A 41047-nucleotide genomic window follows, 5' to 3' on the forward strand; every position below is an offset into this window, starting at 1 on the left:
TCGAAGTTCTTTTCAGCGGTTCCCTCGCTCCCCCAAACAAGATCAATATCTCCAACATCCTTGTGATGGAGGGCGCCTACGGCCTCACCTTCGCGATGTTCGATGAGTTTCTTAATTGCATCTTTGGCGTTTCTATAAAACCCCGTGAAAACTCTTCCGAATTTGCCTGATTGGGGCGCCCTACTGTTAGCACCCCGCTCCCCCATCGCCTCTTCAACCGGCCTGACTTCAACCGATCCATTCGGCCCCGCCACGGTAGCCGCTGCTTGCTGAACTGCCGGATTCCCATCGGTCGCCACATCCTGGATAACGGTTCCGTTTTTGTCGCGCGCGGTTACAACCTGATCTGCTTGCGCCGGCTTCTCATCGATGCCATAGCCCAACGCCGTGCCCATCTGGCCATTCATGGCCGCTTGCAGGGTAGCGTCATCGCGATATAGCAGCGTTCCCCGGCCAGGCACTTCAGCGGCTTTCACACCTGGGGGCAATGTATGCGGCATCGGCTCGCCAAGAGTCAGCAATACTCCCGGCTTACGGCCTTCGCCGAGCGCGTTTAGCTGTGCGTTGAGGGTTTGTATCGGCTCGGGAGTTGGTTTGTCGGGAACGTTAAAAAGCACTCTGTTTATCGCTGGCAACGCGGCTCTTGCCATGTCGCGACTCGCCTCCGTCATTACAGCCCCAGAGTCTGTCCAGTGATACTTATCTGCCGCAGCGTCATACGCTCTCTGTTCCTCCGGTGTGAGCGCAAGGGCGACATGATTTTTAGGATCATTGGTATAAGCAACGACTATACGATTGCCGTTTTCGTCCAGCACCGAATTTACAGATGGCGCTTTGCCAGATGCAACAAACGAACGGAGACTTTCTATTGCACCATGCGTTGCCTGAGATTGAGCCTCGGGGGCATCCTGAACCATTTTGTTGATGTCACCAATATGGTCAGATTCCTCATCCAGCACATTGCTCTGGATAGCATCGGGCGCTGTGCTCCGTATCTCGTCCGCCTTATCCCTGCCGGTTGCAATAATGCGGTCCACTGCCTCAGAAGTGGACTCAGGCGCGTTCGCTATTTCAGGATCAACGCCTTGAGTAGCGCGACGATCAAGTTCATTCTGGGCAGCGGCTTTAGCACGTTCGCCACCTCGAGCAGCGGTGTACTTCAGTACAGCATCCGAGTGCTCGGTTACGGGCTTGCCGGCTATCATCGGAACGCCCCCGCCCAGCACGCCGCCGCCGATCGCGCCCATGGCACCGCCAAACAGCGTATCCTTGATGTTCTCTTTCGTCGTCGGGTTGTCGAATGAGGCAAGCTGCTCGAGCGGGTTTTGAACAAGTTCTTCCGAGCCCTCGATTGCCGCACCCTTCCCAGCGCCTTTCGCCATCGCCCCCGGCAGTGTTGTTGCGGCAAACTTCTCAGCCAGCTTCACCCTGCCCTCTTTCGTCATGGCAGCCAACGCCCACTGCTGGGGACCAAAGGCTTGCTCTATCGCTCCAACAGCAGCAGCACCCATCGTCGCAATAGCGATCGCCTTGGCGTCTTTCTCGTTCTTGGGATCGTTCAGGATCTGCTTGTCCCGAATACCGCCGAACGATGGCAAAGCGGCAATAGCGGCAGGCCCGAGCCAGGAGACGACTTGCCCCACGCCAGCAACCAGAGGCGCAGCAGGACCGGCGAATGGCGATAGCGCGGTAATTCCCTGACCAAGTACCCTCGCCCCTACGATCCCGCCCATGGATGAGGCAGCGTTCCCAGTGGCTTCGGTTACAGCCTTTAGCGGTTTATCCGCAATGTCCGAAAGCTCGTTTACAGCGGTGGGGTTTGCATCTATAACACTCTGACCATACTTCTTGAGTGCGTTATCTTTCGAGATGCCAGGGATAAAGTCAGCGGCAGCCTGTCCAGCGCCTTTTATACCGGCGCCAGCCGCGCGCTTGGCGGAAGCGATGAACCCGCCTTCAACTTCTTTTTTGTCCAGGTCACCGTTGAACTCGACATAACCCGGCTCTTCGTCGTCCAGTTGGCCAGCAAACTCAGTGAATGCCATGCGCTTCCTCTAAAATAAAAAAGCCGCCAAAAGGCGGCTTTGTGGGATTAATCCTGCTGCTGTTAGAAAAACAGTTCGTATCTGCCGCCATTCTGATCTACCCCAGAACCATGGCCGGTTGGTCTTAGACCGGGACGTATTTCTAGATATACTCTGATCATGGTACCTTGATCACCCACCAGAACACCTTGCCCGTTAGCGCCAGTCGGGGGCTGGAATAAAGTAACATTTGAGCGGCCCACGTTTCCGAAAGTCATGCCTTGGCCTCGGTGCATCGCGGAATACTCGCCCGTGAATTTTTCACCAGTCTGATCATTAAAAGCGGTCATTTTCCCTTGACCGTAACTCGTCTCAATCTCGAACTTCAGTATTTGGCCGTTGGGCGAAGCGTACATGCGCCCTGGCAGCATAGTCCCCACGCACCCAGCCAAAACAACCGCCCCTATCAAGCAAACCAGTAAACGCCACATCTCAGTCTCCCCACTGTTGAGTCTGGGTAAGTGTACCAGACCCAACAGCGGCAAACTATTACCTTAATTGTGTTTCGACGCTCCCGCTGATTTTGGCTTCTTCAGGACAGCAGCACTGACTTCAGGCACATCATCTTTTCCGTATTTCTCTGCAAGCCATGCTATTCCCTTTGGCGTTACCCTTGTCTGGCGGAATCCGAAACCATCGTTTTCTCCGGTTTTTACTTCAAACCTGCCGTTATCAATGTGTTCTTGATAAGGCAACCAGACTCCGCGCCTGAAGATCACGCCATCCTCTTTCAGTTGATCAAAGAACGCATGAGGATTCCAGCCAATAATCTTTGCAACATCCGATATGCACTGACTCGTCCTTGCCTCAACGTATCGATTACAAACTCGACGGCAGGCTTTGCGGCTTCAAGCTGAACAAGTGCCGCCTGCTTGGCTTCGTACTGTTCCGCCCATGCTCTCGCTGCTACAGCAGGGTTGGCAAAGTCAGGAAGCGAAAGAACTGGAGTCTTGGCGCGCTTCTCGCATTCAATGAAATATTGCCGGGCCTGCTTGCCCTTCTCGTTGCGCTCCACCATGGCAAGTTCTTTGCCCATATCCAAGGTAACGACGTATTCAACGGCCGGGCGACCCCCTTGGGGTTTTTTGGTGTTTTCCGAAAAACTCACGAAGTCATGATTTTCGATAAACCCGTACTGTTGGATACGATCTTTAATCCAAGTGGTGAAGTTTTCCCCGTTTCCAAGGAACGCATGCAGATCACGGGCATTAATTGTCTGCACTTGGTCACCACCTATAGCGCGGCCTTCGACTTTAATGAGTTCGTTCATTATTGCTTTGCTCCTTCGGACAAACGCTCGTCGGTTTCGGTTTCTTGGAGATCACTGGGGCGGATCGGTAGCAGATACTTGTCTTCTTTAAAGTAAACGACGTTAGGCTCGTCGCTTGGATGCCGAATACGCCATGCATCGAACACAAGTTCGCCGTTGCTCATCGGCATAACGCTGCGATACTGCACAACATCCACTATAAGTCCGGTGTTCGGCCCTTCTAGAATCATTGCCAAATCACCTGCTCTGCATTTCAAAAATGGGGAAACTGTTTGCGCGGACGCGCTCTTAGGCTTGCTCATGGTCAATCTCCAGTCAAAGCGGTTTTATTTTTCCGCTTCCCCGCTGTCAAACGGGTGGGCGGCATCGTGCGGGTTGACAGACCGGGACTGGGCCGGCAGGGATTTCTCCCTCCCACACGAGCCACCCATAAAGGTGACCACCATGTTACGGACGTAAAAAAACCGCTTGAGGGCGGTTGTCCGCCAGTCTTCCGAGCTGTCAAACTCGGCCTCTGAATTTGCAGAGGTGAAGTAAGCCTAAATCAGAATCTCATCCGCGTCAACAAGTCTTTTTTTTGAATGCACAAAAAACAAAACCCGCCGAAGCGGGTTATGAAGGCTTGGGAAGTTGCTTTTTCTTCTTCCCATCAATCTTTCTCATTTCCTTGTTGGCTGACTTGAGCCTCTTCTTTACGTCCCCGATATGTTCTTCTATGGGCAGATTTTCTGGCTTCTCCCCACTCGACCTCATCATCACATCCCGAACCTCGCGCCCAACATCCTGCGCAGTCTGTGAAGCTTGATTCAATCCTCGCGGCTGCGTACGCTTTAACCTCTCTTCAGTTTGTGTTACCCGGAAGAGGTTGGCTGCCAACTCGGTTTTGCCCATGTAATCGTATAATGTCTTGTCCGCCGGCGCGCCCTTGTATTGGATCAGCTGCTTTAAGGACATGTTATACATGCCCATGAAACCGGCATTTTTAAAAACACCGTATTGATGTACCTCAAGCCCTGCCGCTTTTGCCGCACCAGCCATTATCGTTTCACCGGCCTTCAGCTCTTCACGAATTTCGATTCGTTCTAGCGAACCTTCCTGTATCCGTTCCTGAATCAGCTCATCGGCCAACGCGGCAAGAACTACTTTAGCCTGTGCTACTTGTGGTTTTTTCGCATCGGCATGCAGTGAGACCAAAAAACATGCGAACCTGGTCAGTTTATAGCTATTGATTACCCCCTTCCCTTCAATTATCTGTACGGGAATAAACACATCATGAATACTGATTCCTAATTGCGCACACGATGCGATAGCTTTAATGATGACTTTGTTAAAGGCGGTCCACGTCTCGTAACCAAGGGTAGACATGAACTCGTGCGCATCCCAATAGCGCACGCCATTTTCTTTTGCTGCGTCCTCAAACTTCTGCATTTCAAAGGTTGTCATGGGAAGAATTATACTTGATCATCGCTCGTTCTAAACTTTAAAAAGAGGATGTTTGCTCGTTCTATTACTCTGCAATAAACTTCCGCCCGTTGACCTCGTAAACCGGCTTGCCCTTAGATGTGCCGATCTGCTTTGCTCCATCGGGAAGCGCATTGATCCGCGCGGGCGCCTGCGGCCTTCCGCCTTGAAGCTGCCCGGCAAGGGAGTTGACCTTGCCCGCTATATCCCCGTTATCTCCATACTGATTAAGCGTTTTCCCGATCAGGCCGGCGGCTGTCTTCTGCCCTGATGTGCCATACAGAGGCTTGCCAGCATCATCTGCCAGAATGCGCCGAGTACCATCGGACATGACAGCGACAAATCCTTGATCCGTTTCAAGCGTTTTGCGGACTGTCGGCCCGAGAGCGCCCGCTCCACCGGCGCGCCGACCGGCCGCAAGTCCGCCGCTACCATACGCCTTTGCCATCGCCGTATTTTTCTCAGCGCTTGCGTTGTAATTTCCGATCTGCGCATCGGCAACTCGTCCTTTAGTCGCTGTGTCCTGCTTATCAAGCAGATACTTTGCATATTTCTCAGGATCAAGGGTGGATGTCGCCCAATGATCCAGGTCGATTGTCTGCTCTCCGGTTCCGGAAATATTTACCTTCCATTTGCCATCATTTGGATCATCCGGGTTAACCTTGACTGGACGATCTTCCAACTGAATCCCGCCGCGCTTCAGGTTATCCATGGCCCCGTCTATATTCCCGCGCTTTAGGTCCATCGCGGCATCGAAAATACCGCCTTTTTTTGCTGCTACCAGAGAGTCTAGCCACGGACTGATCTCCTTATCCATGCCATGCATTGCAGCCGCGGCACGGATGGCATTGAGCTTAGCCGGTTGGTTTGCCAGATCGCCGAAAACCGACCTGTTTCACGATTTCATGTATTGGATTGAAATCTCCGTCCGGTTGAGCTGGCTCCGCTTGTTTTTGAGCTGCTGGAAGGCTGGCAAGGCTACCCGCTTGATAAGCGGCTGGCGCGCTCCCAGAAAATGCCGCATCAGGGATCATGCCGTTCGCTTGTTTGAACGACGCCAATCCGCAAGGGTTCTCCATTACAAGTCGCTGTTGCGGCGCGGCACTGGTCGGCTTGATGCTTTCGCCCTTAAAAACGGGGATCAAAGAGCTAATGAACCCTTCCCGGTCTGGACCTTTTTCACCCTTGGCAGCGGCTTTCGCATCGGCTTGCTGCTGGCGGAGAGCATCCATATTCTCCCAGTGTTCATTGCGGTTGTTGTAATATTGATTTTGCAAACCGAATTGGATACCATTTTGAATACCATCCGCCAGTCCTGCCGCTAATCCACTAGCCATCGTTGCCTCCTATCTACTTCTCTATAAATGAAAAAGCCGCCCGAAGGCGGCTCGTCTGCAATATAAAGCTCTACTGCACGCAATCAAAAACATATTCACGTAGCCAGTATGTGGGACGAGCCGTCACTCTGGCATATCTCTGATGCTTTGCGCATTCTTTATCGGCAAGCAATTGCGATTCCGCGGAGTCCATACCTTGGGACTCCACCACTACAGTTCTTGAGTTGGAACTTATGACCTTGGCCGCACAGCCAGATAAAATCACTCCAGCAATCAAGCAAACCATCAAAAGCCGCATAATCGTATCCTCCTGTTCAGTTTGATTCTATCAGAGCCTGATTCAAAAGGTTGATTCTATCTAGATACTCCTTATACATTTCTGGATGTCTTGCTCTTGTAAATTCAACCCTGTCGCGAGAATCTTTCCGGTAAGCGGTGCAGTCGTAGCAATCCAGCGATGAGTGCTTGATTGAGTAGTGCGCCGGGATTTCCATTCTCGTTGCTAGATAGGCCATCACCTGGTCGCTCGTCCAATCCTCAATGGGTTGAAGCCGTATCATTCCCTCGATTACATCCCCATTCCGGGAAGTGGACTTATGATTTTCATCATTGCGCTGACCGTAAACTATCTCGGTTGCGCCAATTTCCTTTGCTTTAGCGAGCAATGGCAAACTGATATTTTCCCAGCAACAGCTTAGGTAATTTTGTATCATGACCGGTTTCCTGCCGGCTACCATCTGACCTATGCGCGTCCAGTCTACAGGCACAACATCTGCCGGTATCCCTTCGCGCTTGTTTTGCTCGACACGAGCGCAAGTGGCCGAGGAAGACCATCGCGGATAAGATAGGTGTGTCTAGGAATACCCTTTACAGGTGGCAATCAGGGGAGTTCGAGCCGCTGTATTCGCAAGGGGCGGAGCTTTTGAGATTGGCGGGGATGGTTGACGGATGAAGTCTTCTTGCTTGACAATAACCAGCGTTGGAACGCCAGACGTTCAACTTGCCGCAGAGCTTGCGGTTCCTTTGCTACTTAAATTCATTCATGACAAAGCTGAGCGCAATAAGGTGCGCGTTTTACCTTCGGAGCTCGAAAGATCGCAGCGACATTTCGATAGACGCGCAGCGTCGGGAGCTCCAGCAACTAGCGAAGTCACGCAGTTATCTGACCGTCGCTGAATTTGTTGATGCCGTCGAAAGCGGAAAAGATGACAACCGCCCCGGTTTCCAGCAGCTTATCCGCGAAATAAAGAATAAGGATCGGGCGTGGTCTGTAGTGATCATGCTCGATACTTCCCGCCTTTCCAGAAATCAATACATCGCCCACACATTCAAGCACGATTGCGCCAAGCGTGGCGTAACAATACTTTTCTCAAAAACCCCTGAGCTTGACGGTGTAACCGGAATCATCCTGCCCGCCGTTCTTCACGCAATGGACGAGGTTCATAGCTTCATGTCCAAAGAAAAAGGGCTGGCGGGAATGGCTGAGAACGTGCGCCAGGGATTCAGAGCGGGAGGCCGGGCCCCAGTAGGGTACAGGCTCGAGACAATCGCAACCGGAGCAATTCGGGACGGTTCACCTGTCACCAAGTCAAAACTTGCGCCCTCAGAAATGGCGCCCAAAATAGCCGCCTATCTGAAAGGTCGCGCAACCGGCCAAAGCGGAACAAAGTTAATTGTAAGTCTTGGGTTAGAGCTCTCTCGTAACACTATGAACGGGGTTGAATGGAATGCCCTGACCTATGCCGGGCATACTGTCTGGAACGTACACAACGAAACGACGAAGGAGGGTTATGTCGGCGGGGTCAAGCGCAGGCCCAGGGAAGAATGGGTGATTCAACGCGATACTCATCCGGCTCTGATTACCGATGCTGAAGCAGAGGAAATATTAGCTCAGCTAAACCGAGGCAGACTGAAGAACAACCGCACGAAGGCAGTTCACCTGCTAACGGGTATCCTCGTTACTCCTGATGGCGTTGCTTGGCACGGCAACGGCGATCTTTATCGGGCCGGGAAGAAGAACATCAAAGCAGAGCGGGTAGACTCCACTGTGATCACTCAAGTTGCCTCAGACTTGCAATCACCAGCATTCATCAAGTCGCTTACCGAGTCCGCGCACAAGTCTGTAAAACTGACCGACGATGACGCAGAGGGCGCATCGATCAGGAACGAAATAAAAAGGCTGGACGCCAAAATAAATCGATTGTCGAATTTATTATCCGAGACAACGGCAGTAGATACGCTACTTAAAAAAATTGAAGAGTTTGAGAGTAATAAAGCATCGCTGATTGAACAGCTCTCTCAAATTGAAACGGCTCGCAAGCAGTCCAAGGCAATGCTGCAAATTACCGAAGCAGACGTGAAAGCAATGCTTGAGACAATGGCAACTAGCCTGCCTGATCTCGACCGCGAGTCGCTAAAAGACTTTCTGCGCGGCCTTATAGACCACATTACTTTGGACGCTTCTAGTCTAGCCTGTTGTATTCATTACAAAATCAGGCTATCAACTGGGGATTTCAGGGCGTCCCCAAGGGGATTCGAACCCCTGTACTCACCGTGAAAGGGTGATGTCCTAGGCCACTAGACGATGGGGACTGAGGGGCTTTTGACCGGTCTTCAGTCTGTTTCTTAGCAGATTACTGGTGGAGGTAAGCGGGATCGAACCGCTGACCTCTTGCATGCCATGCAAGCGCTCTCCCAGCTGAGCTATACCCCCGGCAAAATGAACGCGAATTATACTGAGCCGTCCTGTTGCAGTCAATGTAAAGCAGCACGACGGTATTAAGGCCCTACTCGGCTCCGTTTGGGAAGTTTTCCAGCTGTTGATCCATGCGTTTGAGGGTTTCCTCCCGGCCTAGCAGTTCCAGCACCGCGTTGATCGAGGGAGTCTGGGTTTCACCCGTTATCATTACCCGTAGCGGCATTGCCACCTTGGGCAGCTTGATTCCGTGTTCCTTGGCGCAATTTTTGATGGCTTCATGGATGGCGTGGCTCTCCCATTCAACCTCCGCAAGCTGCTGCCGAAGGTCGAAAATGGCACCCTTCGCCTCGGCTGTGAAATGCTGCGCCTTGAGCTCGGGGGAAGGATCCAGCGAGCGATAGAAATATACCGCCGCATCGGCCAGCTCAGCCACTGTATTGACGCGCTCCTTGAGCAGATTTGTCACGCTGGTTAAATCCGGCAGACCCGGGGCGGCGGCGGGGTCGCAACCATCCGCCTCAAGAAACGGCCGCGCCAGCGCTGCCAGCCGCCCGTCGTCGGCATTTTTCAGATACTGCTGATTGAGCCATTGGAGTTTTTCGGGATTGAATTTGGCCGGCGAACGGTTAATGGCTGAAAGGTCGAACCACTCGACCAGTTGCTCCCGGCTGAAAATTTCTTCATCGCCATGCGACCAGCCCAGTCGCGCCAGATAATTTATCAGCGCCTCGGGCAGGTAGCCATCTTCGCGGTACTGCATCACCGAAACCGCCCCATGGCGCTTGGATAGCCGCTCGCCATCCGCGCCGAGGATCATCGGCACGTGCGCATACTGCGGCAATGGCGCGCCCAGCGCCTTCAGGATGTTGATCTGGCGCGGGGTGTTGTTGACGTGATCATCGCCGCGAATCACATGTGTAATGTTCATGTCCAGGTCGTCGATCACCACGCCAAAATTGTAGGTCGGTACGCCGTCGCCTCGCAGCAGCACGAGGTCGTCCAGCTCGGTGTTGGCAACGGCTATCTCGCCCTTGACCAGATCGTTGAAGGCAACAACGCCCTCCTGGGGATTTTTGAGGCGCACCACGGGCTTTACCCCTGGGGGCGGCGTTTCCTTAAAATCACGCCAGCGCCCGTCGTACCTGGGCTTGAGCCCGGCGGCGCGTTGCTGCTCGCGCATTGCATCCAGCTCTTCCTTGGTGCAATAGCAGTAATATGCATCACCCGAGCGCAGCAACTGCTCCGCAACCTCATGATAACGCTCCAGCCGCTGCATCTGGTAAAACGGCCCCTCGTCGTAATCGAGCCCCAGCCAGGCCATCCCGTCCAGAATTGCCTGGGTGGATTGCGCGGTGGAGCGTTCGAGATCGGTATCCTCTATTCGCAAAACAAACTTGCCGCCATGCCTGCGGGCAAAGGCCCAGGAAAACAGTGCGGTGCGCGCCCCACCAATATGAAGATAACCGGTGGGACTTGGAGCAAAACGGGTGCGTACCATGGTGAGGAACAAGTTTTTGAAGGGGATGCGTTAGAAAAGAACGGCTATTTTACGCGAGGCTGCCAAATGATGCTGACTCATCTGTTCGACTACATGGCTTGGCGATAGCCTTCCCAGCCCAAGCATGTTGAATAGGGTTCACCTTTTAACATCACCTTATAAGCTACGGGCAGATTTTGAAATATCCATCGAACCTCCAGCTCATCCTGGGGCGTAATCACCGTTGGACCCATAAATGGGGTTGTGTTTCTGTGTAAATCCATGCTGAAACGGGGCTTATGGCGTAAATTAAAAAAATCGAGCAATTGTCTTAATACTGCTTCCTCTTTTAATTGCGTATCCACATCTATAAAAAACACACGATCTTGCCACCGGTTCTGCTGAATCAGTCGCATTGCCCGATATTCAATTTCTATCCATTGCAGCAGATAAAATTGGAATCGGCTTAAGGTGTGCCCGGCATAATACCGAAAGATCTCTTCGTTGCCGGTTAATGCCCAGCGAAAATAACGCTCCCCGGTGTCACCCGTGTAATTCGCAAACGGCAGGTGGATCTTGCGTATCAACCGCTCACGCAGCAGTTCACTTTTGGCTACCTTGGCGGGGTGACGTACAAGGTGAATAAAGCCGGCATTATTCAGCAATACCCCGGCATGACGATTGAATGATTTGAGAAATGCATGATTCGATTCGAAGTAAACTGGCGCTTTACAGTTGGCGATAAAACGGCATTTTCGCTCCAGCACCGGCAATAATGCCTTGTCGTTCTGACGTGTATTCCAGTCTATGGGCTTGCCGAATAGGACAGGATTTCCAGGAACGAAATAGGGTTCGTGCGTGCTATAACACTGTTGCACGTTCTTGACAAAAAAATCAGCCAGGTAACTTGTGCCGGAACGGCCGCTCGCCAACGTAAAAATCGTCAGTTTGGTGCTGTTTGCGAGCATGTCATGTTCGAGGCCAGTTGTTCCGGAGTTAGCTAATATTCAGGCAGTTCGCTATTATGCTTCGAACGGAAAAGTTCTGGTCTCCGCTGTGCTTGAGATCCTTGGTAATACCTCATGGCCATCATATTGCCGCAACCATTCTGCCGGCAGACAATATCCGTTATAGGTGGGTTCGACTACCTCAAACAGCTCGCTCCCTGTGAGCTACGCATGCGTTGACCGAAAACACGGATTCATGCTCTAATTGCGCTCCCTCGGCAGTTACCCATCTGGTAGCGTAGCGGGCGGTTAACTCAGCGGTAGAGTGCCACCTTCACACGGTGGAAGTCACTGGTTCGATTCCAGTACCGCCCACCAATATTCCAGAGCGTCCACCAGGACCGAAAAACCCGCCTTCTTTTCTCTTGGCATTCGCGGAAGCGCGGCTTCACGCCGAGCCACTCGTTTCTGAATCGCTACCCAAGCCATATGAAGCAACCGGCCAGGGCGGAAATCGACCCTCCAAATCTCAATGCATGCCTATGATAATTGCAGCGTGATTTATTCGTGTTTCTTTGCCCTGCTTCATAGTAAATCTGACCCGGGAGACCTCTCGATTCAGCTTGTTCTGCCCATGGGGATAGGCAATACGCTTGCTCCAGTTTGTGGCGTTATTTCTGCTAAAACGATTTACGTATTTTCAGGCGAGCTTCTTGCGGAGCCGTGATGTAACCACCTTCATGCTCATTGCCTCGGGTTCGATGCGGGTACGATGACAGGCGGCGTCACTTCACTTTACGTTGGCGAAAAATTGGCGCCCGGCTCGGTTCTTCAAGCTAGTTCGGCTGGTGGCTCGGCGATACCGTTGGGGGGCTGGTTTTCGCTCCCCTGTTACTGCTCTGGGCGAGCCAATGACTCGATTCGTTAGGCTGCATTGTTCGCATACCGACATCAGCAAACAGAAACGCGCAGAGGAAGAAATGCTCAAAATGAGGAAGGAATTGAAAGTTGGTAACATTACAAATAATATCCAGAATATGAACATCTATAGAGTTCTGCAATATCCTGTTCTCATGCTCAGCGGCATGTTTGCCTATGCATTCCCGCTTGGACCCGCATTAGCCCAAGGCGCAAGCGATATCGAATTTAAAGCCGATGGCAGAACCGTTAAGAGCCTCTCCCTGGAAGAACTTCGCGCAATCGCGCCAGTCGTCTCAGTAAAGGTTTTTGAGGCACATGAAAACAAAGAACGCGTTTATCGCGCCATCGCGGCTCGGCCTGTTTTTGACAAAATATTTGGCAAAAATTGGGAAAAAGCGCAGGAGATCATATTTACCTCCATCGACGGATATCAGCCCAGCATTCCCGCTGCAAAGTTTCTTTCCCATGACGCGTATCTCGCTTTCGCGCATGACGAGGGCGGGCCGTTCACAATGGTCAATACGCTCCAGAACAACGAGAACGTTTCGCTTGGGCCGCTCTACCTGATCTGGGATAATCTTCGTTCAAAAGCGCTGCTTGAATCGGGCGCGTCGGATATGCCCTACCAGATCAAGACTATCGCTCTGAGTTTGGAAACGCCTTATCCCAATACTTTGCCGCCGCCAGGATCATCGGCGCGGGTTCAGCGCGGGTTCGCACACTTTCACAAATATTGCATATCTTGCCACACCATCAACGGCGAAGGCGGCGGCAAGGCGCCGGAACTTAATTACCCGGCAAGCGTGGTCGAATACATCAAACCCGAATACCTGAAACGCTGGATTGAGCATCCCCAAAGCATTCGGTACAACACTGCCATGCCCGCGCTCGGGCAAGAGATTCCTGATCGGGATAAAGTCGCGGATGAGATTATTGTTTATCTCAAGGTGATGAGTATGGGAAAGCGGGCGCCAGCAAAGCAATAGGCAAAAAAATGGCTTGGGATATGCCGAGGCAGGGTTAATCTACCCCGGCGATCGAGCACCCCCCCGTCTGAGGGATGTGACAGTGCAAGTAAAGGCTAAGCATTAAAACCGACCGAATTTTACCGTAACTGATATTCGATCACGATTGTCGAGCTTTCCCCCTTCCCAGAATCATGTCTTTGAGCGCGATCGCATTATTGTGCGCTTCATCATGCGCTGAATACACGAGGGTGATCGGACCTTTGCGCGCCAATTCGCGCAATTTCTGGAGTTGGTCCGGCTGCTGACTTACCTCTTTGGCATAGCGTTCATAAAATTCGTCCCAGCGCTCGGGGTCATGGCCAAACCACTTTCGTAAATCGGCACTCGGTGCTACCTCTTTCATCCATTGGTCGATCGCCGCATTGTCCTTTTTAACTCCGCGTGGCCATAACCTGTCAACCAATATCCTGACGCCATCGGCGGACTCAGGCGGATCATACGCACGCTTCAATTTGACGTTAGCGGCTTTAATCGTTGTACTCACAATCAGGCTTCTTTATAAAAAAAGCTGTGGCTGCTGGCAATATCGTTGAGGTGCAAGTGGCCAGACTGGCAATATAAGGCGAATGTCTAACCGTATTGTTCGCGCCAGGCTTTTCTCCGAATGGCATATTCCGGATGAGCTTCTGCCTGCTTCCACTTCTCATAAAAAATCGCAGCACTTTCCGCCTTTGATGGGTCACCGGTGCCTTTTTCTTTCAGAGCATAGTCATTGTTTCTATCATATTTTATACCCGCCTTGTAATTCGCATATCTCCGTGCGCGGGTGTAGCCCATCTGCAGGAATTTGCGCGCCATGTCAGCGCCAACAAAATCTCCTGCTTTCAAATAAGCTTCAAACATACTGTAAAGAACAGCGCTGCTGTTCCGTGCCATGTCTGGCGTTTTAAAACGCCAGTGTGGCGCCAATTTGCTTTTATAGGGTTCGCAGATCAGTACGCCCTGCTCGCCTTTACCGACGCGATATTTTTCCTGCTCCTTGTGATAGTCGATGTCAGGTTTCCAGGCATAACTATCTTTGTCGAAAGTCAGATAAGAGGGCTCTCGCTTTTTTTCCACAACCAGCGCCTTACCCTCACTGTTGCCCTTTTGTCAGTTCCATGAGCTGACTGAGAACAGCTCTCTTCTGTTCCTCCAATTCGGAATAGCGCGCGTAAAGCTCGTTGAGGTTGCGGGTATATTGCTGGACACGTTCCTGCTGCTCCCGTTGCAACCTGACGAGGTCGTCGTAGTTTAACGGCGGATTGCTGGTCATACCCCCCATGGAATACGGCGCTTGAGCTGGGTAGGGGTTAAGCACGGCCTGCGGCAAATTTCCCTGCGTCTCGTTGCGGCGCAGCTCCTGCACCATCTGAAATTGTTGGTAAACTGACTGCTGCGCCTGGTTCAGCTGGTTCAATGTTATTTCCAATTGGATCACGCGAGGATCTGGCGGCGGATACGGGATTTTTGGATAGGAGTTGGGAGGAGCTTGCGCCAGGACCAGGCCCGGCAGGCTGAACAGAACAAAGATAAAAATGACAGCCTTCATGACTCTCCCTTTCATATATAGCCGCGATGAGTCCTATGGTTGCGCTACGCTAACCTCACCCGCCCGGCGGATGTATGAACAAAATCATTTGTGGTGAACCAAATAGAGTACCCCCATTCGAAACAGGAGTCAGGTGGCTCATTGGTCCGAATTCCGTTTCTGCAATCTCCATGCTAACCTTAATCAGGTAGTATTGATTTCCCTATTTGTAGTATATCCGAGTAAGCCATGCCAGATCCCGATCCCTACGCTGAAGCTGAATTGCCATTTGTCCATAGACCTTTAAAAGCGAGAAAAGGACGCGGGGCGGTGTCGAATCTGCAAGGCCGTCATGAGATATTGATACGGGAAGAGATCGACGATGGCTGGAACAGGAATCCGGGCGATGCTGCGACTGAAGCTGATTCCCGGATTGATACCGATGCTGAATCCGACCATGGAAAGGCATGGAAGACGCAGATCATCGAGGAGCAGGCCAAGACCATTCTGAGCCGCAACCAGTCGCCCGATGTGCCATTCAGCGTCTCCCTCAATCCTTATCGCGGCTGTGAACACGGTTGCATTTATTGTTTTGCGCGTCCCACGCACAGCTACCTTGGCCTGTCGCCGGGGCTGGATTTCGAGAGTAAAATTTTTGCCAAGGTCAACGCCCCTGAGTTATTGAGGCGCGAACTGGCAAAAGCTTCTTATACGCCGGAACCGCTCGCGCTCGGCGTCAACACAGATGCCTACCAACCTTGCGAGCGCGAGCTGCGGCTGACGCGGCGCGTGCTGGAAGTGCTCCGCGAATGCGAACACCCCGTCGCGCTGATCACCAAATCCTCGCTGATCGAACGCGACATCGATCTGTTGGCGGAGATGGCATCCAGACACCAGGCGATGGCGGCCGTAACAATCACCACACTCGACCCGGCAGTGGCGCGCACCCTGGAACCGCGCGCGACGGCTCCGGCCCGCCGCCTGCGCACGATCCGGACATTGACAGATGCCGGGATTCCGGTAGGCGTAAGCGTTGCGCCAGTCATTCCGTTCGTGACTGACTCCGACCTGGAGCACATACTGGAGGCAGCCGCTGAAGCCGGGGCTATCAATGCCGGGTATGTGGTGCTGCGTCTGCCGTGGGAGGTTAGCCCGCTCTTCCGGCAATGGCTGGAAGCGCATTTTCCAGACCGGGCCGCGCGGGTGATGAGCAGGGTGCAGGACATGCGCGGTGGTAAGGACTACGACTCCACTTTTGGCAAGCGCATGCACGGGGAAGGCATATGGGCAGACCTGATTCGCCAGCGTTTCGAGAAAGCCGTTTTGCGCCTGGGCATAGGTATCCGCTCAGGCCGCTTCAAAGGGCTGGATGTTTCGCGTTTTCGTCCGCCCTCAGTTGCTTCAGCCGTTGCTTCGAGCGATGGGTCCATGGCGAGGGGCGGCAACGAGGCCCCAAAGACGAAGGATTTGAAGGTAAAGGCGGGAAGGGATAATCCAGGCGGCCAGTTCGAACTGTTTTAATTGAACCATTACGTCCCTTCTCGCCATGTCAGCGACGGTGTCCATTATTCCAACCGCTTTCAGTCTGATCCACGGACCTGATGTGCCGTATTGCATGCGAATTTGATGGGTTACGCTACACTTTACCCATCCTACTAAACAGTCAGATCCCCGATACGCTCAGTTCCGGGATATTCAGAATGGAGGACACCTGTCCATGGATCAGTTTCTTTCTTCGCAAAGAATGCCATCTTAAACCCCATGCATCCGCCTTTTGCGATTGCCCATCTCAGCGATGAAACCACCTGTGTTGACGCCCTGCTTTCCGCCCTTGAATGGGATAGCGACCGTCGCCGCCGGGTAGGGCTTCAGGCCGAAGGGTTCATTCGCCGCATTCGCGACCGCAAGAGGGACCTGAGCGAGATGGAAACCGTCCTCGAACATTATCCGCTGGACAGTCCGGAAGGGCTCGCGCTGCTGACGCTGGCCGAGGCCTTGCTGCGGATTCCCGACGCTGCCACAGCCGATGTCCTGATTGCAGAAAAAATGGCAGCAGGGATATGGAAAACGTCTCGGAGAGGCAGAGGCGTAATGAAGCTGGCGGGTATCGGCATGAATCTGGCCGGGAAAGCGCTGGGGTCTTTTTTGAGCGATCTCGAGCGCCCCTTTATTCGCAAAACCGTAGAAGAAGCGATAAGGCGGATCGGACGGCAATTCGTGGTAGGCGAAAATATCGCTGCCGCCCTTTCTGCTGCGAAAAAGCTGGAGGACCAGGGATACCGCATGTCCTACGACATGCTGGGGGAAGGCGCCCGCACTGCTGCGGATGCGGACCGGTATTTCGAAACCTATGCGATGGCGGCCGATATCATCGGCAAAGCGGAAAGTTCGAGGCAGAAACCCGGGATGTCGGTCAAGCTGTCGGCGCTTCATCCACGCTATGGCTGGACCCAGAAAGATCGATGCGTTCCGGAAATCATTGACCGGTTGAGCCAGCTTTGCCGAAGGGCTGCAGAAAGCAATATATCCCTCACCGTTGACGCCGAAGAAGCGGACCGGCTGGAAATGTCATGGGAGATTATTTCCGCGGTTGCCAAATTGCCGGGTCTGCGCGGTTGGGATGGGTTCGGGCTTGCCATACAGGCCTACGATAAACGGTGCTTCCGGCTGATCGATGCGATTAGCGATCTGGCTGCCGAAGGGGCGCGAAAGATCCAGGTTCGTCTGGTAAAAGGTGCTTATTGGGATACCGAAATCAAGCATGCCCAGGTTGCGGGGCTGCCCGATTATCCCGTCTTTACGCGTAAAGCCAATACAGACCTGTGCTATTTGGTAGGCGTTCAGAAACTTCTGGCGCTGCGCGAACGTATCTATCCAATGTTCGGCACCCATAATGCCCATACGGTTGCGGCAGTTCTGGACATGGCAGGCAACTCGGGGGGATTCGAATTCCAGCGGCTCTACGGCATGGGTGGAGCGCTGTATGACGTGGTATTGGCCGAATATCCGGTTCCCGTCACTATTTATGCGCCCGTGGGCAGCCATGAAGATCTGCTGCCCTATCTGATCCGGCGGCTGGTGGAAAACGGCGCGAACACGTCTTTTGTCCAACAGATCCGGGGGACCGGTAATGGCGCGGCTCTCAAGGATCCGGTTGAAAAAGCTGCTGAAGCACATCCCAAACGTCATCCCCGGATTCCATTGCCACGGGATTTATACGGACCGGGGCGCAAAAATTCAGCCGGAATGGATCTGTCCGCCGAAATGGTGAGAATCGCGTTTCTGAAGCAGATTCCGCCTTCCCAGGCATGGCGCGGCGTAGCGGTCACGCCCATCATCAATGGTAACTGGGAGATCAAAAGCGGGCCAATTAAAAGTGGATCAAGCAAAAGCAACAGCGACCGACCGCATCATCCCCATGTGAGCCCGGCCAATACCGGTGAAATCATCGCCGATGTCTGGGACACCACCGCGGACCATGTTGAGGCGGCGTTCGCGGCGGCCCGCCAAAGTTCCAAAGACTGGTCCAAAACCCCTGCTGTGCAGCGCGCCGAAACACTGCGCCGCGCTGCGGATCTGATTGAACTCAATGCGCCAAAACTGGTGGGATTGTTGCAGCATGAAGGTGGAAAGACCATCCTCGATTCTGTCAGCGAAGTACGCGAAGCCGCCGATTTCTGCCGCTATTATGCTGCGGAAGGCGAGCGCCTGTTCGCAGAAACCGGAATAACGCTGCCCGGCCCAACAGGAGAGGAAAATCGCCTAGTCCTGGATGCTCGCGGCGTATTTGTATGCATCAGCCCGTGGAATTTCCCGCTGGCTATTTTCATGGGCCAGATCGCGGGTGCTCTGATGGCTGGCAACAGTGTCATTGCGAAACCCGCGGAACAGACGCCCGTGATTGCGTTCGAAGCGGTGCGCCTGCTGCTCGATGCCGGTGTTCCGCCTGGCACTATCACTCTGCTGCCGGGAGACGGGCGGATCGGCGCGGCTCTGGTCGCACATGCAGCTGTGGATGGTGTGGCGTTTACCGGATCGGTCGAGGTGGCTCGCCTCATCAATCGGACTCTTGCTGCTAAGGACGGACCCATTGTGCCCTTCATTGCCGAAACAGGCGGCCAAAACGCGATGCTAGTGGATTCGACCGCCCTGCCTGAACAGGTCATAGACGACGTGGTGCTCAGTGCGTTCGGCTCCGCGGGACAGCGCTGTTCGGCCTTGCGGGTGCTTTGTGTGCAGGATGAAATTGCCGGTGAGATCATCAGATTGCTGCGAGGCGCACTGCAGGAGTTGCGCATCGGTGATCCGCGCTTGGTTTCAACCGACGTAGGTCCGGTCATCGACGCCGACGCGCTCAAATCACTTACCGGCCATGTGGAGAAGCTGCGGAGTTTTGGCAAGCTGATCGGGGAAGCTCCTCTGCCAGAAGGGTTGGCTGGATGGTATCTCGCACCAGTCGCCTATGAGATCGACAGCATTTCCCGCCTGCCCGGCGAGGTATTCGGACCCATCCTGCACGTCATCCGTTATGCAGCCAAAAATCGCACAAGGATCATCCAGGATATCAACGCAACCGAATACGGCCTGACGTTCGGAATGCACAGCCGCCTGCAGCACGTAACCGCTGAAACCGCGCGGCAGATAGAAGCCGGGAATGTCTATATCAACCGCAGCATGATCGGCGCGGTTGTCGGCGTCCAGCCGTTCGGAGGCCGTGGCTTATCGGGCACGGGGCCGAAAGCCGGAGGACCCTATTACCTGCCCCGCTTCGCGAACGAAAAGACGGTGACGGTCAATACCACCGTCACCGGGGGTAATGTTGCCCTTTTAAATGCGGTGGCGGAATAAATCATATACTGGTAGCAGGAATAGAAATGGGAATACCTTTAGCGAAAATTAGCAGCAGGAGGCAATCATGCAGCTTTTGTTGATACTTGGCATTGTTGTCGCCATCGCAGCCGTGGCGTTTGCTCTGCAGAACAATGCCCCGGTAACAGTAGCTCTGGGGATATGGAGCTTCGATAGCTCACTGGCTATGGTGCTGTTGCTCGCACTGGGCATAGGTGCAATGATTGCCGTATCGCTGTCATGGCCAAGCATGATCAAGAATGTGTGGGCAGGCTCGCGCCTCCGCCGCCAGGTCAACCAGTTGCAGGATGATAAGGCCATGTTGGAGCAGCGTGTTGTCCAGCTTGAAGAAGAGCTGAAAAGGGTAAGCCCAGCGCCCGTTCCGGAAGAGCCCCCGCGTTATCTGGGGTTGAAGTCGATACTCATCGGCGGCAAAGCCGAAAATACGAAGGAATAAGCCCTTCTTCTACTTTGTATGTACACCTCTTCGTATGTATGCGGCATAGCCATTCGCCCCATTCTCCCCCCTTTGGGCCACTCTATGAAGTAAATCTCTGCCTCATCCTGGCTGTGGTTGTACAACCATGCCCGCAATCTCGCCGGCTTCCAGCTTTTTCCACAAACACTTGCCCTTGCTCTCGCGCTCGATGCTATCCAATTGCTGCGCGTGCGCTTCCAGTTCTTCCGGGCTGGCAACCAAAACGATCAATTGCAGATCGTGCAGGTTGATGGCAATGTCAAGCTCGGACGGCGCCTCAAGGTCCATCAGCAGGCTATCCTGCCCGCGCGTCATCGCCAGGTAGACTTCGGCCAGCAACTCGGCATCGAGCAGAGCACCATGCAACGCCCGCCGCGAATTATCGACCTCATAGCGTTCGCACAGCGCGTCCAGATTGTTTTTTTTGCCGGGATACAGCTCCTTGGCCATCTTCAAGGTATCAACGATTGAATGGCAACATTCGCTCAATGGCCGAAGCTCCGCCAGGCCCAGTTCATGATCGAGAAACCCGACGTCGAACGAGGCGTTATGCATGATGAGCTCGGCGCCGCGGATGAATTCAAGCAGTTCGTGGACAATATCGCGGAATTTTTGCTTATCCTGAAGAAACTCGTTGGTCAGTCCATGGACTTGCAGTGCACCCTCCTCTATATCGCGCTGGGGATTCAAATAATAATGAACGCGCCGCCCCGTCAGTCTGCGGCTGTGCATTTCCACCGCGGCGATTTCGATAATTCGATGGCCTAGCCTGGGTTCCAGTCCGGTCGTTTCAGTGTCGATAAAGATCTGGCGCATGGGGTACTCAGTCGCATTCCATTCGTAATAGTGCCTTCAATTACTCACTTTGGGGGGTGAAATCGAAAATTTTGCAAAATTCCTATTTCAAACCTGAGATCCATTGGGCGCGGTTTCCCGCACCGACTGAACTCCAAGATTAGCCAGAGTATCCGCCCGTTCATTGCCGTCGTGGCCGGAATGGCCGCGAACCCATAGCCATTCGATTCGGTGGCGCTGGGTCAGCAGGTCAAGCTCTTTCCATAAGTCGTCATTCTTGACCGGTTTCTTATCGGCGGTGCGCCAATTGCGGTTTTTCCATGAATGTATCCATTCGCTGATGCCCTTCTGCACGTATGTCGAATCGGTATGCAGGCGCACATTACACGGCTGTTTCAGCGCTTCCAGCGCGCGGATCACCGCAAGCAGTTCCATACGGTTATTGGTGGTCAGCTTTTCACCACCGAACAGCTCGCGCGTGTGCCCATTGTATCGCAGCAAAGCACCCCAGCCGCCGACCCCCGGATTACCTTTGCAAGCTCCGTCTGTGAATATCTCCACTACGCAGGCGCCTTTCGTATTCAATCTCCGCCTTGCCCTATCCTGCTGCGCGCCGCCCTGCGCGGTTCATTTCCGCACGTGTCCCCGGTAAACTTCTGAGGTTTCGGCGCCTTCTGAGAAATGGGAGACATGCCCCTCCTGGCAGCCCGCACCTCTTTCCACTCGGGCTTGATTACGCGCATACCATGAACGCGCTTGACAGCCGTCAGAAAATATACCCCGCCGGAAAACGGCCACCATCGGTCGCCTGCCGTCTCCATAAAGCTGAAACGCTTCAACCATTTTTCCTGGCTGAACGGAGGCGCATAGCAGCATAAACGATCTTCGGTAATTTCAAAATCGAGCAAGGCTAACCAATCCTTGAGTCTCGGCCGCGCGATGAAATTGCCGCGCCAAGGGAAATTGTCTTCTATAGAACCGAAGAGTCCTCGCAAACCCCAAAGGCTGCGAGGATTAAAACCACCGATAATAGCGTGGCCCTCGGGCATCAGCACCCGCTGCACCTCGCGCAGGATCTGGTGCGGGTTGAAACTGAATTCGAGTATGTGTGGCAGCAGTACCAGATCGATACTGTTCGTCTCGATCGGCAGGAAATCAGGAGCCCCCCGCACCCCAGCACCCTCTTCCATTGCGACACAGAATTGCAGCGGCATGCGATTGGTCCGCAGAAAAGGGTATTGCGGAAATCCGATCTGCATGGCATGGTAGCCGAACACATTCGCCACGGCCTGATCGTAATAGTTCTGTTCCCGCTCCAGCAAATATTGGCCGAGACAGGTTTCAAACCATGCAAGCTTATTTCGTGTTGGCATATATAATGTCAGAGACGGGACAATCGAACCAGGCCGCGAGCCCGGCCGCGCTGAGCACGCGACCCCGATTCAACCGGGACCAGGGCGAATGTTCATTAACCGATTTTCCCACTATCTTCATGCAATCCTCTACTTAACTCAACCGCGCCATTATCATGACTATGCCGCATATTGTTGCGATTCGCGCATTTACCGATAATTATATATGGGTTATCCGTGATCATTACCATGCCGCCGTGGTTGACCCGGGCGATGCCGCGCCCGTATTGGATTACCTGCGGCAGGAAAGTCTAAAGCTCGTCGCCATTCTCAACACTCATCACCATAACGACCATGTGGGCGGAAATGCCGCGCTGCTGCGAGACTATGCAGTGCCGGTCTATGGGCCTGCGGGCGAACCGATTCCAACGCTCACCCATCGCCTCAAGGAGTCCAACGACAGGGAGAGCGAGGAAGGCTGCGCTTATATTTCAGAATTCGCGCTCAGCCTCCGAGTGCTGGATATCCCCGGCCATACCGCCGGGCACATTGCGTATTATGGCGCAAACATGCTGTTTTGTGGCGACACCCTCTTTGCCTGCGGCTGCGGGAAATTATTCGAGGGTACCGCAAAGGAAATGGCCGACTCATTGCAGAAGCTGGCTGATCTGCCTAATGAAACCCTGGTCTATTGCGGACACGAATACACACTGAACAATATCCGCTTCGCCAGAGTGGTCGAGCCGAGCAACCAGGCGTTGATCGAACGGGAAGCGGCCGTGGAAAAGCTGCGCAAGCAGAGCCTGCCTACCCTTCCCTCCACCATTGGATTGGAAAAAGCCACCAATCCATTCCTGCGCTGCCAACAGCCGGAAATCATCAAAAATGCCAGCAATTACGCAGGTGAACCCTTACCCGACCCGGTGAGTGTATTTGCCGCAATTCGGAACTGGAAAAATCATTTCTGATCCTCGTACAGAACCTTTGTTATAGACTCGGCGGATCGTAGCGAGCATCGCTCCTCTGCAACGAGGAGCTGCTGAGTCTATGTCATCCTCCATAAAAGCGGAATCCGGGGTCCTCGTTCATGTCCAGAGGGCACGAAAGGGCATGAAAAGCGGCCCACGCTTAACGGGTGGAATATTCTTTTCCTCCCCACCTCGGATAGGCCAGAATCTTATTGATAAAGTCCTTGAATGATCGACCGCTTGAATTGTCTCAGGATTATGCTTTACTTCGATAAGCGCTAGAATGGCCGTAGCCCCCAAAAGGGTTACATAGTCACATCAACTCAACCGCAATCAGGAGGATGAAACGACATGAACCCTTTGAAACAGTTACAGCAATACGGCCAATCGATATGGCTGGATTATATTAGCCGCGATCTCATTAAAAGCGGCGAATTGCAGCGCCTGATTACCGAAGACGGCCTGCGCGGGTTGACCAGTAATCCCACGATTTTCGAGCAGGCTATCGGGCACGGTAGCGAATACGATGATGCGCTGTGCCAACTGCTGAAAACCAACGAGAAGCAATCAGAAAAAGCGCTGTTCGAGGCTCTGGCTGTCGAGGATATTCGCATGGCGGCCGATGTGCTTCGACCGGTCTATGATGGAACAAGCGGCGGCGATGGCTACGCCAGCCTTGAAGTCTCGCCTCATCTTGCCCGCGATACCCAGGGGAGCATCGCGGAAGCGCGGCGACTATGGCGAGCTGTGCAACGTCCCAACCTGATGATCAAGATTCCTTCCACCCCCGAGGGCATCCCTGCTATCGAACAATTGACCAGCGAAGGCATCAATGTCAATGTCACCCTGATGTTCTCGTTGCGCCACTATGAAGCTGTGGCGCGCGCCTATATCGCCGGGTTGGGCCGCTGGGCGGATTCTTCGCCAGGTGGCGTGAAAGAGGCATGGCCGCATTCAGTTGCATCGTTCTTCGTAAGCCGGGTCGATGTCATGGTCGATCCCATGCTGGAAAAAATCGGCGCTCCGGAAGGGCTCGCGCTGCGCGGCAAAATCGCCGTTGCCAATGCCAAGCTCGCTTATCAGCGCTTCCGCGAGGTATTTTATGGTGAACCATTCGCTGCGCTCCGCCGCAAGGGGGCGCGCGTGCAGCGGCCGCTGTGGGGCAGCACGGGCACAAAAAACCCTGCGTATTCGGATGTGCTATATGTGGAAGAATTGATAGGCCCCGATACCGTCAATACCGTACCGCCCAAGACCCTTGCGGCATTCCGCGACCACGGCCGGGTGCGTAATACACTTCAGGAAGGCGTCGAGCAGGCCAAGGCGGATATTGCACAGCTGGGAAATCTGGGGATCGATCTCAATGCGATTACTGAACAATTGCAAAACGACGGCGTGGATGCTTTCGCCGCGTCGTATGACAAGCTGCTCGTCACGCTGCAAACCAAGCGGCAGGATATTCTTGCCACCTGCCATCACGCGGCCTGAATCCCTGACGTATCGTTTTTAATTGTTAAAGCAACTGCGGAGAATTCGATGGAACTTGGGATGATCGGCATGGGGCGCATGGGCGGTCCCATGTCCCAGCGCTTGCTGCGCGGCGGCCATCGCGTGATCGGCTACGCTCGCCACCTGGATGCGCTCAGGCAGTTGGAGGAAAAAGGCGTCATCCCCGCATCATCGCTTGAAGACCTTATCGCCAGGCTGAAAGCCCCGCGCGCGGTTTGGCTGATGATCCCGGCAGGTGGAGCGGTGGACGAGACGATTGCCGCGCTGCGGCCGCTGCTCCAGTCCGATGATGTGATTATCGACGGTGGAAACTCGAATTACAAGGATACTCAACGCCGCGCGCAAATGCTGAAGGCGAGCCGGATTCACTACGTGGATGCGGGTACCAGCGGTGGAGTGTGGGGCCTTGAAAATGGGTACAGCATTATGGTGGGTGGCGAAGAAGAAGTAGTCACCCGGCTTCGGCCCATCTTCGAAACCCTGGCTCCTGCCCCCGACAAAGGCTGGGGACGCGTCGGCCCCAGCGGCGCCGGGCACTTCACCAAAATGGTTCATAACGGCATCGAGTACGGCATGATGCAGGCCTACGGTGAAGGCTTCGCGCTCATGCGCCATAAAACGGAATTCAATCTCGATCTGCATCAGGTAGCCGAGATCTGGCGCGACGGCAGCGTGGTGCAATCCTGGCTGCTCGACCTCGCGGCTTCCGCGCTGGCGGAAAATCCTCATCTGGACGGAATCGCCCCTTATGTGGCCGATTCCGGCGAAGGACGCTGGACGGTAGCCGAGGCGATCGATCTCAACGTTGCCGCACCGGTCATCACGTTGGCCTTATTGCAGCGGCTGCAGTCGCGTGATTCTGAATCGTTCTCGAACAAACTGCTGTCCGCGCTACGCAACCAGTTTGGCGGGCATGAGATGAAGAAGAAGTAGGAGAGCTGCGTAGGGCGTGGAGAAGCAAAGCGCAACCCGTCAGGCTTTTAGATCAGGCTCCGTATAATCGGACGCGTCTAATTTTTCGCATCTCTCAGGGCCTGACTGGTATAGATAAGCCGCGCCACTAGGATTCGCATGCGAGTTACCGACAGAAGAAACAAGGTTTCCTCTATGGCGAGCAACCCAAGCCCGTTCCGCCCGGAAACAGCTCTATTTAGCTCTATTTATGCTGCCTGACGTAAGCAATGGGTGACGAAGAACCCGCTCTCGATGAGCCGTGTGGGTTGGCCCGGGCTTCCTGACCGTAATTTTGTCGCCCAAACCGATCGATACTCATTTCCTGCTAATATCCCGTTACAACCTCCAAGTTTTCGCTCAGACTGATCCATCGTTTGTTTGATCAACTCCTCCTATCTACCTCGGCCAAAAGGAAGTAGCGATCGCGAAAACTATTCCAGAGCAGGTCTTTTTACCTAAACTGGAATTTGGGAGAATTTGATATGAATGACAACGTCAAACCAAGCCAACGGACATGCTCGAGTCTAAAATACGGCCAGCAAGCAGGAGGAATTTTCAATGCACAACCCCTTCCGAAATGATAACGTGGGTAAACTGATTCTGCGCCTCACCGCGGGGGGGCTGATACTGTTCCATGGGATATTCAAGTTACTCCATCCGGAGTCTCTGGGTTCCATCAGTAAAATGCTCGCGGGTATCAATTTACCCCCGTCCCTCGCCTACGGCGTTTTTCTTGGTGAGGTTGTCGCACCCCTGATGGTTATTCTGGGGTTTTATGCCCGCCTCGGCGGTTTGCTCATCTTCGGTAACATGGTTTTCGCGCTTATGCTGGCTCACCGCACCCAATTATTCACCTTGACCCCCAACGGTGGCTGGGCACTGGAACTGCAAGCGTTTTACTTATTTTCCGGTCTTGCGGTATTATTCCTCGGCAGCGGCCGCCTGGCGCTTAAACCAGACTAGAGATGCTTGAACCAGACTCACCACTTGTAGAGAAATTCGCACCGATAGCACAACAAAAGAAAAAGGATAAACCTCTATGTATATCATTGTCACTCTATGAACGCGCCTGATCCCACACAGTGCCGTTGGCACGTATATGCCGATAAAGCCGCTTTGCAGGATGCCGCAGTCAGCGCCATCCTCGACAGCGCGGCGCTTTCAATTCGAGAACGGGATCGTTTCAATCTGGTGCTCGCGGGCGGCGAGACGCCTCGGGAAATCTACCAGAGGTTGCGCTCGGCCCCGACGGATTGGTCCCTCTGGCACATCTATTTCAGTGACGAGCGCTGCGTGCCGCCAACCGAAGCAGAATTGAACTCGCACATGGCTGGCGAAGCCTGGCTCGACCACGTGCCCATCCCCCGGACACAGATTCATATTATTCCGAGCGGGCCACGCGCGGATAAGGCAGCAGAGGAATATGCGCAAACCCTGCGCGGCGTTGACCCCTTCGATTTGACCTTGCTCGGACTCGGAAAAGATGGCCACACCGCCAGCCTGTTCCCCGGCAATGAATGGGGCGTCGCGCCTGATTCACCTGATACACTCGCTGTGTTCAATTCACCCGTACGCCCACCTCAGCGCGTAACGCTCAGCGTTGCGCGACTCAACCGCTCGCGCCAGATAATCTTCCTTGTGAGCGGCGAATCGAAGCGTAGAGCAGTGGCAAGATGGCGTGCCGGCGAGCACATTCCGGCGCGAGCAATCATGGGTGAAAACGGTGTCGATGTGCTGGTCGAGTCGTCCCTGTTATCATAATTGCCCGCCCGAGCTGTGGTAACCCGGCGAAGTTTTATGCCGGGTATAAGATTCTCGCAGAGAAGACGGCATGCAACGCTTCATTGAATTGAAGCCAGGTTGAGATATTATCCATACACCCATGCTGTAAATATATGCATTATGCATGAGAAAACCTGCGCGGGAAGAAGCCGGACGACCCTACTTTGGCGGGTCATAACCGAAGCAACGTTTCGGAGAATGTTTTGAAGTGTTTCTGGTTGACGATATCGCTCGGGACGCTCAGGGCCAGCCTGTTTCAATATACTCTACTTTAAACAGCAGCCGATATGCTAATTAAATAATCTCGGCATCTGCAGTTCCGGATGCGGCTCATCGAAATGAGCCAGCGTCCAGGCGATAATCAAATCTGCGGTGTAAAGATCCCCGGAACCATCCGCAGCGCGGCAGGCAGATTCAGGGGATAAGATGGTGGGACAAGCTGATTACTACTATTCTCTACTACTATTCTCCTTTAGGCAGAAATCGGAACCTGCATACGTTTCCGCCACGGGCCATGCATTCTTCCTGCTCAATCTTGCTGTCGGTAAAAGTTTCCATCAGGCCCCGATCCAAGTGACAGATCTCGGTATCTTTTACCGCCATTCGGTGAAACACACAGTTATCGGCTTCAATTATGGGCTCACCACCGGGTAGTGTGATATCTTTTGCGTTGTAACCGAGCTGATCCATTACTTCGGCAAGCTTCTCGACCTTCTCCTCGTGCGTAGACAGATTCGGATATTGGCTGCGCAACTGTTGCGCCACGCCTGCACCAATTTCATTTAAACGTTTACCCATGTTAGCGGCACCTTCTTCACGCTGAACCGATGCCACCACCAACTGCGCAAGCCATGAGTATTGACGCGGAAAACTTTCTGAGCCAAGCTCCGTAAGAACATAAAGTTGTTGCGGGCGCCCTCCTCCCGACGGACGTGTGGGACCGGTAGTTACCAGTCCCGCTGCTTCCAACGAGGCAAGATGTTGCCGTACCGCATTGCGCGTAATCTCAAGCCCTTTAGAAAGCTCATCCACACTTAGGCCGGACTTAGTTCCGCGCAACAGTTTCAGCAGTTGTTTCTGCCTTTCACCCATTGTATTTAGCATCTAGATTTTCCTCTCGCTCCTCCCGTCCCGTAATTCCAAGAAATACATAGTTTCGTTATTAGAAATATTATAGAACCTCTTGGAACACCCCTTTCATTATAGAACCCTCTAGGAATCCTTATAAAAAAAACCCTTCCTAAAAACCTTCCTTACTTAAGACACTTTAAACATAAAATAGTTGACAAATTGCCACATGTTTTTTATACTTTCCTCACTATCGCTTCACAACGCTTCAGCTTCAGTTTTATCCACTTGCCTCCACCACGTTGTTGATTCTAGTGAGGATTCGGCATGAAAACAAGGTCATCTTTCGTTGCAGTGTCTCTCGGTTTACTGGCCTCGGGCGCATCGATCGCCATTCTGGCTGTCCTTTTCGGGTTCTGATTGGCTGATTTTAAAGGAGGGCGCAGTATGAATACAAGGATATTTTTTGCGGTACTGTCAATAGGTTTATTGGCTGCCTGCGCTCAGATGAGCCCGCACGACGCGGTTCAAAATCCCACCATTCGTAAAGCTGCCCAGAACGCCCGAACACGTAGCGACCACGATGCCCTGTCGAGGTACTTTGAGAACGCAGCAAGAGAAATGCAAACAAAAGCCGCAGAGCAGAAAGAGCTACTTGAGCATTATGAAGAAAAAGGCTACCTGTATGGCCGGCAGGCCCAGGATTTGAAATCGCATACCGCGGCACTGGTACGCAAATATGAGGAATCGGCAGAGGAAAACGTCAAAGAAGCCGCGCTCCACCGGCAAATGGCATCCGAAATGGCGAAACGCGAGTTTGCAGGTCGCGAAGGTAAAGTAGTCGATGTTTCCAAACCGAGCAAGATACGTAACTGAACATCATCGAGTCATCAGACTTCGTCGGGACCCCACCTCGACTTTTAGTCATTACGTCATCATATTAATTAGCCGCTAATTCAATCTCAATCCCGCCACGCGGGAAAGCTCGGCAGGCACTTGAAAAAATGGATGTCATGGTTGGGCCAGAGCTGAGCGCGTTCCTTGCAGGCAAGCTCCTTGAGCTTGCGAATACTCGTCAAGGCCAGGGCGTCATTATCTTGCCAGCAGGATCCCGGCGCGATTTCCTCGGATAAATTTTCACTCAGATCAGCGGCATCTCCGCAAAGGATGACAGGCCGTCCTTTTTTTAGCTCGATAAAAAGCGACATATGCCCAGCCGTATGGCCAGGGCTGGCAATGGCATGGACACCTGGGGCTACAGGATATTCGCCTGCTTGAATCCGCCACTGGTCCGCCTCCCGCAACTCATCGGCAAATACGCTGCCGTCCGATCCCGTACGCGCCGCAATCAATTCGTCCCGCTGAATGTGCACCTCACAGCCCGGCAAATCCGCCAGGCCACCCACGTGGTCGAAATGCAAATGACCGATGAATACGGCATCAATATCGCAAGGCGTAAGCCCCAATTGTGCAAGATACCGGGGAATACGCTGCTCTTCCCGCATGGCAGGCGGTTCCACGGTAGGACGCATGGGGTCGAAATATTTTGCGCGCAACGCAGGATCGACCAGCTTTTGGTAATCGCATCCCACATCGTAGAGGATACGGCCGTTTGGTGTTTCGATCAGATAAGCGAGAATCGGCGCATCGATGAATTGGCCATAACCGCGGTTGCGTGTTGAAAGGCTCTTCTCATAGCGAATCGTGCCTGTGAGCAGGGGCCAGATCTTCGGGTTGCCCGGCATGTTGGGCTCCTGATGAGTGCTGCATCGCGTTGGAGAGCAGATGAGCGGAAAAATTCATTGCAAAAGGCACGACCAGGATAGCCACAAGCAATGCCAGCAGGGCAGTATGGAAACCGATGACAATTTCTCCGCGCCTGATTTTCTTGAAAATCCAGGCACCCAGCCATACCAGACCGATTAAAATTGCAGAGCCGGCGATTAGGAGCTTGCTATCAACCATCATTCCCCCGATTTAGCTTTGCTATGTTACCTTAATCGGGAAATACCGACCCAAACTATAAGATCGAACAGTACCGAGCTGTATTCCACCGCGCCAACAGGAAGCCGGTGCACCGGGCACGCACAAGCGTTCCCAGAGCACCGGCCGATTGAATGATTAATTCTAAGTTGCGTGTATTTTAGTCAGAAGATATCTTGCCAATAGCTCTACTCAAGGTTTTAAGGAATGATCCTTGTCTGATGGTTTATCCTTTGTCAGAAAAAACCAAAGAGCCGCGGCGCCTACACCTATTACGAGAATTGCCATTTCCATGATTACCTCCGTAAGGAGTGAATGTTCAAGAAAACTGCCTGACTGATCCAAGTATCCCACCCCTCGCACTTGCTCAGTCAGGTCAGCAAACACCTTCAAAAACATCTCTTCATCCAAAGAACGTGGTCTATGAACGGAGTCCACGCTAACCTTTGACGCTAGCCAAGTTAAAAAATTCCCCAAATGATTAAATTTTTTTCCAGTGAAATAACGGTCTCAGAACTCGGAGCTGGGGAATGATAACGGCTGGACCTGGTGCTCTACGATGGCGAATGCGCTGACACTCGAACTGATAAATTCGAAGAAATGAGGAAGAAAGTTTGAGCCCGCTTGAGCGGGTTTTTATTGCCCTTGCTATTGCCCTTGCCTAATCTACCCACTGGGCTACTAAAGTTTCGCCTAACTCTTCAGCCAACACCTCGCAGCGGCGCTGGGCGCTTACCAGATCCCCGTGAACCTCTTGCGGTTCCCCTTTCGGGAAGGGCTGCCATAATCTCTTACCTTCAAATTCCGGCGAAAGCGTTCCACGAAAGAATAAGCTTCTGTTTGTAGCGATGCATAACAAGTGATTGTCTTTTAGATCATCCTTAAGCCACTGGAACTTCATAGCCAAACCCTTTCCTGAAGTTAAAGAGGAGCACACGTTCCAGTGTACTCCAAATGGCCATGCTTTCTTTATGGTTTTGCTGATTAGTTTTGCTCCCCTACCCGTCCCAAGCGGCTCTTGTTTATAAATGGTATGACAAGATAGCGGTATGACCGGTAGCGCGCCAATTCCGCCTCGGCGTATTGTTTTATCTCAGCTCTAAATTTGCTCTAACTTACTCCCGGTAAGCCAAAACCCGCGATGAGTGCAAAAATGTATGTAACCCAAAATACCAGCCAGCGGATATTCATGGTGATCTCCTCGTGGTTATCTACAACTGCCTCGTCCGTCCTCTTCCCTTTGAATCGGTGCGATAAGCCGCAGGAGCTTCTTCCCCGGCCTTTTAAAAAAATCGCCTTCGTGTGGACATTTACTGTCGCTTTCCACCCGCCTCGGGGAGTTGATCTTTCATGAGGCAACAACACCTAACCCAACAATAAGGATAAAAATAAATGTTCCCCAGGTAATGATGCGGTCCATGGCAGATCCTTTCGGATAATTAAATGGTCGAGACCACATCATGCTTGAGAGTTGTTACATTTTTTCGTTTCCTGCCATGCCCTGTCACGAACCCGACACACTCTTGTGAGATCGTGTTTATGACGCCTACCCCTTGGGCGTCACTGGTGTCTAACCCATGTAGATACCATAGCCCGGCAGAGACCGTTCTCGCCGGGCTTTTTTATTGCCGAATCCTCCCCGCTCTCGGGGCCATTTTTTATATGCTCTTCTCGGCAATACCAAGGACTAACGCGGTAATAGCTGGACCACAAGCATTCCATTTGTCCAATAAAAAACCCGCCTGAGGGCGGGTTGTCCGAGAAAGATAATCTCAAATTGGCTCTGCCTTGCCGAGCCTTTAAGCTTGTTCTTACGATGGGCGATAAAACCGACCGACCGAGGTCCGCCAGAAGAATTGCGTAGCGCTCAGGCTCCGAAACGGCAGTGGCAGGCTTCACTGTTTCATCTATCTCAATCCCAATAAGAAAACCCGCCTTTCAGCGGGTTTCCAAGGAGTATTCCTGACTCTATAAAATACTTCTTTCAGCGCTTCCCGAGAAATGCAAGTAATCAGAAATATTTCCTCGCCGATGAGCTAGGAACATTAGCTCATAGTCCGCGTTTCACGAAACCGCCGGCGGGGAAGCTTGCGGGCCTCATTTTCATAAGCCGTAAAGACCGTTTGCATGTCTAACTCATTCACGGGTTTCCCGGTAGAGCGGAGTATTTTGTTGGTACTACGTTCCAACAAATCATCAAACTCTTCTGGCGTATAACCGAACAGATCAACATACCGACGTTTTTTTAACAAGATTGATTTCCTTTAAATTGAGAAAAACGGACAGTTAGAGAAAGAAACCAGTCCGGCGCTTAAGAATGAGCGGCATTGTGATGATGTTTACGCGGGGAATATGTTCGGTACCGCACATAAGATCGGTGCTGCTTCGTAAATACGGAGGTCGTTAAAACTAGCGCCGGCCAGATTTTTCCCTGGTTTTCACGGTCAGTAGAAGATTGCCCACCGACTTTTTCCTCTTGATCCTTTTCTTACCTGGCGTTCCTTGGACATGTACCAGATCCGGCGTGGAAAAGGGCACTTATCAAACAGACGGCGCTGAATATCAGCCCAACAGAAATTGATAAGAAATATGGCATGTCTTTCTGAATACTGAGGAATAGTTCATTAAACGTCTCGCGTTTAACAATCCAATCCAGCACATGCTATGCGGTAACAATACGCCTATCCTTCGATGTTATCGGTACGCCAACGTACAGTACCGGATTGCAGCGGCACAATTCCGATGACTTTTCCGCTATAGCAAAACAGGTCGTACGCAGGAGAAGATGACAGGGGTTCCCCCCGTTATGGATAGCGGCGGGAAGGTTAATGATATTCGCTACCTGAGGGCTTACGCAGACAACGATAGCAATTGGGGGTTAAAGGGCACGAGCCGCTGTTAGGGTCGCATAAAAGAAGTACGCCGTAAATCACGAGCCGACTACTTAAGGGTTTGTGGCGCCTCTGTAGCGATTGCTCGATTGCGGATACGTTTTGTTGTCCACAATTGCTGTGGATAAGTTTGTTGATAAGCTATGAACACAGCCGGTAAGTCACCTTTTTGTAACAATATTTTCATTTTTGGCTATTTTTTGAACTATATAAATATCTTTTAATATCAGTAACATATGTGTAAAGCCAGAGTTCATGCGGGTTTGCGTGATGCAATTTTGAAGGAGTAGGTCATTCTTGTCACGGATGTGGATTACTGTGAAATGTCAAGGAAAATTTTCCCCTGGATTTGTAAGCATTCCTCCGATAGCTCATAAACCACCCCAGGAATAACCTTTAAACTGCTGGCGGAATTAAACATCCACAGGCGGCGTCCGGAATGTTATCAAAGTGTTCGAGGACTTGGATTGATATTTGAGAACTTCGATTGCATCGTTGACTGCCTTCTCCGGAGCACCTGCACAATACTGTTGCCTTACTTTCCGCTGCCGTCGACTACAGCCTTCAACGCTAAGCGTCTACTGATCATCCGTAATGATGTAGCGAAAGAACTATGGCCAAGAGGACAAGGTCCCCGCTGGCGACATGCCGCCGATCCTTTAAAAGCATTATTTCAGCGAACGCCTAGATCGAGCCTTGTACATTCAATACCCGATCAGTAGGACTGAACACCTTGTAAAAAGACTGAAAGCCAAATGGACGGCGCCTACATTGAATCTGCGGGGAACGGTAAATCATATTCCCACCAGAGGGTGCGAAGCACCCGGCCTCCATATAAATTAAGCAGGAATAGCTTTACCCGCCGCAAGCCGAGCATGAACCTGCACGACTACGCTGGCGCCTTCTCCGACCGCGGCGGCGACACGTTTGGTAGAGCTGGCACGCACATCGCCGATTGCGAACACTCCCCGTATCGAAGTCTCGAGCGACAGGGGACGATAGTCGTTTTGGGAATGCGCCGTCCGCTCGAAGTCGATCGACGGCAGGTCGCTACCGGTACAAACGAACCCCTTGTCATTGACTTTCACGCCGCAGTTTTCAAGCCAGTCCGTGTTGGGATCGGCACCCACGAACAGAAAAATGCGCTGGAGAGATTTAGTCTGTTTGCTGCCGTCTTTGCGATTGTGCCACTGAACGCCACCCACACCTTCTTCGCAGCCTTCGATTGACACAATCTCTGACTCTGGATACAGCGTCACATTCGTCAGCGACCCGATACGGTCGATGAGATATTTCGACATGCTTTTTGTAAGATCGGGACCGCGAATCAAATGATGCACGTGCGCCGCGTGGCTCGCCAGAAATACTATTGCCTGCCCGGCCGAATTTCCCCCACCAACCAACACGACTTCTTCCTGCCTGCATAGTGCTGCCTCGATCGGCGACACCCAGTAATAGACTCCACGACCCTCGTATTTTTCTAGTTCGGGTATGGCGGGACGTCGATATCTTGCGCCCGTCGCAATAATCACGGTTTTTGCCGAAATACGTACGCCACAATCGAGCTGGAGCGCGTAGGGAAAGCCCGAGCAATCAAGCGCCATTGCTTTGACGGGCACCACCATTTTGGCACCAAATTTCTGAGCCTGTACATAGGCGCGTCCGGCGAGCGCCTGGCCAGAGATACCGGTCGGGAAACCGAGGTAATTTTCGATTCTCGAACTTGCGCCCGCCTGACCGCCGAATGAATGGGTGTCGAGCACAAGTACGGAAAGCCCTTCCGATGCAGCATATACCGCAGCAGCAAGGCCCGCGGGGCCGGCGCCGACGATCGCCACGTCATAGACATCTTCGGCGTTTAACTCGATATACAAGCCGAGGCGATGCGCAAGTTCCCTTTCGGTGGGGCATTTAAGCACCGTTCCATCGGGACAAACAACGAGCGGCAATTCATTTGGATGCGGTTGGTGAAGCTTCATCACATCTTCCGCAACACTATCCAGCGCCGGATCCAGCACCAGATGAGGATGACCGTTCCTTGAAAGAAATCCCTGCAACCGCACCATGCCCGCCGTGCCGGGGGGACCAATTAGTAGCGGGCCACCTCCGCCGGTTTCGATCAATCCCATGCGCCGCAGGATCAGAGCTCTCATAATGCGTTCCCCGAGCTCGGCCTCGGCCACGACCACAGCGCGCAAGGAAGGAGGATCTATCACCAGTGCTTCGACTACCCCAAGGGCGCGTCCGTAAGCAAGCGCAGGCCGACCCGAAAGCTGGCCGACCTCTCCCGTAAAGTTACCCGGCCCGCTTTCAACCACGGGAATCTCAATCCCGAGGCCATTTTTACGGGTAGTCAGTATGCGCCCCTGCAGCAAAACGAACATGCCAGCTCCGGGACTGCTGGGATCGAATATTATTTCGCCAGGCTGCCAGACATGCACCGTGCCAAAACGCCGTAGCCGATTAATTTCTGTGGTGGCAAGCGTTGGGAATATCTGCTCGCGGCGCGATGCCAGACTTGGTGGCAACGGTATATCCGCTGCATTGGCTGAAATGTCATCCACTTTTATAACGGATCTTCAGAGCCTTTCCATTTATTGACACCTATCATGCGGAATTCCATTGGGGAACTGAAATTTCCCAAACGCCGGATACTTGCATGCAATCCATTCTGTGAAACGAGCAAAGTCTGCGCCACCCCAGGTCACGATCGTTCGCTTGTGCGTTTTGCTCGCAGACGACTGGCTTCATCTCTCACCTGGGTAAGTGTTAGTTTTCCAGGTTCAGGGGTACGAGCAGACTGGCCTAAAGGGCAGGCAGAGGTACACCTGCGGGAGTTGTATAGCGAAAAATCCGTTGCACCCGACAGCAAAATGCGGGCATACAAGCACCCTGTTCCTCTACCTCGCGCAATATCGGAGGGCCATTTCATTCATTTGAGCGGCCGCTTCGCGCGTGCTATTCCCTCAATGGTTGGTTGAACAACCTCATCCCATATATTCCTTATCCCTTCGTTATCCGTCATCAAATCAAGAACTAGCCGGACGGTCATGCTAATACTGCGTATAGGATTAGCGTTTGTCAACGATAGAAAAGGAGATTTACCGATTTACCACACGTTATTGCACGACTCGAGACGTCAAATCATAGGAGGAGTTCTAGCCCGCCTTGCGGATGAGTATTGGTGGCGGCGGGCATTACGCAAAGTTCATATACGCCGTTTTGAACAGGTGCTATACAGTTGGGGCTGGTTCACAGCCGCAAGGGGAAATATGTCAGCGATGACCCTCGCGAATCGGCGTGGCAACAATGGTGATTGCGGACCCTACGGACAACGGGCTTTGCGAGTCATTCAATGGCAGGCTGCGCGACGAATGTCTGAATACGCACGAATTTGAATCCCTGGAGCAGGCACAACGTATCATCGAAGCGTGGCGACGCGACTATAATGATCACAGACCCCACGGTTCGCTTGGAAAACTGACCCCAAGCGAATACGTTAAAACCAAGCAGGTCAGACTGCCAGAAGCGGCCAGATTCTAGTTTTGAATCCCAGCAGAATTGGGGGGACGTCACATTTGCTCTTGCCATACTTAAACGTTGCCTTAGCGTAAATTTCATGACAATTAGGGCAAGCTTAGCAAAGCTCGAAGTAGTTGGATAAATGATAGGAGAATAAATGGTGAAGACTTGCTGGAAAAATCTTATATCAGAGGCAATGGAACAAAGAAATGAGTCTTGTGAGGATGTCGTTCGTTGCACTCTGTCTGAAGATGACCTATTGGCGGAATTCGACGACAGTTACGGCACTATAGAAGATAAACCTTTCACGCTGTGGACAAAGGAACGGGTTTACTTTCCGGCTGTATATGAAATCGGGTAACTGTCAGATGAGATCGCGACTACTACACTTAATGGCTCCGCTCATGCGGATCGTTCGTTTCTCGCCGGACCATTGAGTCTTTGATGAAATGACCCTCCCTATCGAACAAGAATGTGTAGTTACCGTTACGAACGTGTTCTTCTATCTGCTCCTTGTTTTCATTTTCCATGAAAGCCAAGATCTGACTCGTAGCGTAATAGAATATTTGCCCGAACTCCTCGTTCCTCGGATCAAGCAATGCAACATGTGAATGACGCGTCCCAATTATTCGATAACCTGCCGGATGGTTAAAGTCCGAGAAAAACTGAGGTCGATTCTTAAGCTTTAAATTGATGTATGACAGGCGTGCAAACACTTCTCTCGTTTGTAGCGGCGATAATGGCCCATTAATTTTCTGTAGCGTGCTATCTAAGCTGCATAATGCTCCGTTGGCATCATTTAGAACGGAAATAAAACACATGTCATCTAATTGAAGCAATGAACTGCCGGTTATGTAAAGGTCACCGTAATCAAATCCCTCGAAATGCTCGTGAACCTTCGCGGGGATAAGAAGAAAAGAACCAAGGATTTCTGGGGACAATTTCGCTCCGGTATATATGGAGCGCGCAACGGAATGAATGTGATGAAGAAGCTTCCATTCATAAATTTCGCCGATCATTTCGTTGCCACTTCTTCTGTCACGATTTAGCGGAAGATTCTTATCTTTTAAATGCGTCTTGAGAAAAATCAGGCACTGCCAGAGAAAGATTAGCCAAGGTCCTTCTTTTCTAACGTATTCGTTTACGGCGGCAGATCCTTCACTGACTAGTTTTCTGAGCGGCTCCTCAATTTTCCTACCCAACAATGCATTACAGTTTTGACAACATGGAATGACGTACTGTCCGTAGTTATATCCTGTGAGATTGGGAAGAGTAATTTGTCTGGAGTACAAGTTGTAACGTTTAAGAAGCCATCTAGGTAGAATGTGTTCGTTATTGAACTTCGTGCTATCGGGCGAAGCGCCACAGATAAAACAACAATTACCCATGCAGATGTCGTGGACAAATCTCGCTACACTGAAGTAAAGAACCTTTCCGGTCTCATCAAGGACAGAACCATCGTCCGTCGTCTTGTACATAGAAGCACTATGAGGGGCAAAGCTGATATTAGGGTTCATCAGTATGGTTGTTTAGTCTATACGGTTGCCCCCCTGAGATCGGCTGCAGCGGCTGATGCTCCTCCAACTCTGTAAGTTTTATATTGCGCGCAATTCCGTCCAAATCTGGGAAAAGAAGTCTGTATTGAACGCCCAGTACTGCTAGCTCCCGACGCATATTCCTTTTAGCCGCAGCAGGAACGACGAGTTTAAATAGCCGTAATTCATTTTTCGCAAGCCCGTCCACAGGTATTAACGGGTCGCAATTGTTTGGTAGCGGGTAAGATAGAAATGCCCCTTCCTGTGCCATAAGCCGCGGATTGGGTATCTGTGGGGGAAGGAATGGAATAAGCTCGGTATCCCAAGAGTAACGAGTTGTGGCATCTAGATCCTCTCGCCAACTATCGTATGAAAAGGCCCAGAGAACTCCGTCGCTTGAGTCATCGGCAGGATTATTAACCGCAAAAAATAAAGCCTTAAGCGGATTTGAGGTCGCATCCAGTAAACGTGTGGGCAGGCCGTGGTGTTGGGCTAAGACCCAGGCTTCGGAGTCGTTCCTTGGGTATTCGGAGAAGAACGGGCGGCCGAGACGCAGGAAGCGCTCTATGATATGTTCATGAAGCCCACCCCAGTTATCATACCCATCGACAACCTGCGGGTATCGTCCGATGCCGGGCAAAAGTGGCCAATCCCGCGCTTGACCCCTAAACAGCTCCGCTTCGGGACAAACGGTGTCCAAAATCCTCAATAGGGTCCGCACAGAATCGATTTGCGTCATCCTGCGGGAACCGAATAGTCAGTAAACAAATAACAGTCGGCGCGCGGCTCGCAGGCAACTTGAAACGCGAGCACTTGCCGCTCCAATTGGTCTGGCAAAAGTTTTGTCACTCCGATAGGTTTAGGGTGCCAGGATATTTCGTTTGTATGCGCTTGATCAAAAGATTTCTAACGAGTTCTTGGTAGTCCATTAGCTCATAATAAGTATTTCGGCGGTTCTCATGGATCCTTCCATGAGCGGCTCGATCATCCCTGGCATGCTTTAAGCGTTTAATCTTCTCAAGTATCGGTTCACGTCGAAAAATACCATGCATGGTATATCCAGCGAGTTCAGCGGTATCTATGCCTTGCTCCGCCAAGCAACGTGCAACCTTACGCCAGTCTGAAGGCAGCGTTCCGCCGTATATCGCTTCAACTATCTTATAAGCATTATGAATGCCATTTTCTACATCAATCGCCTTCAGTATTCGACTGGGTACTTCCTCGTGACGCAGTATGACATCCTCCACCTCATCGCCTGAGAATGAGTACTTCTCTACGGCAACCCGGAGAAAAAGAGAAGCATAAACCAATTCTTCATCACCGATAACGTTTGCCACCAACTGCCACAGAGCAGCATCAAAATCTGGAGTTCGACCCCACCTGCCGCGAAATATAGAGTCATTATCATCACGGGCAGCGGACGCATGCGGCAACATGTCTCTATAGAATTTAACAGCCTCATCGAGACTTATAATTCGTGACGGAGGAATGCTATTTTCCGCTACAGGAATGACAAACAACTCCTCCGAAGGTGGTCCACCCAGTACTGCCATCATGCCGTGCAGCGCATCAGTGAGATTCGATGCATCAAAATCGGGATCCCGAAGTCGTATTTCATACAGCCCCTGGTAGCTGGCAACCAGCGAATAGCCGATGCGAGGGCTAAAAATCCAGCCACGCTCTAAGGATTCTTCTGTTTCTTCTGTCTGGATTATGAGCGGCTGAATCTCAATCCTTTCATATTTGCGACAGCTCGCGAGATATTCACCAATTGAGTTCAACTCTATCGGGTATTTTTCGCTATTGATGCGGCCAAACGCAAACAAGCTTGGTAGGATAAAACTCACTTTATCTTCTTTTGTTGAATACATTCCCTATTAAACGCCCACAGATGCTATCGCCCTCTATCTCTTGCGCCCAAATGAACTGGATTTTCAGAACGACGATGGGCGGGCGAAAAAGCCCACACCTGAATGAGGCCCTCGGCAGAGCTATGTTATTTCTTTTTGACACGACCTGCCGCGGGTGGAGAAAGCTGTAGTCAAGTTCATCTATACGATTTGAGTTTGAGGGTAATAACCAGTTATTCCCGAGATGAAGGGGTTTGGGAACGATGATCGGAAGGATTTTACCGAAATTCATATAACGACCTCCTCAAATCCACCGTAGCGCAAATTTGACGTGGCAATGTAAGGGGACTTGTTTGAACGAGCCGGACAGGGAGCTTATGATCGTGCATCTGGTCCCAAACATCCCAAAGGTAAATTGGCCAGCGCCTGTGAGAAGAAAACTTGTTTTCTAGTTTTCTTGTTGGGATCAATTACTGCTCACAAGAGCGACATCATGCAAAAACCCGTCTTTGCCCCCGGCGATTTCGTTGTTACCCCAAGCCAGAGAGTTGCCCGTGTCGTTCACTACTACTGCGAAAACAACGCCGAGAATTTCCAAAAAGCCGAGCTTGAATACTCCGACAATCGGGAGCGGGTCATGCTGCGCGCGTCCCACCTGAATTTCTACAGCGGCAAGTACCCGACTGAGGTTCCCTTGGTTTTTCGTCTTCCAACAGGTGTGATTTACGCTGACAGTTGTTTCTTCCGCTGAGCAGCCAGCCAGTCATCAAGGAACTGCA

At 52.3% G+C, this 41047-nt stretch carries 38 protein-coding genes, 3 tRNA genes and 1 pseudogene (1 of these 42 only partly in view); 16 read left to right on the plus strand and 26 right to left on the minus strand.

What is annotated here, in order from left to right:
• The 8 genes from BMX00_RS10010 to BMX00_RS10055 form a co-directional block, all read right to left on the minus strand.
• On the minus strand, window positions 1–2045 hold the 5' portion of the coding sequence (locus tag BMX00_RS10010) for a putative barnase/colicin E5 family endoribonuclease (RefSeq protein WP_090828883.1). The gene continues 736 nt to the left of window position 1, outside the view; 2045 of the gene's 2781 nt are visible here — the first part of the coding sequence; its start codon is at window positions 2043–2045; its stop codon lies off the left edge, out of view.
• 533 nt (window positions 2046–2578) lie between these two features.
• On the minus strand, window positions 2579–2872 hold the full coding sequence (locus BMX00_RS10020; protein WP_090828885.1) for a phage antirepressor KilAC domain-containing protein: 294 nt from the start codon (window positions 2870–2872) through the stop codon (window positions 2579–2581).
• Complete coding sequence (locus tag BMX00_RS10025) at window positions 2815–3354, minus strand: antA/AntB antirepressor family protein (RefSeq protein ID WP_090828886.1); 540 nt, start codon at window positions 3352–3354, stop codon at window positions 2815–2817. Before BMX00_RS10025 ends, BMX00_RS10020 begins: the two co-directional genes overlap by 58 nt.
• A complete protein-coding gene (locus BMX00_RS10030) occupies window positions 3354–3656 on the minus strand; it encodes a hypothetical protein (RefSeq protein WP_090828887.1) in 303 nt (100 codons plus the stop codon). The genes BMX00_RS10025 and BMX00_RS10030 overlap by 1 nt, the downstream gene beginning before the upstream one ends.
• A 310-nt stretch (window positions 3657–3966) precedes the next feature.
• Complete coding sequence (locus tag BMX00_RS10035; protein ID WP_218141532.1) at window positions 3967–4797, minus strand: hypothetical protein; 831 nt, start codon at window positions 4795–4797, stop codon at window positions 3967–3969.
• Between the two features lie 64 nt (window positions 4798–4861).
• The gene (locus BMX00_RS10040) at window positions 4862–5632 is read right to left on the minus strand and encodes a hypothetical protein (protein WP_143053085.1); all 771 of its coding nucleotides are present in this window, start codon (window positions 5630–5632) and stop codon (window positions 4862–4864) included.
• Between the two features lie 37 nt (window positions 5633–5669).
• Window positions 5670–6152, minus strand: a complete 483-nt coding sequence (locus BMX00_RS10045; RefSeq protein WP_090828889.1) for a hypothetical protein — start codon at window positions 6150–6152, stop codon at window positions 5670–5672.
• Window positions 6153–6466: 314 nt separating this feature from the next.
• The gene (locus BMX00_RS10055; protein WP_177171834.1) at window positions 6467–6865 is read right to left on the minus strand and encodes a phosphoadenosine phosphosulfate reductase domain-containing protein; all 399 of its coding nucleotides are present in this window, start codon (window positions 6863–6865) and stop codon (window positions 6467–6469) included.
• 59 nt (window positions 6866–6924) lie between these two features.
• Between BMX00_RS10055 and BMX00_RS15125 the strand changes: the two genes are divergently transcribed.
• Window positions 6925–7104: a helix-turn-helix domain-containing protein gene (locus BMX00_RS15125; protein WP_090828892.1), complete on the plus strand. Its 180-nt coding sequence runs from the start codon at window positions 6925–6927 to the stop codon at window positions 7102–7104.
• Between the two features lie 90 nt (window positions 7105–7194).
• Complete coding sequence (locus BMX00_RS15130; protein WP_090828932.1) at window positions 7195–8709, plus strand: recombinase family protein; 1515 nt, start codon at window positions 7195–7197, stop codon at window positions 8707–8709.
• On the opposite strand, the gene BMX00_RS10070 is transcribed toward BMX00_RS15130, so the two are convergent.
• The 4 genes from BMX00_RS10070 to BMX00_RS10085 all read right to left on the minus strand — a co-directional run bounded on the left by BMX00_RS10070 (window position 8672) and on the right by BMX00_RS10085 (window position 11295).
• Window positions 8672–8744, minus strand: a tRNA-Glu gene (locus BMX00_RS10070). The two genes, BMX00_RS15130 and BMX00_RS10070, sit on opposite strands and share 38 nt — an antisense overlap.
• Before the next feature lie 45 nt (window positions 8745–8789).
• Window positions 8790–8865 (minus strand) — tRNA-Ala (locus tag BMX00_RS10075).
• Window positions 8866–8938: 73 nt separating this feature from the next.
• Window positions 8939–10348: a glutamate--tRNA ligase gene (gene gltX / locus BMX00_RS10080; RefSeq protein ID WP_090828893.1), complete on the minus strand. Its 1410-nt coding sequence runs from the start codon at window positions 10346–10348 to the stop codon at window positions 8939–8941.
• An 89-nt stretch (window positions 10349–10437) separates the two neighbouring features.
• Window positions 10438–11295, minus strand: coding sequence for a hypothetical protein (locus BMX00_RS10085; protein ID WP_090828894.1), 858 nt, complete (start codon window positions 11293–11295; stop codon window positions 10438–10440).
• A gap of 282 nt (window positions 11296–11577) precedes the next feature.
• On the opposite strand from BMX00_RS10085, the gene BMX00_RS10090 reads away from it, so the two are divergent.
• Both BMX00_RS10090 and BMX00_RS10095 read left to right on the plus strand, forming a co-directional pair.
• Window positions 11578–11652 (plus strand) — tRNA-Val (locus tag BMX00_RS10090).
• 659 nt (window positions 11653–12311) lie between these two features.
• Window positions 12312–13181 (plus strand): c-type cytochrome, encoded by an 870-nt coding sequence (locus tag BMX00_RS10095; RefSeq protein WP_090828933.1) that lies wholly within the window; start codon window positions 12312–12314, stop codon window positions 13179–13181.
• Between the two features lie 139 nt (window positions 13182–13320).
• Here BMX00_RS10095 and BMX00_RS10100 read toward each other — a convergent pair whose 3' ends face one another.
• The 3 genes from BMX00_RS10100 to BMX00_RS10110 form a co-directional block, all read right to left on the minus strand.
• Entirely contained in the window at window positions 13321–13707 is a 387-nt protein-coding gene (locus BMX00_RS10100; RefSeq protein WP_090828895.1) for a DUF488 domain-containing protein, read from the minus strand.
• An 86-nt stretch (window positions 13708–13793) separates the two neighbouring features.
• Complete coding sequence (locus BMX00_RS10105; RefSeq protein ID WP_090828896.1) at window positions 13794–14282, minus strand: DUF4385 domain-containing protein; 489 nt, start codon at window positions 14280–14282, stop codon at window positions 13794–13796.
• Between the two features lie 16 nt (window positions 14283–14298).
• Window positions 14299–14754, minus strand: coding sequence for a hypothetical protein (locus tag BMX00_RS10110; protein ID WP_090828897.1), 456 nt, complete (start codon window positions 14752–14754; stop codon window positions 14299–14301).
• A 228-nt stretch (window positions 14755–14982) separates the two neighbouring features.
• On the opposite strand from BMX00_RS10110, the gene BMX00_RS10115 reads away from it, so the two are divergent.
• The 3 genes from BMX00_RS10115 to BMX00_RS10125 all read left to right on the plus strand — a co-directional run bounded on the left by BMX00_RS10115 (window position 14983) and on the right by BMX00_RS10125 (window position 20038).
• The gene (locus BMX00_RS10115) at window positions 14983–16254 is read left to right on the plus strand and encodes a PA0069 family radical SAM protein (protein WP_090828898.1); all 1272 of its coding nucleotides are present in this window, start codon (window positions 14983–14985) and stop codon (window positions 16252–16254) included.
• A gap of 240 nt (window positions 16255–16494) precedes the next feature.
• Window positions 16495–19581 carry a bifunctional proline dehydrogenase/L-glutamate gamma-semialdehyde dehydrogenase PutA gene (putA, locus tag BMX00_RS10120; protein WP_090828899.1) on the plus strand — a complete coding sequence of 1029 codons (3087 nt, stop codon included), beginning with the start codon at window positions 16495–16497 and terminating at the stop codon, window positions 19579–19581.
• A 67-nt stretch (window positions 19582–19648) separates the two neighbouring features.
• Window positions 19649–20038 carry a LapA family protein gene (locus tag BMX00_RS10125; protein ID WP_090828900.1) on the plus strand — a complete coding sequence of 130 codons (390 nt, stop codon included), beginning with the start codon at window positions 19649–19651 and terminating at the stop codon, window positions 20036–20038.
• Between the two features lie 102 nt (window positions 20039–20140).
• On the opposite strand, the gene dnaQ is transcribed toward BMX00_RS10125, so the two are convergent.
• The 3 genes from dnaQ to BMX00_RS10140 form a co-directional block, all read right to left on the minus strand.
• Entirely contained in the window at window positions 20141–20875 is a 735-nt protein-coding gene (dnaQ, locus tag BMX00_RS10130; protein ID WP_090828901.1) for a DNA polymerase III subunit epsilon, read from the minus strand.
• A gap of 87 nt (window positions 20876–20962) precedes the next feature.
• Entirely contained in the window at window positions 20963–21439 is a 477-nt protein-coding gene (rnhA, locus tag BMX00_RS10135; protein WP_090828902.1) for a ribonuclease HI, read from the minus strand.
• A complete protein-coding gene (locus BMX00_RS10140; protein WP_090828903.1) occupies window positions 21436–22227 on the minus strand; it encodes a class I SAM-dependent methyltransferase in 792 nt (263 codons plus the stop codon). Before BMX00_RS10140 ends, rnhA begins: the two co-directional genes overlap by 4 nt.
• Before the next feature lie 161 nt (window positions 22228–22388).
• Here BMX00_RS10140 and gloB point away from each other — a divergent pair, with 161 nt between their 5' ends.
• From gloB to pgl, 5 genes are all read left to right on the plus strand, one after another.
• Window positions 22389–23174, plus strand: coding sequence for a hydroxyacylglutathione hydrolase (gene gloB, locus BMX00_RS10145; protein ID WP_090828904.1), 786 nt, complete (start codon window positions 22389–22391; stop codon window positions 23172–23174).
• A 351-nt stretch (window positions 23175–23525) separates the two neighbouring features.
• Entirely contained in the window at window positions 23526–24662 is a 1137-nt protein-coding gene (gene tal / locus BMX00_RS10150; RefSeq protein ID WP_090828905.1) for a transaldolase, read from the plus strand.
• A gap of 48 nt (window positions 24663–24710) precedes the next feature.
• Window positions 24711–25616 carry a phosphogluconate dehydrogenase (NAD(+)-dependent, decarboxylating) gene (gene gnd, locus BMX00_RS10155; protein ID WP_090828906.1) on the plus strand — a complete coding sequence of 302 codons (906 nt, stop codon included), beginning with the start codon at window positions 24711–24713 and terminating at the stop codon, window positions 25614–25616.
• 579 nt (window positions 25617–26195) lie between these two features.
• Window positions 26196–26600, plus strand: coding sequence for a DoxX family protein (locus tag BMX00_RS10160; protein WP_090828907.1), 405 nt, complete (start codon window positions 26196–26198; stop codon window positions 26598–26600).
• Window positions 26601–26696: 96 nt separating this feature from the next.
• Window positions 26697–27398: a 6-phosphogluconolactonase gene (gene pgl / locus BMX00_RS10165; RefSeq protein ID WP_090828908.1), complete on the plus strand. Its 702-nt coding sequence runs from the start codon at window positions 26697–26699 to the stop codon at window positions 27396–27398.
• A gap of 483 nt (window positions 27399–27881) precedes the next feature.
• Here pgl and BMX00_RS10170 read toward each other — a convergent pair whose 3' ends face one another.
• Complete coding sequence (locus BMX00_RS10170; RefSeq protein WP_090828909.1) at window positions 27882–28523, minus strand: helix-turn-helix transcriptional regulator; 642 nt, start codon at window positions 28521–28523, stop codon at window positions 27882–27884.
• A gap of 411 nt (window positions 28524–28934) precedes the next feature.
• On the opposite strand from BMX00_RS10170, the gene BMX00_RS10175 reads away from it, so the two are divergent.
• On the plus strand, window positions 28935–29363 hold the full coding sequence (locus tag BMX00_RS10175; protein ID WP_090828910.1) for a hypothetical protein: 429 nt from the start codon (window positions 28935–28937) through the stop codon (window positions 29361–29363).
• A gap of 86 nt (window positions 29364–29449) precedes the next feature.
• On the opposite strand, the gene BMX00_RS10180 is transcribed toward BMX00_RS10175, so the two are convergent.
• From BMX00_RS10180 to BMX00_RS10205, 4 genes are all read right to left on the minus strand, one after another.
• The gene (locus tag BMX00_RS10180) at window positions 29450–30232 is read right to left on the minus strand and encodes an N-acyl homoserine lactonase family protein (RefSeq protein ID WP_090828911.1); all 783 of its coding nucleotides are present in this window, start codon (window positions 30230–30232) and stop codon (window positions 29450–29452) included.
• Entirely contained in the window at window positions 30180–30455 is a 276-nt protein-coding gene (locus BMX00_RS14585) for a hypothetical protein (protein ID WP_090828912.1), read from the minus strand. Before BMX00_RS14585 ends, BMX00_RS10180 begins: the two co-directional genes overlap by 53 nt.
• Before the next feature lie 2060 nt (window positions 30456–32515).
• Window positions 32516–32722, minus strand: a complete 207-nt coding sequence (locus BMX00_RS10200; protein WP_090828915.1) for a hypothetical protein — start codon at window positions 32720–32722, stop codon at window positions 32516–32518.
• Window positions 32723–34200: 1478 nt separating this feature from the next.
• Window positions 34201–35925 (minus strand): FAD-dependent oxidoreductase, encoded by a 1725-nt coding sequence (locus BMX00_RS10205; RefSeq protein WP_245728009.1) that lies wholly within the window; start codon window positions 35923–35925, stop codon window positions 34201–34203.
• Between the two features lie 760 nt (window positions 35926–36685).
• On the opposite strand from BMX00_RS10205, the pseudogene BMX00_RS10210 reads away from it, so the two are divergent.
• Window positions 36686–36904: pseudogene (locus BMX00_RS10210) on the plus strand (integrase core domain-containing protein); the annotation flags it as partial.
• 175 nt (window positions 36905–37079) lie between these two features.
• Window positions 37080–37244 carry a hypothetical protein gene (locus BMX00_RS14590; protein WP_177171835.1) on the plus strand — a complete coding sequence of 55 codons (165 nt, stop codon included), beginning with the start codon at window positions 37080–37082 and terminating at the stop codon, window positions 37242–37244.
• Between the two features lie 28 nt (window positions 37245–37272).
• On the opposite strand, the gene BMX00_RS10220 is transcribed toward BMX00_RS14590, so the two are convergent.
• The 3 genes from BMX00_RS10220 to BMX00_RS10230 all read right to left on the minus strand — a co-directional run bounded on the left by BMX00_RS10220 (window position 37273) and on the right by BMX00_RS10230 (window position 40289).
• Window positions 37273–38400: a hypothetical protein gene (locus tag BMX00_RS10220; RefSeq protein WP_090828919.1), complete on the minus strand. Its 1128-nt coding sequence runs from the start codon at window positions 38398–38400 to the stop codon at window positions 37273–37275.
• A complete protein-coding gene (locus BMX00_RS10225; protein WP_090828920.1) occupies window positions 38390–39157 on the minus strand; it encodes an FRG domain-containing protein in 768 nt (255 codons plus the stop codon). Before BMX00_RS10225 ends, BMX00_RS10220 begins: the two co-directional genes overlap by 11 nt.
• A gap of 106 nt (window positions 39158–39263) precedes the next feature.
• Complete coding sequence (locus BMX00_RS10230; RefSeq protein ID WP_090828921.1) at window positions 39264–40289, minus strand: hypothetical protein; 1026 nt, start codon at window positions 40287–40289, stop codon at window positions 39264–39266.
• A 328-nt stretch (window positions 40290–40617) separates the two neighbouring features.
• Between BMX00_RS10230 and BMX00_RS14755 the strand changes: the two genes are divergently transcribed.
• Complete coding sequence (locus tag BMX00_RS14755) at window positions 40618–41019, plus strand: hypothetical protein (RefSeq protein ID WP_218141533.1); 402 nt, start codon at window positions 40618–40620, stop codon at window positions 41017–41019.
• The last annotated feature ends 28 nt before the right edge of the window (window positions 41020–41047 follow it).

The organism is Nitrosovibrio tenuis, from assembly GCF_900109785.1.
Lineage (GTDB): Bacteria > Pseudomonadota > Gammaproteobacteria > Burkholderiales > Nitrosomonadaceae > Nitrosospira > Nitrosospira tenuis_A.

Coding starts and splice junctions, on each gene's coding strand:
- BMX00_RS14590 (WP_177171835.1), top strand. CDS start 37,080: ATGGAACAAAGAAATGAGTCTTGTGAGGATGTCGTTCGTTGCACTCTG.
- BMX00_RS10040 (WP_143053085.1), bottom strand. CDS start 5,632: ATGGATAAGGAGATCAGTCCGTGGCTAGACTCTCTGGTAGCAGCAAAA.
- gloB (WP_090828904.1), top strand. CDS start 22,389: ATGCCGCATATTGTTGCGATTCGCGCATTTACCGATAATTATATATGG.
- BMX00_RS10085 (WP_090828894.1), bottom strand. CDS start 11,295: ATGCTCGCAAACAGCACCAAACTGACGATTTTTACGTTGGCGAGCGGC.
- BMX00_RS10220 (WP_090828919.1), bottom strand. CDS start 38,400: ATGAACCCTAATATCAGCTTTGCCCCTCATAGTGCTTCTATGTACAAG.
- putA (WP_090828899.1), top strand. CDS start 16,495: ATGCATCCGCCTTTTGCGATTGCCCATCTCAGCGATGAAACCACCTGT.
- BMX00_RS10225 (WP_090828920.1), bottom strand. CDS start 39,157: ATGACGCAAATCGATTCTGTGCGGACCCTATTGAGGATTTTGGACACC.
- BMX00_RS10175 (WP_090828910.1), top strand. CDS start 28,935: ATGAATACAAGGATATTTTTTGCGGTACTGTCAATAGGTTTATTGGCT.
- BMX00_RS10230 (WP_090828921.1), bottom strand. CDS start 40,289: ATGTATTCAACAAAAGAAGATAAAGTGAGTTTTATCCTACCAAGCTTG.
- BMX00_RS10110 (WP_090828897.1), bottom strand. CDS start 14,754: ATGAAGGCTGTCATTTTTATCTTTGTTCTGTTCAGCCTGCCGGGCCTG.
- BMX00_RS10160 (WP_090828907.1), top strand. CDS start 26,196: ATGCACAACCCCTTCCGAAATGATAACGTGGGTAAACTGATTCTGCGC.
- BMX00_RS10030 (WP_090828887.1), bottom strand. CDS start 3,656: ATGAGCAAGCCTAAGAGCGCGTCCGCGCAAACAGTTTCCCCATTTTTG.
- BMX00_RS10140 (WP_090828903.1), bottom strand. CDS start 22,227: ATGCCAACACGAAATAAGCTTGCATGGTTTGAAACCTGTCTCGGCCAA.
- BMX00_RS10025 (WP_090828886.1), bottom strand. CDS start 3,354: ATGAACGAACTCATTAAAGTCGAAGGCCGCGCTATAGGTGGTGACCAA.
- BMX00_RS14585 (WP_090828912.1), bottom strand. CDS start 30,455: ATGATGGTTGATAGCAAGCTCCTAATCGCCGGCTCTGCAATTTTAATC.
- BMX00_RS10045 (WP_090828889.1), bottom strand. CDS start 6,152: ATGGCTAGTGGATTAGCGGCAGGACTGGCGGATGGTATTCAAAATGGT.
- BMX00_RS10115 (WP_090828898.1), top strand. CDS start 14,983: ATGCCAGATCCCGATCCCTACGCTGAAGCTGAATTGCCATTTGTCCAT.
- BMX00_RS10180 (WP_090828911.1), bottom strand. CDS start 30,232: ATGCCGGGCAACCCGAAGATCTGGCCCCTGCTCACAGGCACGATTCGC.
- dnaQ (WP_090828901.1), bottom strand. CDS start 20,875: ATGCGCCAGATCTTTATCGACACTGAAACGACCGGACTGGAACCCAGG.
- tal (WP_090828905.1), top strand. CDS start 23,526: ATGAACCCTTTGAAACAGTTACAGCAATACGGCCAATCGATATGGCTG.
- BMX00_RS10055 (WP_177171834.1), bottom strand. CDS start 6,865: ATGATACAAAATTACCTAAGCTGTTGCTGGGAAAATATCAGTTTGCCA.
- gnd (WP_090828906.1), top strand. CDS start 24,711: ATGGAACTTGGGATGATCGGCATGGGGCGCATGGGCGGTCCCATGTCC.
- BMX00_RS10035 (WP_218141532.1), bottom strand. CDS start 4,797: ATGACAACCTTTGAAATGCAGAAGTTTGAGGACGCAGCAAAAGAAAAT.
- BMX00_RS10170 (WP_090828909.1), bottom strand. CDS start 28,523: ATGCTAAATACAATGGGTGAAAGGCAGAAACAACTGCTGAAACTGTTG.
- BMX00_RS10125 (WP_090828900.1), top strand. CDS start 19,649: ATGCAGCTTTTGTTGATACTTGGCATTGTTGTCGCCATCGCAGCCGTG.
- pgl (WP_090828908.1), top strand. CDS start 26,697: ATGAACGCGCCTGATCCCACACAGTGCCGTTGGCACGTATATGCCGAT.
- BMX00_RS10095 (WP_090828933.1), top strand. CDS start 12,312: ATGAACATCTATAGAGTTCTGCAATATCCTGTTCTCATGCTCAGCGGC.
- BMX00_RS15130 (WP_090828932.1), top strand. CDS start 7,195: ATGACAAAGCTGAGCGCAATAAGGTGCGCGTTTTACCTTCGGAGCTCG.
- gltX (WP_090828893.1), bottom strand. CDS start 10,348: ATGGTACGCACCCGTTTTGCTCCAAGTCCCACCGGTTATCTTCATATT.